57 protein-coding genes and 1 pseudogene (2 of these 58 cut by a window edge) are annotated in these 54,893 nt (G+C 68.8%); 40 read left to right on the top strand and 18 right to left on the bottom strand.

The features are described 5' to 3' along the window. On the bottom strand, window positions 1-315 hold the beginning of the coding sequence (locus RSP45_RS06010; protein ID WP_415393613.1) for a purine-cytosine permease family protein. It extends 1,053 nt beyond the left edge of the window; only the first 315 of its 1,368 coding nucleotides appear in the window; its start codon is at window positions 313-315; its stop codon lies off the left edge, out of view. A gap of 396 nt (window positions 316-711) precedes the next feature. Continuing rightward, the gene (locus RSP45_RS06005) at window positions 712-1,668 is read right to left on the bottom strand and encodes a helix-turn-helix domain-containing protein (protein ID WP_415393612.1); all 957 of its coding nucleotides are present in this window, start codon (window positions 1,666-1,668) and stop codon (window positions 712-714) included. Window positions 1,669-1,973: 305 nt separating this feature from the next. On the opposite strand from RSP45_RS06005, the gene RSP45_RS06000 reads away from it, so the two are divergent. Further along, complete coding sequence (locus RSP45_RS06000) at window positions 1,974-3,725, top strand: hydantoinase B/oxoprolinase family protein (RefSeq protein ID WP_415393611.1); 1,752 nt, start codon at window positions 1,974-1,976, stop codon at window positions 3,723-3,725. A gap of 137 nt (window positions 3,726-3,862) precedes the next feature. Continuing rightward, window positions 3,863-5,986 (top strand): hydantoinase/oxoprolinase family protein, encoded by a 2,124-nt coding sequence (locus RSP45_RS05995; RefSeq protein WP_415393610.1) that lies wholly within the window; start codon window positions 3,863-3,865, stop codon window positions 5,984-5,986. A 137-nt stretch (window positions 5,987-6,123) separates the two neighbouring features. Here RSP45_RS05995 and mdh read toward each other — a convergent pair whose 3' ends face one another. Continuing rightward, complete coding sequence (gene mdh, locus RSP45_RS05990; RefSeq protein WP_415393609.1) at window positions 6,124-7,086, bottom strand: malate dehydrogenase; 963 nt, start codon at window positions 7,084-7,086, stop codon at window positions 6,124-6,126. A gap of 140 nt (window positions 7,087-7,226) precedes the next feature. Between mdh and RSP45_RS05985 the strand changes: the two genes are divergently transcribed. From RSP45_RS05985 to RSP45_RS05920, 14 genes are all read left to right on the top strand, one after another. Then, window positions 7,227-7,973 (top strand): sulfite exporter TauE/SafE family protein, encoded by a 747-nt coding sequence (locus tag RSP45_RS05985; protein WP_415393608.1) that lies wholly within the window; start codon window positions 7,227-7,229, stop codon window positions 7,971-7,973. A 106-nt stretch (window positions 7,974-8,079) separates the two neighbouring features. Then, window positions 8,080-8,928: an HpcH/HpaI aldolase/citrate lyase family protein gene (locus tag RSP45_RS05980; RefSeq protein ID WP_415393607.1), complete on the top strand. Its 849-nt coding sequence runs from the start codon at window positions 8,080-8,082 to the stop codon at window positions 8,926-8,928. Window positions 8,929-8,964: 36 nt separating this feature from the next. Next, on the top strand, window positions 8,965-9,516 hold the full coding sequence (locus RSP45_RS05975) for an NnrU family protein (RefSeq protein ID WP_415393606.1): 552 nt from the start codon (window positions 8,965-8,967) through the stop codon (window positions 9,514-9,516). Window positions 9,517-9,530: 14 nt separating this feature from the next. Continuing rightward, window positions 9,531-9,737 (top strand): DUF1737 domain-containing protein, encoded by a 207-nt coding sequence (locus tag RSP45_RS05970; protein ID WP_415393605.1) that lies wholly within the window; start codon window positions 9,531-9,533, stop codon window positions 9,735-9,737. Continuing rightward, window positions 9,734-10,768 (top strand): MaoC family dehydratase, encoded by a 1,035-nt coding sequence (locus RSP45_RS05965; protein WP_415393604.1) that lies wholly within the window; start codon window positions 9,734-9,736, stop codon window positions 10,766-10,768. Before RSP45_RS05970 ends, RSP45_RS05965 begins: the two co-directional genes overlap by 4 nt. Before the next feature lie 4 nt (window positions 10,769-10,772). Further along, complete coding sequence (locus RSP45_RS05960) at window positions 10,773-11,708, top strand: glycosyltransferase family 2 protein (RefSeq protein WP_415393603.1); 936 nt, start codon at window positions 10,773-10,775, stop codon at window positions 11,706-11,708. A 157-nt stretch (window positions 11,709-11,865) separates the two neighbouring features. Beyond that, window positions 11,866-12,255, top strand: coding sequence for a succinate dehydrogenase, cytochrome b556 subunit (gene sdhC / locus RSP45_RS05955; protein WP_415393602.1), 390 nt, complete (start codon window positions 11,866-11,868; stop codon window positions 12,253-12,255). A 13-nt stretch (window positions 12,256-12,268) separates the two neighbouring features. Beyond that, window positions 12,269-12,673 carry a succinate dehydrogenase, hydrophobic membrane anchor protein gene (locus RSP45_RS05950; protein WP_303728937.1) on the top strand — a complete coding sequence of 135 codons (405 nt, stop codon included), beginning with the start codon at window positions 12,269-12,271 and terminating at the stop codon, window positions 12,671-12,673. A gap of 7 nt (window positions 12,674-12,680) precedes the next feature. Continuing rightward, window positions 12,681-14,483, top strand: coding sequence for a succinate dehydrogenase flavoprotein subunit (gene sdhA, locus RSP45_RS05945; protein WP_073060217.1), 1,803 nt, complete (start codon window positions 12,681-12,683; stop codon window positions 14,481-14,483). Continuing rightward, complete coding sequence (locus RSP45_RS05940) at window positions 14,483-14,830, top strand: hypothetical protein (RefSeq protein ID WP_415393601.1); 348 nt, start codon at window positions 14,483-14,485, stop codon at window positions 14,828-14,830. Before sdhA ends, RSP45_RS05940 begins: the two co-directional genes overlap by 1 nt. Continuing rightward, window positions 14,830-15,162 (top strand): hypothetical protein, encoded by a 333-nt coding sequence (locus RSP45_RS05935; RefSeq protein WP_415393600.1) that lies wholly within the window; start codon window positions 14,830-14,832, stop codon window positions 15,160-15,162. Before RSP45_RS05940 ends, RSP45_RS05935 begins: the two co-directional genes overlap by 1 nt. A 50-nt stretch (window positions 15,163-15,212) precedes the next feature. Continuing rightward, complete coding sequence (locus tag RSP45_RS05930; RefSeq protein WP_415393599.1) at window positions 15,213-15,896, top strand: hypothetical protein; 684 nt, start codon at window positions 15,213-15,215, stop codon at window positions 15,894-15,896. Between the two features lie 43 nt (window positions 15,897-15,939). Continuing rightward, window positions 15,940-16,719 (top strand): succinate dehydrogenase iron-sulfur subunit, encoded by a 780-nt coding sequence (locus tag RSP45_RS05925; RefSeq protein WP_073060211.1) that lies wholly within the window; start codon window positions 15,940-15,942, stop codon window positions 16,717-16,719. Between the two features lie 191 nt (window positions 16,720-16,910). After that, the gene (locus tag RSP45_RS05920; RefSeq protein ID WP_073060207.1) at window positions 16,911-17,099 is read left to right on the top strand and encodes a hypothetical protein; all 189 of its coding nucleotides are present in this window, start codon (window positions 16,911-16,913) and stop codon (window positions 17,097-17,099) included. 73 nt (window positions 17,100-17,172) lie between these two features. Here RSP45_RS05920 and RSP45_RS05915 read toward each other — a convergent pair whose 3' ends face one another. Beyond that, entirely contained in the window at window positions 17,173-17,538 is a 366-nt protein-coding gene (locus RSP45_RS05915) for an ArsR/SmtB family transcription factor (RefSeq protein WP_415393598.1), read from the bottom strand. A 231-nt stretch (window positions 17,539-17,769) separates the two neighbouring features. Between RSP45_RS05915 and RSP45_RS05910 the strand changes: the two genes are divergently transcribed. The 5 genes from RSP45_RS05910 (at window position 17,770) to RSP45_RS05890 (ending at window position 20,460) form a co-directional block, all read left to right on the top strand. Continuing rightward, window positions 17,770-18,135: an AtpZ/AtpI family protein gene (locus RSP45_RS05910; protein ID WP_073060201.1), complete on the top strand. Its 366-nt coding sequence runs from the start codon at window positions 17,770-17,772 to the stop codon at window positions 18,133-18,135. Window positions 18,136-18,176: 41 nt separating this feature from the next. Continuing rightward, window positions 18,177-18,884: a F0F1 ATP synthase subunit A gene (locus tag RSP45_RS05905; protein ID WP_415394007.1), complete on the top strand. Its 708-nt coding sequence runs from the start codon at window positions 18,177-18,179 to the stop codon at window positions 18,882-18,884. Window positions 18,885-18,935: 51 nt separating this feature from the next. Further along, complete coding sequence (locus RSP45_RS05900) at window positions 18,936-19,178, top strand: F0F1 ATP synthase subunit C (protein WP_073060195.1); 243 nt, start codon at window positions 18,936-18,938, stop codon at window positions 19,176-19,178. 233 nt (window positions 19,179-19,411) lie between these two features. After that, window positions 19,412-19,903 (top strand): F0F1 ATP synthase subunit B', encoded by a 492-nt coding sequence (locus tag RSP45_RS05895; protein ID WP_234951961.1) that lies wholly within the window; start codon window positions 19,412-19,414, stop codon window positions 19,901-19,903. Then, window positions 19,900-20,460 carry a F0F1 ATP synthase subunit B gene (locus RSP45_RS05890; RefSeq protein ID WP_415393597.1) on the top strand — a complete coding sequence of 187 codons (561 nt, stop codon included), beginning with the start codon at window positions 19,900-19,902 and terminating at the stop codon, window positions 20,458-20,460. Before RSP45_RS05895 ends, RSP45_RS05890 begins: the two co-directional genes overlap by 4 nt. A 79-nt stretch (window positions 20,461-20,539) precedes the next feature. Here RSP45_RS05890 and RSP45_RS05885 read toward each other — a convergent pair whose 3' ends face one another. Then, complete coding sequence (locus RSP45_RS05885) at window positions 20,540-21,202, bottom strand: OmpA family protein (RefSeq protein WP_324327486.1); 663 nt, start codon at window positions 21,200-21,202, stop codon at window positions 20,540-20,542. 260 nt (window positions 21,203-21,462) lie between these two features. On the opposite strand from RSP45_RS05885, the gene nth reads away from it, so the two are divergent. Then, a complete protein-coding gene (nth, locus tag RSP45_RS05880; RefSeq protein ID WP_415394006.1) occupies window positions 21,463-22,116 on the top strand; it encodes an endonuclease III in 654 nt (217 codons plus the stop codon). A gap of 67 nt (window positions 22,117-22,183) precedes the next feature. Then, window positions 22,184-23,170, top strand: a complete 987-nt coding sequence (locus RSP45_RS05875) for an adenosine kinase (protein WP_415393596.1) — start codon at window positions 22,184-22,186, stop codon at window positions 23,168-23,170. A gap of 245 nt (window positions 23,171-23,415) precedes the next feature. On the opposite strand, the gene RSP45_RS05870 is transcribed toward RSP45_RS05875, so the two are convergent. The 4 genes from RSP45_RS05870 to RSP45_RS05855 form a co-directional block, all read right to left on the bottom strand. After that, window positions 23,416-25,599: a 3-hydroxyacyl-CoA dehydrogenase NAD-binding domain-containing protein gene (locus tag RSP45_RS05870; RefSeq protein ID WP_415393595.1), complete on the bottom strand. Its 2,184-nt coding sequence runs from the start codon at window positions 25,597-25,599 to the stop codon at window positions 23,416-23,418. A 3-nt stretch (window positions 25,600-25,602) separates the two neighbouring features. Beyond that, window positions 25,603-26,814: an acetyl-CoA C-acetyltransferase gene (locus RSP45_RS05865; RefSeq protein WP_415393594.1), complete on the bottom strand. Its 1,212-nt coding sequence runs from the start codon at window positions 26,812-26,814 to the stop codon at window positions 25,603-25,605. 304 nt (window positions 26,815-27,118) lie between these two features. Next, complete coding sequence (locus RSP45_RS05860) at window positions 27,119-28,894, bottom strand: acyl-CoA dehydrogenase C-terminal domain-containing protein (protein ID WP_415393593.1); 1,776 nt, start codon at window positions 28,892-28,894, stop codon at window positions 27,119-27,121. Between the two features lie 240 nt (window positions 28,895-29,134). Further along, window positions 29,135-29,584 carry a MerR family transcriptional regulator gene (locus RSP45_RS05855; protein WP_084731883.1) on the bottom strand — a complete coding sequence of 150 codons (450 nt, stop codon included), beginning with the start codon at window positions 29,582-29,584 and terminating at the stop codon, window positions 29,135-29,137. Between the two features lie 147 nt (window positions 29,585-29,731). Here RSP45_RS05855 and RSP45_RS05850 point away from each other — a divergent pair, with 147 nt between their 5' ends. From RSP45_RS05850 to RSP45_RS05840, 3 genes are read left to right on the top strand one after another with little or no spacing between them, the layout of a single operon-like run. Then, window positions 29,732-30,169, top strand: coding sequence for a PaaI family thioesterase (locus RSP45_RS05850; RefSeq protein WP_084731882.1), 438 nt, complete (start codon window positions 29,732-29,734; stop codon window positions 30,167-30,169). A 1-nt stretch (window position 30,170) separates the two neighbouring features. Next, window positions 30,171-30,674, top strand: coding sequence for a PaaI family thioesterase (locus RSP45_RS05845; protein WP_415393592.1), 504 nt, complete (start codon window positions 30,171-30,173; stop codon window positions 30,672-30,674). Between the two features lie 13 nt (window positions 30,675-30,687). Continuing rightward, window positions 30,688-32,022: an MATE family efflux transporter gene (locus RSP45_RS05840; protein WP_415393591.1), complete on the top strand. Its 1,335-nt coding sequence runs from the start codon at window positions 30,688-30,690 to the stop codon at window positions 32,020-32,022. A gap of 81 nt (window positions 32,023-32,103) precedes the next feature. On the opposite strand, the gene RSP45_RS05835 is transcribed toward RSP45_RS05840, so the two are convergent. Continuing rightward, window positions 32,104-32,418 carry a DUF1476 domain-containing protein gene (locus tag RSP45_RS05835; protein ID WP_415393590.1) on the bottom strand — a complete coding sequence of 105 codons (315 nt, stop codon included), beginning with the start codon at window positions 32,416-32,418 and terminating at the stop codon, window positions 32,104-32,106. 210 nt (window positions 32,419-32,628) lie between these two features. Between RSP45_RS05835 and purC the strand changes: the two genes are divergently transcribed. The 8 genes from purC (at window position 32,629) to RSP45_RS05795 (ending at window position 40,863) form a co-directional block, all read left to right on the top strand. Then, the gene (gene purC, locus RSP45_RS05830; protein WP_073060149.1) at window positions 32,629-33,387 is read left to right on the top strand and encodes a phosphoribosylaminoimidazolesuccinocarboxamide synthase; all 759 of its coding nucleotides are present in this window, start codon (window positions 32,629-32,631) and stop codon (window positions 33,385-33,387) included. Window positions 33,388-33,410: 23 nt separating this feature from the next. Continuing rightward, window positions 33,411-33,650, top strand: a complete 240-nt coding sequence (purS, locus tag RSP45_RS05825; protein WP_073060146.1) for a phosphoribosylformylglycinamidine synthase subunit PurS — start codon at window positions 33,411-33,413, stop codon at window positions 33,648-33,650. Between the two features lie 107 nt (window positions 33,651-33,757). Next, entirely contained in the window at window positions 33,758-34,624 is an 867-nt protein-coding gene (locus RSP45_RS05820; RefSeq protein WP_415393589.1) for a LysR family transcriptional regulator, read from the top strand. Between the two features lie 103 nt (window positions 34,625-34,727). Next, on the top strand, window positions 34,728-35,243 hold the full coding sequence (locus RSP45_RS05815; protein WP_415393588.1) for a formate dehydrogenase subunit gamma: 516 nt from the start codon (window positions 34,728-34,730) through the stop codon (window positions 35,241-35,243). Continuing rightward, window positions 35,243-36,757, top strand: a complete 1,515-nt coding sequence (locus RSP45_RS05810; protein WP_415393587.1) for an NADH-ubiquinone oxidoreductase-F iron-sulfur binding region domain-containing protein — start codon at window positions 35,243-35,245, stop codon at window positions 36,755-36,757. The genes RSP45_RS05815 and RSP45_RS05810 overlap by 1 nt, the downstream gene beginning before the upstream one ends. Further along, entirely contained in the window at window positions 36,754-39,633 is a 2,880-nt protein-coding gene (gene fdhF / locus RSP45_RS05805) for a formate dehydrogenase subunit alpha (protein ID WP_415393586.1), read from the top strand. The genes RSP45_RS05810 and fdhF overlap by 4 nt, the downstream gene beginning before the upstream one ends. A 182-nt stretch (window positions 39,634-39,815) precedes the next feature. After that, on the top strand, window positions 39,816-40,643 hold the full coding sequence (gene fdhD, locus RSP45_RS05800; protein WP_415393585.1) for a formate dehydrogenase accessory sulfurtransferase FdhD: 828 nt from the start codon (window positions 39,816-39,818) through the stop codon (window positions 40,641-40,643). A 1-nt stretch (window position 40,644) separates the two neighbouring features. Then, on the top strand, window positions 40,645-40,863 hold the full coding sequence (locus RSP45_RS05795) for a formate dehydrogenase subunit delta (protein WP_073060133.1): 219 nt from the start codon (window positions 40,645-40,647) through the stop codon (window positions 40,861-40,863). A gap of 3 nt (window positions 40,864-40,866) precedes the next feature. On the opposite strand, the gene RSP45_RS05790 is transcribed toward RSP45_RS05795, so the two are convergent. Then, the gene (locus RSP45_RS05790) at window positions 40,867-41,664 is read right to left on the bottom strand and encodes a phosphodiesterase (protein WP_415393584.1); all 798 of its coding nucleotides are present in this window, start codon (window positions 41,662-41,664) and stop codon (window positions 40,867-40,869) included. 62 nt (window positions 41,665-41,726) lie between these two features. Beyond that, complete coding sequence (locus tag RSP45_RS05785; RefSeq protein WP_073060126.1) at window positions 41,727-42,662, bottom strand: LysR family transcriptional regulator; 936 nt, start codon at window positions 42,660-42,662, stop codon at window positions 41,727-41,729. 145 nt (window positions 42,663-42,807) lie between these two features. Here RSP45_RS05785 and RSP45_RS05780 point away from each other — a divergent pair, with 145 nt between their 5' ends. From RSP45_RS05780 to RSP45_RS05770, 3 genes are all read left to right on the top strand, one after another. Next, window positions 42,808-44,184 (top strand): aspartate aminotransferase family protein, encoded by a 1,377-nt coding sequence (locus tag RSP45_RS05780; protein ID WP_415393583.1) that lies wholly within the window; start codon window positions 42,808-42,810, stop codon window positions 44,182-44,184. A 214-nt stretch (window positions 44,185-44,398) separates the two neighbouring features. Continuing rightward, entirely contained in the window at window positions 44,399-44,566 is a 168-nt protein-coding gene (locus tag RSP45_RS05775; protein WP_159435536.1) for a hypothetical protein, read from the top strand. 33 nt (window positions 44,567-44,599) lie between these two features. Further along, the gene (locus RSP45_RS05770; RefSeq protein ID WP_415393582.1) at window positions 44,600-45,604 is read left to right on the top strand and encodes a glycosyltransferase family 2 protein; all 1,005 of its coding nucleotides are present in this window, start codon (window positions 44,600-44,602) and stop codon (window positions 45,602-45,604) included. 101 nt (window positions 45,605-45,705) lie between these two features. On the opposite strand, the pseudogene purF reads toward RSP45_RS05770, so the two are convergent. The 3 genes and pseudogenes from purF to radA all read right to left on the bottom strand — a co-directional run. Beyond that, window positions 45,706-47,154 (bottom strand): annotated as a pseudogene (gene purF / locus RSP45_RS05765) (amidophosphoribosyltransferase); the annotation flags it as partial. Between the two features lie 131 nt (window positions 47,155-47,285). Further along, window positions 47,286-47,918 carry a CvpA family protein gene (locus tag RSP45_RS05760; RefSeq protein ID WP_415393581.1) on the bottom strand — a complete coding sequence of 211 codons (633 nt, stop codon included), beginning with the start codon at window positions 47,916-47,918 and terminating at the stop codon, window positions 47,286-47,288. Window positions 47,919-47,990: 72 nt separating this feature from the next. After that, window positions 47,991-49,355, bottom strand: a complete 1,365-nt coding sequence (radA, locus tag RSP45_RS05755; protein ID WP_415393580.1) for a DNA repair protein RadA — start codon at window positions 49,353-49,355, stop codon at window positions 47,991-47,993. A 243-nt stretch (window positions 49,356-49,598) separates the two neighbouring features. On the opposite strand from radA, the gene RSP45_RS05750 reads away from it, so the two are divergent. The 3 genes from RSP45_RS05750 to RSP45_RS05740 all read left to right on the top strand — a co-directional run bounded on the left by RSP45_RS05750 (window position 49,599) and on the right by RSP45_RS05740 (window position 52,001). Next, window positions 49,599-50,861, top strand: coding sequence for an ABC transporter permease (locus RSP45_RS05750; protein ID WP_415394005.1), 1,263 nt, complete (start codon window positions 49,599-49,601; stop codon window positions 50,859-50,861). Further along, entirely contained in the window at window positions 50,854-51,513 is a 660-nt protein-coding gene (locus RSP45_RS05745) for an ABC transporter ATP-binding protein (protein ID WP_073060110.1), read from the top strand. The genes RSP45_RS05750 and RSP45_RS05745 overlap by 8 nt, the downstream gene beginning before the upstream one ends. Before the next feature lie 83 nt (window positions 51,514-51,596). Continuing rightward, window positions 51,597-52,001, top strand: a complete 405-nt coding sequence (locus RSP45_RS05740; RefSeq protein ID WP_415393579.1) for a c-type cytochrome — start codon at window positions 51,597-51,599, stop codon at window positions 51,999-52,001. Between the two features lie 4 nt (window positions 52,002-52,005). On the opposite strand, the gene RSP45_RS05735 is transcribed toward RSP45_RS05740, so the two are convergent. The 3 genes in view from RSP45_RS05735 to parE are tightly spaced (each overlapping or abutting the next) and all read right to left on the bottom strand, a layout consistent with a single transcriptional unit that may run on beyond the window. Then, window positions 52,006-52,707: a gamma-glutamylcyclotransferase gene (locus tag RSP45_RS05735; RefSeq protein WP_415393578.1), complete on the bottom strand. Its 702-nt coding sequence runs from the start codon at window positions 52,705-52,707 to the stop codon at window positions 52,006-52,008. Continuing rightward, window positions 52,700-53,503 carry a hypothetical protein gene (locus RSP45_RS05730; protein ID WP_415393577.1) on the bottom strand — a complete coding sequence of 268 codons (804 nt, stop codon included), beginning with the start codon at window positions 53,501-53,503 and terminating at the stop codon, window positions 52,700-52,702. The genes RSP45_RS05735 and RSP45_RS05730 overlap by 8 nt, the downstream gene beginning before the upstream one ends. Beyond that, window positions 53,496-54,893: the 3' portion of a DNA topoisomerase IV subunit B gene (gene parE, locus RSP45_RS05725; RefSeq protein ID WP_415393576.1), read on the bottom strand. The gene runs 567 nt beyond the window's last position; only the last 1,398 of its 1,965 coding nucleotides appear in the window; its start codon lies off the right edge, out of view; its stop codon occupies window positions 53,496-53,498. The genes RSP45_RS05730 and parE overlap by 8 nt, the downstream gene beginning before the upstream one ends.

Below are 54,893 nucleotides of genomic sequence, written 5' to 3'. Positions count from 1 at the left end.
GGCCGCGCCGGTGCGCCCCAGCAGGATGCGCGAGAACAGCGACACCGACAGCCCGGTGCGGATCGCGTGGCGCACCAGCACCGCGTTGACCGCGGCATAGGCCGCGACCGACAGCACGAGCCCGATGATCGCATTGACCGAGCCATAGGCCAGCGCCAGCGTCGCCGAGACCACCAGATAGAACATCGCCGAACAGACCGACCACCAGGCCATGGTCAGCGGCATCCGCCTCATGCGCTGGTCTGGCGGCACGGGGCGGTCGGAAAACTCAAGCTCGAGCGCCTCGTCGGGGGCGGTATCGGCGGGTGTGGACATTGTGGTTTCCTCCCTGAAAACAGTCACATGCCGGGACAGCGCGGCCGGACCGCACGGCCGGGCGCAGCACCCGGATCACGGGCGCGCCGGCAGCACGCAGGCCGCTGTGGTTCGATCTGTCGGTGATGCGCCCGCGATCTCCTCTTCGCGGCCGCCGTTCTCTCCCGGCTTCGGTGACGGGCATGGTGGGCAGGCGGGGCGGGGTCCGTCTTGCGCCTGCGCGTGCGATTTCTTGTCGCTGGGCGAAAGCGTGGGGAATGCGGGGCCGGTCCGGGCGGCGCGGCCGGACGGGGGTTTCACACCCCCGTTCCCCCGCGGGATATTTCTACAAGGAAGAATGGGCAGGGGAACGCGGCGCCACGAGGCGATCGGGCGGAAAGGCCGCGTGCTGCGGGCTCAGCCCGCGCTGCGGGCGCGGCGGCGCCAGTCGGATGGCGTCATCCCGAACTGCGCCTTGAACAGCCGCGAGAACTGCGCCTGGTCGGAAAACCCGTAGCGATAGGCGATCTCGGCCAGCGCCAGCCCCTGCGAGGCCGCGATCTCGTTGCGGGCCACGATCAGCCGCTCTTCGCGGATGAACTGCGCCACGGTCTTGTCGGTGTCGCCGAACAGCTCGTGCAGGTAGCGTTTCGAAATCCCGCATTGCCCGGCCACGAACTCGGGCGACAGCGCCGGGTTGGACAGGTTCTGGCGGATCACCCGCTCGGCCCGGCGCAGGTGGCCGGCGCGCACCGCCGACATCGCGCCCGCATCCTCGGGGCCGGAACGCTCGTCCAGCGCCAGCGCCAGCACCTCGACGATCTGGCGGCCCAGCACATTGGCGGCGTGGGATTCGGCCGCCGACAGCGCCTGCAGATGGCCCATCATGCTGACCAGCAGCGCCGACAGCCCGCTGCGCGCGTCGATCGCCTGCGCGCAGAACCGGTCCGGGTCGCGCAGCCGTTCCAGCAGCATCGGCCGCGAGACCTTGAGCACGCAGAGCTCGTTGGGCTGGGTGTAGGAAAACCGGTAGGGTTCGTCGCCACGCTCGAGAATCAGCCCGCCGGGGGCGCAGCGCACCTCGCGCCCCATCTGCGAGAAATCCACCGGCCCGCGCCGCGGCACGGTGACCAGATATTCCTCGGGGTTGTTGTGGGCGATGTCGCGGGCGTGGCGCTCGTATTGCATCGGCGCGGTGGCCAGCCGCGACAGCGAGACCTGGCCCATCTGCCGCCGTTCCAGCTCGCCTGAGAAACTGCCCGGGTCGCGGTAGGTCAGCTGCAGGGGAAAATAGGTGTCCGCGATCACGCGGCTCCATTCCGCGGCGCGCTGCGCCGCCGCGGTCGACGCGGTGCTGTAGACGGCAATCTCCATGCGCCTTCCTCCTCGAAGCGCGTGACCGGCGTCGCGGCCTCCTCCTGACCGCACTGTGCCGGGCAGTCTAGCGCCGCGGGGGCCTGCGGTGCAACAAATCCCGGCGGCGACTGCACGCAGCGGCAAATCCTGATGCGCCCTGCGACAAGTCCCGCGGCGGCAGTTCCCGGATCGGCAAGAAAACACTCGCTGCGCTGCAAGAAACCGGGGTTTTTCCCGGTCAGTCTGGGCCGATGCCGGGCGGCTGCCCGCGGGGGCGCAAGCCCCGCCGCGCCGCCCACCCATCGGGGGAGGAGCCCAAGGACATGACAGGACGCAATGTTGACCCGATCACGCTTTCCGTGGTCCGCGGAGTGCTGGAGACCACCCAGCGCGAGATGACGCTGACGCTGGAACAGACCGCGCGCAGCTCGGTCTTCAACCTGGCGCACGACTATTCGACGGCGCTGTTCAACCACACGCCGGAAATGATCCTGCAGGGGCAGGACATCCCGATCCACCTCGGCTCGCTGATCCCGGCGATGAAGTCGGTGGCCGGGTTCTTCGAGGGCGACATCCACGAAGGCGACCTGATCCTGCACAACGACCCCGCCTATGGCGGCAGCCACATCATCGACACCTGCATGTACATGCCGGTGTTCTACGAAGGCGAGCTGGTGTTCTGGACGGTCTGCAAGGGCCATCTGACCGACATCGGCGGCCCGGTGCCCGCGGGCTACAACCCCAACGCCACCGAGATCTTTGCCGAGGGGCTGCGGATTCCCCCGGTCAAGATCTGGGACAAGGGCCGCCCGCGCCACGACGTGATGAACCTGCTGCTGACCAATATGCGGGCGCGGCGCGACCAGGAGGGCGACTTCAACGCCCTGATCGGCGCCTGCCAGGTCGGCGCCCGGGCGCTGATCCGCATGATGGACAAATACGGCAAGCAGGTGGTGCAGGACTGCATCGCGGAACTGCTGGACATGGCCGAGGCGCATATGCGCAAGCTGATCGCCGAGGTCCCCGACGGCACCTATTCCGGCACCGCCATCCTCGAGGATGCCGGCCACGGCTTCGGCGATTTCGAGATCACCGCCACGGTGACCATCACCGGCGACAACTGCCACATCGCGGTGAACTCGCCGCCGCAGGTGCCGTATTTCATCAACAGCTACGAAGGCAACAGCCACTCGGGCGTCTATCTGGGGCTGATGATGTTCGCGCAGCTGCCGCCCCCTTATAACGAGGGGCTCTATCGCTGCGTCAGCACCGACATGGGCCCCAAGGGCACGCTGTGCAACGCGAAATCCCCCGCGCCGCACATGAACTGCACCACCACGCCGATGGAGACGCTGACCGACGCGGTGCGGCTGGCGTTCGAGCAGGCGGCGCCCGCCAAGGTCTCGGCCAGCTGGGGCCATGCCAACGGCTGCAACATCGCCGGCTGGGACAAGCGCCACGACGAGGAATACGTCACCATGGTGCTGGCCTCGATCATCTCGGGGGCGGGGGCCACGGCCTCTGGCGACGGCTGGCACGCCTGCGGGCCGGAATGCTGCTTCGGCGCGCTGACCTCGGGCGATATCGAGATGCTGGAACACTCCTACCCGATCATCATCCACCGCTATTCGCTGATGGAGGATTCGGGCGGCGCCGGGCGCAACCGCGGCGGCTCCGGCACCTGCTGGGAGGTCGAGCCGATGGACGGCCCGATGACGCTGATCACCTTCGGCGAGGGGCGGCGGATCCCGGCGATGGGCGCGGCGGGCGCGAAGTCCACCATGGTCGCGACCAAGGTCGGCCGGCTCGAGGTGACCCGCGGCGGCGAGACGAAAGTCATCACCGAAAACGTGATCGAGACCATCCACCCCGGTGAACGCGCCGCCAACAAGAACCCCGGCGGCGGCGGCTACGGCAACCCGTTCGAGCGCGAGATCGCCCGCGTGGTCGAGGACGTGCGCAACGGGCTGGTCAGCCTGGAAGGCGCGCGGCTGGATTACGGCGTGGTGATCGCCGACCGCGACACGCTGGCGGTCGACGAGGCCGCGACCGCAAGGCTGCGCGCCGCCGCCTGATCTTCGTCTTCTGTCCCGAAATATCCTCGGGGGGAGGCCGCAGGCCGTGGGGGGCGGAAAGCCCCCCGCCGACCGCGCCGCACGCGATGCCGGCCCAAGCCTGCCCGGCACCCCCGGACACCCATAAGGATCGACCCATGCAGAACCAGTATCGTCTCGGCATCGACGCCGGCGGCACCTTCACCGACTTCATCCTGGCCGACCGCAAGGGGGGCGTGCGCATCTTCAAGGCGCTGTCCACCCCCGGCAACCCGACCGAGGCCATCCGCAACGGCCTGGCCACCATCCAGGAGGAAACCGGGCTGGCCCCGGAAACCATCGTCTCGAACGCCGATCTGTGCATCAACGGCACCACCGTCGGGCTGAACGCGCTGATCACCCACACCGGCGCCAAGACCGGGCTGATCGCCACGCTGGGCCACGAGGACAGCATCGAGATCCGTCTTGGCCACAAAGAGGACGGCTATCGCTACGACCCGGACTATCCCCCGGCCACCATGCTGGTGCCGCGCTACCTGCGCCGCGGCATCGCCGGGCGGGTGCTGTCGGACGGCAGCGTCCACACCCAGCTGGACGAGGAAGCGGTGCGCGACGCCTGCCGGCATTTCCTGCGCGAAGGCGTCGAATCGGTGGCGATCTCGTTCGTCTGGTCGGTGCTGCATCCCGAACATGAACGCCGCGCGGCCGAGATCGTGCGCGAGATGATGCCCGCCGTGCATCTGACCGTGGGCAGCGATCTTTATCCGCAGGTGCGCGAATACACCCGCACCTCGACCGCGATCGTCAACGCCTATCTGGCCCCGATCCTGCAACGTTATGTCCGGGCGGTGGACGGGTATTTCCAATCGCTGGGCGCGCGGCACCCGGTGCGCTATTTCCAGTCGAACGGCGGGCTGGCCTTGGGCCGCACCGTCAGCGAACAGTCGGTCTATGCGATCAACTCGGGCCCCGCCTCGGCCCCGCAGGCGGCGCTGTGGCTGGGCGAGCCCTGGGGGATGCGCGACATCATCACCGTGGACATGGGCGGCACCAGCTTCGACATCACCCTGACCCGCGACGGCCGCGCCAACGTCTCCAAGAACATCGACTTCCTGCGCTATCGCATCGGCATCCCGATGATCCAGGTGGAGACACTGGGCGCGGGCGGCGGCTCGATCGGCTGGATCGATTCGATGGGGCTGATGCAGATGGGGCCGCAGTCGGCGGGCTCGGAACCCGGCCCGGCCTGCTACGGCAAGGGCGGCACCATGCCGACCACCACCGACGCCAACCTGGTGCTGGGCTATCTGAACCCGCAGGGGCTGGTCGGCGGGCGGCTGCCGCTGGACGTGGAAAAGGCGCGCGAGGCGATCCGCCTCCATCTGGCCGAGCCGCTGGGGATCAGCGTCGAAAAGGCTGCCTACGGCATGTTCACCATCGTCAACAACAACATGGTGAACGGGATCCGGCGCGTCTCGGTCGAGCGCGGCTATGACCCGCGCGACTTCGTGCTGAACTGCGCGGGCGGCGCCACCGGCGCCCATATCACCGCGCTGGCGCGCGAGATGGGCATCCGCAAGGTACTGGTGTCCAAGCTCGCCTCGGGGTTGTGCGCCTTTGGGCAGATCATCTCGGACGTGAAATACAACTACATGGCGCCGGCCCCGATCCGGCTGGAAGGGGCCGAGGCGGCGGCGCGGCTGGATGCGCTGTTCGCCGGGCTCGAGGCGCGCGGGCGCGAGGACCTGGCCGGCGACGGCTTTGCCGAGGACCGCGTCAGCATCGGGCGCAGCCTCGACATGCGCTATGTCGGGCAGGTCCATGAATGCACGGTGAACGTCGCGCCCTTCGAGATCACCGAGGCCTCGCTCGACCGGCTCAAGGCCGCCTTCCACGCCCGCCACGAAGAGCTGTACACCTATTCCGAACCGAACAGCGCCGTCGAGGTGGTCAACGTCGAAAGCGCGATCACCGGGGCGGTGGACAAGCCCGGCCGGATGGAACTGCCCGCCGGGCAGGGCGCGCGCGGGGCGCTGATCGGGACACGGGCGATGATCTTCGACGCCTCGGGGATCCCGCACGACACCCCGGTCTATGACGGCGACCTTCTGGGGGCGGGCGACCGCATTTCCGGCCCGGCGGTGATCCAGGAGGTAACCACCACCATCATCATCGAACCCGGCTGGAGCGGCGAGCTGGACGCCTCGGGCGTCTATGTCCTGACCATGGGCACCGCCACCGCCGCCACCACCGCCGCCGAACGCGAGGCCGAGATGGCCTGAACGGGGCATCGCCGGACCGGGGCTCTGCCCCGGACCCCGGGATATTTAGGTGATGAAGAAAAGCGGGCCGGTCGGACCAGTAGAAGCAAGAAGGGCCGCCCCAAGGGCGGCCCTTTCATGGTTCAGGTGCGGGGCGATCAGGCCAGCGAGTTGTCGATGCCCTTGCAGGCCTCGACCAGGCCCTTCACCGCGTCGATGGATTTCTGCATCATCGCCTGTTCGTCGGCGTTCAGCTCGATGTCGATGATCTTCTCGATGCCGCCGGCGCCGATCACGGTCGGCACGCCGACATACATCCCGTTCAGCCCATAGGCGCCGTCTACCCAGGCCGCGCAGGGCAGGACGCGCTTCTGGTCGCGCAGGTAAGCCTCGGCCATCTCGATGGCGCTGGTGGCGGGGGCGTAGAAGGCGCTGCCGGTCTTCAGCAGGCCGACGATCTCGGCGCCGCCGTCGCGGGTGCGCTGGACGATGGCGTCCAGTTTTTCCTGCGTGGTCCAGCCCATCTTGACCAGATCGGGCAGCGGGATGCCGGCGACGGTGGAATAGCGCGCCAGCGGCACCATGGTGTCACCATGCCCGCCCAGCACGAAGGCGGTGACGTCGCGCATCGACACGCCGAACTCGAGGCTCAGGAAATGCCGGAACCGCGCCGAATCGAGCACGCCCGCCATGCCGACCACCTTTTCATGCGGCAGGCCGGAAAACTCGCGCAGCGCCCAGACCATCGCGTCCAGCGGGTTGGTGATGCAGATGACGAAGGCGTTCGGCGCGTGCGCGGCAATGCCCTCGCCCACCGATTTCATCACCTTGAGGTTGATGCCCAGCAGGTCGTCGCGGCTCATCCCCGGCTTGCGCGGCACCCCGGCGGTCACGATGCACACATCGGCGCCCGCGATGTCGGCATAGTCGTTGGTGCCCTTGAAGCTGCCGTCGAACCCTTCGGACGGGCCCGATTCGGCGATGTCCAGCGCCTTGCCCTGCGGCGTGCCCTCGGAGATGTCGAACAGCACGACATCCCCCAGTTCCTTGATGGCGGCGAGATGCGCCAGCGTTCCACCGATCTGACCGGCGCCGATAAGGGCGATCTTGGGACGGGCCATGGAGTTCCTCCGTTTGGCTGATGGATTTCCCGCCCGACTAGACCCTTGCCCCCGACCGCGCAAGGCGTAGGACGGGCCGCCGGGGCGGTGTTTGCGCTAAATCCGCCCGGCGGGCGGCAACGGGCGAAAGGCAGGGCAAGGTGGAGCTGACGGGCGGGGCATGGGCGTTGCTGGCACTGGCATCGGCGCTGGTGGGGCTGTCCAAGGGCGGGCTGTCGATGGTGTCGATGCTGGCGGTGCCGATCCTGTCGCTGGTGATGTCGCCGGTGCAGGCGGCAGCGGTGCTGCTGCCGGTGTTCGTCGTATCCGACATGTTCGGGCTGATCGCCTATCGCCGCCACTGGGACCGCCGCGTCGTCGCCTGCCTGATGCCGGGCGCGGTGGCGGGCGTGGCGCTGGGCTGGGCCACCGCCAGCCTGGTGGACGAGCGCTGGGTCGGCGGCATCGTCGGCGTGATCGGGCTGAGCTTCGCGCTGGTGACGCTGCTGCGCCGGGCGCCGGTCGAGGGGCCGCGGGGTCGGGCCGAATGGGGCAGGGGCAGCCTGTGGGGGCTGGCGGCGGGCTATACCAGCTTTGTCAGCCATTCCGGCGCGCCGCCCTATCAGGTCTATGTGCAGCCGCTGCGGCTGGGCAAGGAAAGCTATGCCGGTACGGTGACGGTGTTCTTTGCGGTGGTGAACGCGGTCAAGCTGATTCCCTATGCGGCACTGGGGCAGCTGGGCAGCGCCAATCTGGGCAAGGCCGCGGTGATGGTGCCGGTCGCGGCCGCCAGCGTCGGGCTGGGGGTGTGGCTGGTGCGGGTGATCCCGCAGCGGGCCTTCTATCTGTTCATCACCTGGGCGCTGCTGGGGGTTTCGGTCATGCTGATCCGCGACGCGCTGGTCTGAGCAGGGTGTGGTCTGCTGCATTGCAGCATGTTGGGGCTTGCCGTTTCTGGCGGAAACGGGCAGGCAGACGAACGATTCTTGCGCGTTGAATGAAAGGTCCGGCCCCATGACCCGTCCCTATCGCTCGGTTCTCTATATTCCCGCCGCCAACCAGCGTGCCATGGACAAGGCGCGGACGCTGGCGGCCGACGCGATCATCTTTGACCTCGAGGATGCGGTGGCGCCCGCGGAAAAACCCGGCGCGCGCGAGCTGCTGCGCGCGGCGCTGGCGCAGGATTACGGCGGGCGGGCGCGGATCGTGCGCATCAACGGCTTCGATACCGAATGGGGGCGCGACGACGCCGCCTTTGCCGCCGGTCTGGGTGACTGCGCTGACGCGGTGCTGGTCCCCAAGGTCAGCCGCCCCGAGGATCTGGACGCGGTCGCCGCCATCACCGGCGACATCCCGCTGTGGGCGATGATGGAAACCGCGCTGGGGATGCTGAACGCCGCCGCCATTGCCGCGCATCCGCGGCTGCAGGGGATGGTGATGGGCACCAACGACCTGGCCAAGGAACTGGGCAGCCGCCACCGCCCCGACCGGCTGGGGATGCAGGCGGGGCTGGGGCTGTGCCTGCTGGCCGCGCGTGCCCATGGGCTGGTGATCGTTGACGGGGTGTTCAACGCCTTCAAGGACGAGGAGGGCTTGCGCGCCGAGTGCGAGCAGGGCCGCGACATGGGTTTCGACGGCAAGACCCTGATCCACCCCGCGCAGCTCGACATCGCCAACGCCGCATTCGCCCCGACCGGGGCCGAGATCGACCTGTCGCGCCGCCAGATCGAGGCCTATGAGGCCGCCATCGCCGAGGGCAAGGCCGTGGCCGTGGTGGATGGTCGCATCGTGGAAAACCTGCACGTCGAAACCGCCCGCAAGACCCTTGCGCGTGCGGATGCGATTGCCGCGCTGGCCGGGTGATGGCAGGCTGAGCGCAGCCAGATAAGGGAGCCGCCGATGTTTCTGCTGATCGTGGGGGTCGCGCTGTGGTGGGGTGCGCATCTGTTCAAGCGGCTGGCGCCCGGGACGCGCCGGGGCCTCGGCCAGTCCGGCAAGGGCATGGTCGCGGCGGCGCTGATCCTGTCGGTGGTGCTGATGGTGATCGGCTACCGCTCGGCCGATGTGACGATGTGGTGGGCGGCGGGGCCCGCGCTCAAGGGCATCAACAACCTGCTGGTGCTGGTGGCGTTCTTCCTGTTCGCCTCGTCGGGGATCAGGAACCGCATCGGCACCCAGATGCGCCATCCGCAGCTGGTGGGGTTCTCGCTCTGGGCCTTTGCGCATCTGCTGACCAACGGCGACCTGCCCTCGCTGGTGCTGTTCGGCGGGCTGCTGGCCTGGGCGCTGGTGGAAATCGCCGTCATCAACCGCAGCCAGCCCGGCTGGCGCCCGCCGCCGCATGAAACCTCGATCCGCAAGGAGGCCATCGCCGCCATCGCCGCGCTGGTGGTCTATGGTCTGGTCGCGGGCATCCATATCCTGCTGGGCGTCAACCCCTTCGGCGCCTGAGGAAAGGAACCGCCATGGCCACGATCTATCGCCTGCTGACCGAGGACGACACCTCGGCCTTCTGCCACAAGATCAGCCTGGCGCTGTCGAAAGGCTGGGTGCTGCACGGCGCGCCCAGCATCTCGTATGACGCCACGCGGGGCGTGATGCGCTGCGCGCAGGCGGTGACCAAGGAAATCGACGGGGAATATCACCCCGACATGAAGCTGGGTGAGCAATGAGCAAGACCAATCCGGGCCGTTTCTTCGAGGATTACCACGTCGGCGACGTGATCCGCCACGCCGTGCCCCGCACCGTAGCCGAGGGTGAGCGCGCGCTTTACCATGCGCTGTATCCGGCGCGGGGGGCGATCTATTCCTCGGATGATTTCGCGGCCAGCTGCGGGCTGGACGGTAGCCCGATGGACGACCTGATCGCCTTCCACACCGTCTTCGGCAAGACCGTGCCGGATGTGTCGCTGAATGCGGTGGCGAATCTTGGCTATGCCGAGGGGCGTTGGCTGAAGCCCGTCTGGCCCGGCGACACGCTGCGCGCGGAATCCGAGGTGATCGGGGTCAAGCAGAACTCGAACGGCAAGTCCGGCACCGTCTATGTCCGCACCCGCGGCCTGAATCAGCAGGACGAGGTGGTGCTGGAATATGTGCGCTGGGTGATGGTGCGCAAGCGCGACGCCGCCAGCCCCGCCCCCGAGCCGGTGGTGCCGAACCTTGCCCGCGTGGTCCCCGCCGCCGATCTGGTGGTCCCCGAGGGGCTGGATTTCAGCGACTACGACTTTGAACTGGCAGGCGAGCCGCACCGCTGGGGCGACTACGCGGTGGGCGAGATCATCGACCACGTGGACGCGGTGACCGTGGAAGAGGCCGAGCATATGCTCGCCACCCGGCTGTGGCAGAACACCGCCAAGGTGCATTTCGACGCCACCTTCCGCGAGGACGGGCGGCGGCTGATCTATGGCGGCCATGTCATCAGCCTGGCCCGCGCGCTGTCCTTCAACGGGCTGGCCAATGCGCAGATGATCGTGGCGCTGAACGGCGGCGCCCACGCGAACCCCTGTTTCGCCGGCGACACCGTGCGGGCGTGGTCCGAGGTGCTGGAACTGGCCGAGACCGACTCGCCCGGCATCGGCGCGATCCGGCTGCGGCTGGTCGCCCACAAGGGCGCGCCCGGCGACACCACCCTGCGGGCCGAGGACGGGAAATACGCGCCGCATGTGCTGCTCGACCTCGACTACTGGGCGCTGATCCCGCGGTGAGCCCGTGATCCTGCTGGCGATGGTGGTGCGGGACGAGGCTGATATCATCGGCCTGAACCTCGAACACCATCTCGCCGCCGGGGTGGACCGGGTGGTGGTGCTGGACAACGGCTCGACCGACGACACCGCCGATATCCTGGACCTCTATGTCCGCGCCGGGGTGGCCGAAGTGATCCGCGACGACCCTGCGGATTTCCAGCTGGCGGTGGCGCTGGACGCGCTGGTCCGCGATGCGGCCGCGCGGCTGCGGCCCGCTTGGATCGCCGCCCCCGATGCCGACGAGTTCCTGGTCGCGCCCGGCGGCGATCTGCGCGCGGCGCTGGCCGCGCATGGCGCGGACCGCGTGCTGCGCTGCGAACGCGACAACATGATCGGCAGTATCGAGGCGCTGGAGGAGGCGGGCTGGCAGCAGGCGCTGGTGCATCTGTGCACGCGGGCGCTGCTGCCGCCCGGCGGCCACGCCGATCCCGCGGTGCCGCTGGCGCTGCCGTGGTTCGCCTTTCGCCTGCCGCCCAAGGTGATCTTTCGCCCGCAGGGGCTGCGGGGGCTGGCCGCCGGCAGCCACGCGGTCGCGCTGGACCCCGCCGCCGAGCCGGTGCCGACCGCGATCAGGATGCGGCATTTCCCCATGCGCTCGGCGGCCGAGTTCCTGCGCTCGGTCCGTCGCTATGCCGCGATCCTGTCGCCGGACCTTCCGGGGCGGCCGCAGCCCTCGGGGAAATACCGGCGCTGGCGGGCGATGCTGGCGCAGGGCGCGCCCGAGTCGGCGGTGCTGGCCGAGGCGCTTCCCGATGCGGCCGCACTGGCCAAGGGCTTGGCAGATGGCGGTTATCTGGCCGCGGGGGCCGGAATCGACTGGCCGCGGCTGGCGGCATCTGCTGCATCGCGGCACGGCAGCCCGCTGCTGCGCAGCACGAAACCGCAGGTTTGTGATCACTGAGACCGGGCTTGTGATCACGAATTGCGCTAACATGGAGCAAAGCGTCGCCGGGGTTGATCTGGACCGTGACAGCGCTCAAAGGATGGCTAGACAGACTTACGAACTCAAGCCAGCCCGCGCGCCAGCTTGGCCCGCGCTTTTTCGGACAGGAGCGCCCATGGGAGACATCCCTCGCGGAAACCGCCCGCTTTCGCCGCATCTCAGCGTCTACAGGCTGCCGATCGCTGCGGTCACATCCATCATGACCCGGATCACCGGGCAGGCGCTGGTCGCCGGGCTGCTGCTGGTGGTCTGGTGGCTGGTCGCCGCCGCGACCGGGCCGCGCGCCTTTGCCACCGCCGACTGGGTGCTGCGCAGCTGGATCGGCTATCTGGTGCTGCTCGGCTCGGTCTGGGCGCTGTGGTACCACTTCCTCGCCGGGATCCGGCATTTCTTCTATGACGCGCGGCTGCTGATGACCAAGCCCGAGGCGCGGCAGGCCAGCTGGGTGCTGATCTGGGGCTCGGTCGGGCTGACGCTTCTGACCCTGCTGCTGTTCGTGATCTGAGAGGGGAAGACACATGCGCTACATCACCCCCCGCAAGGCCGCCAAGGGACTGGGCGCCGCCGGTCCGGGCGCCTCGACCGCCCATCACTGGGGCATGACCGTCAGCTCGGCCGCGCTGCTGATCCTGACCCCGGCCTTCATCCTTGTGGTCGCCTCGGCCATCGGCCTGCCGCATGAGGCGGTGGTGGCCTATTTCAGCCGCCCCTATCCGGCGATCGTCACCGCGCTGTTCCTGGTGGTGGGGATGCACCACTATATCAACGGCACCCGCATCATGATCGACGACTATCTCGATCATGCCGAGCGCAAGGTCGCCATCATCCTGTCGCATCTGTTCGGCTGGGCCGTCATCGCCGCGGTCGTCTATGCGCTGGCGCGCATGATGCTGTCGCCGGCCGCCGTCGTCGTCGTTTCCTGAGGGTCCCATGTCCGCATACGAATACCAGACGCATGATTACGACGTGGTGGTTGTCGGCGCCGGCGGCGCGGGCCTGCGCGCGACGCTGGGCATGGCCGAGCAGGGGTTCAAGACCGCCTGCGTGACCAAGGTCTTTCCGACCCGCAGCCACACCGTCGCGGCACAGGGCGGCATCGCCGCCAGCCTGTCCAACATGGGCCCCGACAACTGGCAGTGGCACATGTACGACACCGTCAAGGGCTCGGACTGGCTGGGCGACACCGACGCCATGGAATACCTGGCGCGCGAGGCCCCCAAGGCCGTCTATGAGCTGGAACACTACGGCGTGCCGTTTTCGCGCACCGAAGAGGGCAAGATCTACCAGCGCCCCTTCGGCGGCCACACCACCGAGTTCGGCGAGGGCCCGCCCGTGCAGCGCACCTGCGCCGCCGCCGACCGCACCGGCCACGCCATCCTGCACACGCTCTACGGCCAGAGCCTCAAGGAAAAGGCCGAGTTCTTCATCGAATATTTCGCCATCGACCTGGTGATCACCGACGGCGCCTGCACCGGCGTGGTCTGCTGGAAGCTGGACGACGGCACCATCCACGTCTTCAACGCGAAAATGGTGGTGCTCGCGACCGGCGGCTACGGCCGCGCCTATTTCAGCGCGACCAGCGCCCATACCTGCACCGGCGACGGCGGCGGCATGGTGGCGCGTGCGGGCCTGCCCCTGCAGGACATGGAGTTCGTGCAGTTCCACCCGACCGGCATCTACGGCTCGGGCTGCCTGATCACCGAGGGCGCGCGCGGCGAGGGCGGCTACCTGACCAACTCGGAAGGCGAGCGGTTCATGGAACGCTATGCCCCGACCTACAAGGACCTGGCGTCCCGCGACGTGGTTTCCCGCTGCATCACCATCGAGATCCGCGAGGGCCGCGGGGTGGGCGAGCACAAGGACCACATGTTCCTGAACCTGCAGCACCTGCCGCCCGAGGCGCTGGCGGAACGGCTGCCGGGGATCTCGGAATCGGCCAAGATCTTTGCCGGGGTGGATGTCACCAAGGAACCGATCCCGATCCTGCCGACCGTCCACTACAACATGGGCGGGGTGCCGACGAACTACTGGGGCGAGGTTCTGAACCCGACGCAGGGCGAACCCGACCGGGTGTTCCCGGGGCTGATGGCGGTGGGCGAGGCCGGCTGCGCATCCGTCCACGGGGCGAACCGGCTGGGCTCGAACAGCCTGATCGACCTGGTGGTGTTCGGCCGCGCCGCGGCGATCCGCGCGGGCCAGGTGATCGACCGCAAGGCGGCGATCCCCGCGACCAACAAGGCCGAGGTCGACCGCGCGCTGGACCGCTTCGACGCGCTGCGCCACGCCAACGGCGGCACGCCGACGGCCGAGCTGCGCAACCAGATGCAGCGCACCATGCAGGCCGACGCGGCGGTGTTCCGCACCGACAGGACCCTGGCCGAGGGCGTCGAGAAGATGACCGAGATCGCCGCCAAGCTGGACGATCTGCACGTCACCGACCGCAGCCTGATCTGGAACAGCGACCTGATGGAAACGCTGGAGCTGACCAACCTGATGCCCAACGCCCTGGCCACCATCGTCGCCGCCGAGGCGCGCAAGGAAAGCCGCGGCGCCCACGCGCATGAGGACTACCCTGAGCGGGATGACGCCAACTGGCGCAAGCACTCGCTTGCATGGGTGGATGGAAATGACGTCAAACTGGCCTATCGGCCCGTCCACCTCGATCCGCTGACCGCGCCGGGGGAAGGGGGGATCGATCCTGCAAAGATCGCACCGAAAGCGAGGGTCTATTGATGCGCATTTCCATTCTTCCCGCCCTGGCCGCGGCCGCCGTTCTGGCCGGCTGCGTGGCGGTTCCGCCGACCGGGCCGATCGTGACCACGCCGACGGCGCCGGTCGTGACGGCCCCGGCCCAGCCCAGCAACGCGGTGGCGCGGCAGGTGGTCAGCTCTGAAATGGCGCGCCGGCTGCCCGGCCGCAACGTCGCGCCGCTGACCGACTGCGTGATGCAGAACGCCACCATGGCCGAGCTGGCCGACATCGCGTCGCTGCAGGGCCAGTCGGGTGCCGCCGGTGCGGTGGCCGCGATCGTGTCGCGGCCCGCGACCGCGCAATGCATCCAGCGCGCGGCCGTCGCCTGATGAGCGCGCGCGCGCATCCCCTGGCGGCGCTGGCGCTGCTGGGCGCGGCGGCGGTGGCGGGCTGCGCGCAGCAGCCCGTTTCCGTCGAGCAGGCGGAAAGGATCTGCCTTGCGGCTGCGTATGATGCCATTTCAGGCCCCCGCGGCAATGTCGCGGTGGGCGTGGGCGGCGGCAGGCACTGGAGCCATTCGGGCGTCGGTGTCAGCGTCTCGATGCCGATGGATCAGCTGATGCGTCGCGACCCCGCCGATGCCTTCGCCCAGTGCGTGCAGCAACGCTCGGGCCAGATGCCGACCCGCCCGCTGTACGAGCAGCCGGGCTGGAGGGGCTGAGATGGTGCGCCGGTTCTCGGGTCCCCAGGTTCGGGGGAGGGCGTAGGTCCATGCAGGGGCTTGTGCTTGCGGCGGCCGGGCATGGCAGGGATCATGGCGGGCCGGTGACTGCCGATGCGCCGGGCGCTGTGCCCGCTGCGGCTGGGGCTGCGGCGCGGGTGTTCCCCCTGACCCTGCCCGAAGACGCCGCCGCAGCCCTGCGCGACGCCTGCGCGGGCGCTCGGGTGGTGCTGGAATACGGCAGCGGCGGCTCGACCTTTCTGGCGCTGGAGGCGGGCGGGGGGTTCGTGGCCAGCGTGGAAAGCGATGCGCAATGGGCCGCCGATATCGATGCGGCGCTGTCGGCGCGGTTTGCGGACGATCGCTTCTTGGTCCACCACGCCGACATCGGCCCGACGAAAGCCTGGGGCCATCCCGCCGACCGCAGCGGGTTCCGGCGCTATCCGCTGTACGCCACCGAGATCTGGGACCACCCGCGCTTCCGCCACCCCGATGTGGTGCTGATCGACGGGCGCTTCCGTGTCGCCTGTTTCCTGACCACCATGATCCGCTGCACCCGGCCGGTGACGGTGCTGTTCGACGATTACATCGACCGCGAGTCGTATCACTGGATCGAGGAGTTGGTGCCGGTCGACTCCATGGCCGGGCGGATGGCGCGGTTCACCGTGACCCCGCGCGCGCTGCCCCCCGAATACCTGACGCGGTTCGCCGCCGCATTCACCGATCCGCGTTGAGATCCAGCCAAGTTGAGGGCTGACGCCCCGAAAGGATAGCCAGATGGTCCAGCTTACCCTTCCTCAGAACAGCCGTATCCGGGTCGGCAAGACCTGGCCGAAGCCGCAGGGCGCCACCAAGCTGCGCCGGTTCAACATCTATCGCTGGGACCCCGACACCGGCGAGAACCCGCGGCTGGACACCTATTGGATCGACGAGGCCAAATGCGGCCCGATGGTCCTGGACGCGCTGATCAAGATCAAGACCGAGATCGACCCGACCCTGACCTTCCGCCGCTCGTGCCGCGAGGGGATCTGCGGGTCCTGCGCGATGAACATCGACGGCGGCAACCACCTGGCCTGCATCTACGGCATGGACGAGGTGTCGGGCGACGTGAACATCTATCCGCTGCCGCATATGCCGGTGGTCAAGGACCTGATCCCCGACCTGACGCATTTCTACGCCCAGCACGCCGCCGTGCACCCCTATCTGATCACCGAGACGCCGACCCCGAACGAGGAATGGCGCCAGTCGATCGAGGACCGCAAGAAGCTGGACGGGCTCTATGAGTGCATCCTCTGCGCCTGCTGCTCGACCGCCTGCCCGTCCTACTGGTGGAACGCCGACCGCTACATGGGGCCGGCGGCCCTGCTGCACGCCTATCGCTGGATCGTCGATTCGCGCGACGAGGCCACCGGCGAGCGGCTGGACGAGCTCGAGGACCCGTTCAAGGTCTATCGCTGCCACGCGATCATGAACTGCACCAACACCTGCCCCAAGGGGCTGAACCCGGCCAAGGCCATCGCCGAGATCAAGCATCTGATGGTCGACCGGATGGTGTGATCGCAATTTGTGATCACGACTGTGCCACAGTGACGCAGGCCGCCCCCACGGGCGGCCTGTTTCGTCGGCAAACAAGGGCATTTTACGCGAATTTGACCGCAGTGACCCGGCGTCACCCCCATGGCGAATGCTGCGCTGCGGCATTAGATATCGGGTCGGGAGGACACTCATCCTTCTCAAGGTGATGGAAAATGACTCGCAAAGAACTGTCGCAGGCCGAACGTCCCCAAGGGCTGATGGCGGACCTGGATTTCGTGACCCGCCCGGTGCAGCGGCTGCCGAACCGGCGCGCGCTGGCGGTGCTGGACCAGATGTACGCCTATCACGATGTCGAACAGCCGGTGGGCGCGGCCGAAACCGCCTATGACGCGGCTGCCTGAGGCTGCAGCCGACATGATCCGGGCCTGAGCCCGGACGAACGGATGAAACCGGGGCCGGGAGACCGGCCCTTTTTCATTCCGGGGTCTCGGCCACCCCCTCGGCCTCCGCGGCCAGCCTCAGCTCGGCGGCCAGGAACCGCTCGAAATCGTCCAGATCCAGAGGGTCGACCTGCCCGAAGCTGCGCATCCACACGGCGGCGGCGCGCATCCCCTCGGGGTCGAGCTTGCACCAGATGATCCGCCCGCGGCGTTCCTGCCGGATCAGCCCCGCCCCCGCCAGCGTCGCCAGATGCTTCGAGATCGCCGCCAGGCTGATCCCGAAGGGCGCGGCCACGTCGGTCACCGCCATGTCGTCTTCCAGCAGCATCGACAGGATCGCCCGCCGCGTCGGATCGGCAAGCGCGGCGAAGATCAGGTCGAGATCGCGGTCGGCGGGCATGGGACCTTGGAGCAAGAGGGCAGGGGACATGGCCCTGAATCGCAGGCCTCAGGGCAATGTTCAACCGGCAGGTTGAATGAGCCTGCAGCCCCGTGCGCCCCGGAATCCGACCCCGGCGACGGGCGCGGTTAGCGGTAAACCCAGAATTATCAAGGCGCTGTCCGCCGGCTTGCCACGGTTGACTCAGCCGCGGCCAGTGCCTATCAGCACCGCAACGCATGAGGGCGGAACATGCAGCAGGACGGCGACGACAGCGGCCAGCAGGCCCGTGACGCCGAAAGGCTGCGGGCGCTGGAGGAACGCCTGGCCAAGGCCGGGCGCGATGACAGGCTGGCTCCGCCCGGCATGGACAAATTCGCCCACGCCAACCAGGCGTGGAGGATGGTGATCGAGCTGGTGGCGGGGCTGGGCGTCGGATTCGGCATCGGCTACGGGCTGGACCTCGCCCTGGGCACCACCCCGGTGCTGATGGTGCTGTTCATCTTCCTCGGCTTTGCGGCCGGCATAAAGACGATGTTGCGGACAGCCGCCGAGATGGGCGGCCCGCCGGTGCAGGCCAAACCGGGCGACGATCCGGCAAAGGACGAGAGGGACTGATCGTGGCGACAGAAGACAGCACGGGCCTGGTGTTCCACCCGATGGACCAGTTCATCGTCCGTCCGCTTTTCGGCGACGGCGCGGTCCACTGGTACACCCCCACCAACGTCACGCTGTGGCTGGCGCTGGCGGTGCTGGCGGTGTGGCTGCTGTTCGTGGTGGGCACCTCGGGACGGGCGCTGATCCCGTCGCGCATCCAGTCGATGGCGGAACTGACCTACGGCATGGTCCACAAGATGATCGAGGACGTGTCGGGGAAAGAGGGGCTGCGCTATTTCCCCTATGTCTTCACGCTGTTCTGCTTCATCCTGTTCGCGAACATGCTGGGGCTGCTGCCCAAATCCTTTACCACCACCTCGCATATCGCCGTGACCGGCGTGCTGGCGCTGCTGGTGTTTCTTGGCGTGACCATCCTGGGGTTTGTCCGCAACGGCGCGCATTTCCTGGGGCTGTTCTGGGTGTCCTCGGCGCCGCTGGCGCTGCGCCCGGTGCTGGCCGTGATCGAGGTGATTTCCTACTTTGTCCGCCCGGTCAGCCACTCCATTCGTCTTGCCGGCAACCTGCTGGCGGGCCACGCGGTCATCAAGGTCTTTGCGGCCTTTGCCGCCATCGCTGTGATCGCGCCGGTCTCGATCCTGGCCATCATCGGCATGTTCGCGTTCGAGATCATGGTCGCCGTGATCCAGGCCTATGTGTTCACCATCCTGACCTGCGTGTATCTGAAAGACGCGCTGCACCCGGCCCACTGACGCCGGCAGGACCAATCTTTCCACCGTTTCCAAAGCCTCAAGGAGCATATCATGGAAAACGTCGCGACCTACGCCGAGCTGGGCAAGTATCTGGGTGCCGGTCTGGCCTGCATCGGCATGGCGGGCGCCGCCATGGGGGTGGGCAACGTCGCCGGCAACTACCTGTCGGGCGCGCTGCGCAACCCCTCGGCCGCCGCGTCGCAGACCGCGATGCTGTTCATCGGCATGGCCTTTGCCGAAGCTCTGGGCATCTTCTCGTTCCTCGTCGCGCTGCTGCTGCTGTTCGCGGCCTGATCCCGACGCCACTCCTTGCTTTTGGGTGGGGCCCTTCGCGCCCCGCCCGATTGCCAACCGCAGGCCAGGGATAGGATATGTTCAGCCTTTTGCAGCAGACCGCCCCAGCCGCGGTCGATCAGACCATCATCGTGGTACCCGCCGACCCGGCCGCTGGCGTGGTCGTGGCGGAAACCGAAACGGTCGTTGCCGCCGGCCATGCCGCCGCGGATGCGGCCGGCTCTGCGGTGGGAATGCCGCAGCTCGATTTCTCGACCTTCGGCAACCAGATCTTCTGGCTGGTGGTGGCGCTGGCCGCCATCTACCTGATCCTGTCGCGGGTCGCACTGCCCCGGATCGGCCGCATTCTGGGCGACCGGCAGGGGCTGATGACCGCCGACCTGGCCGCGGCCGAGGATTTCAAGCGCAAGGCCCGCGAGGCCGAGGCCGCCTATGACCGCGCCCTGGCTGAAGCCCGGGCCGAGGCCGGCAAGATCGTCGCCGCCAACAAGGCCGAGATCGACGCCGAGCTAAAGGTCGCCATCGCCAAGGCCGACGCCGAGATCGCCGCCCGCGCCGCCGAATCGGAACGCCGCATCGCCGAGATCCGGGAATCCGCCGCCACCGACGCCCGCAACGTCGCCCGCGAGGTCGCGGCCGAGCTGGTCTCGACCTTCGGCGGCCGGCCGGACACCGCGGCCGTCGACGCCGCCGTGGACAGCCGCATCAAGGGAGCCGTGCAATGATCGCCCGTCTGATCGCCGTCGCCGCCGCGCTGGCCGCATCGCCGGCGCTGGCCGCCTCGGGTCCGTTCTTCTCGCTGCGCAACACCGACTTCATCGTCACCCTGGCCTTCCTGGGGTTCATCGGCATCCTGCTGTATTTCCGCATCCCCGCGGCGATCGGCAAGCTGCTGGACAAGCGCGCCGAGGCGATCAAGGCCGATATCGCCGAGGCCCGTCGCCTGCGCGACGAGGCCCAGGACATCTATGCCAGCTATGAGCGCCGGCAGCGCGAGGTCCGCAGCCAGGCCGACGAGATCGTTGCCAACGCAAGGCGCGAGGCCATGGCCCAGGCGGAAAAGGCCAAGCTCGACCTGCAGAAGTCGATCGAGCGCCGGCTGGCCGCCGCGCAGGACCAGATCGCCGCGGCCGAGGGCGATGCCGTCCGCGCCGTCCGCGACCGCGCCGTGCAAGTGGCCATGTCCGCCGCGACCGAGCTGCTGGGTGCCCAGATGGATGCAGGCGCGCGCAGCGCCGGGATCGACCGCGCCATCGACGACGTGGCCCGGCATCTGAACTGAGCCCGCTGGCCGGACATCCGACAGCCGAATGAAAAATCCCCGGTGGCGACACCGGGGATTTTCTTTATATGCTCTGCTGTCAGCGGGTGGGGCGGATGATGATCTCGACCCGGCGGTTCTGCGCCCGCCCCGCGGCGGTGTCGTTCGAGGCGATGGGCTGGCTCATCCCCATACCGGCGATGGCGATGCGGTTGGACGAGACCCCGCCCGCGGTCAGCACATTGGCCACCGAACGGGCACGGCGCTGCGACAGATCGACGTTATAGGCGGCAGTGCCGGTCGAATCGGTGTGGCCGATCACCTGGATGGTCGAGTTCGGATATTGCTGCAGGTTGCGCGCGACCGCATAGAGGTCGTTCTGCGCCGGGCCCGAAATCGCGGCGCTGTCGAAGCCGAACAGCACGCTTTCCGGCAGGGTCACGTTCACCGTCTGCCCGGTGTTGGTCACCCGCACGCCGGGCGTGGTCATCTGGCTTTGCAGCGACCGCGCCTGCGCGTCCAGGACCGCGCCCACGCCCGCGCCGGCAAGCCCGCCCAGGATCGCGCCCCGCGCGATGTCGCGGCCGCGGTCGTTGCCGTCCTTGTCGCGCACCGCGCCATAGATCGCACCGGCGGCCGCGCCGGTCAGCGCGCCGGTCTGGGTTCGGCTGGCCGGCTGGCCGTAGCCATAGGGGTCGGTGGCGCAGGCGCTCAGCGCGGTCGCCCCCAGCACGGCGACGATAAGGGAAACTCGGCGGTTCATCTGTTCTGTCCTTTCACAAGCCAACCGGCGGCAGGGTGTCCCATACCTCCTGATCCATCCGGTGCCGAACGGCGCAAGCCTTGCAGAAGTTCCGGGCCATCGCCATGGGAACTCACTGAAACCCTGTCACAAATCCTCGATTGCGCCGTGGGCTTGCGCCCCGGCGCCGGCGCGGGCATCACCGGGGCATGGCCAGAGAAGCTTCGCCCAAGGCGCCCGCCCGCAAGCCCCGCCCCGCTGCCGCGACGCCGCCGGCGCGGGTGGGGCCGCCGCTCGACTATGGGCAGCAGCTGGCGATCTTCTCGATCCTGGCGGCGGCGAACCCCCGGCCCACGACCGAGCTGCAGTATCGCGACGCCTTCACCCTGCTGGTGGCGGTGGCGCTGTCGGCGCAGGCGACCGACGTGGGCGTGAACAAGGCCACGCCCGCGCTGTTCGACGCCGCCCCCACCCCGCAGGCGATGCTGGCGCTGGGGGTCGAGGGCGTGACCGAGCATATCAAGACCATCGGCCTGTTCCGGCAAAAGGCCCGCAACCTGATCGCGATGTCGCAGCGGCTGGTCGAGGTCTATGACGGCAAGGTGCCCTCGTCCCGCGTGGCGCTGATGACCCTGCCGGGGGTGGGGCGCAAGACCGCCAACGTGGTGCTGAACACGATCTGGCGGGTGCCGGCGCAGGCGGTGGACACCCATATCTTCCGCGTCGGCAACCGCACCCGCATCGCCCCCGGCCGGTCTGAGGCCGAGGTCGAGCGCGCGATCGAGGACAACGTGCCCGCCGAGTTCCAGCAGGACGCCCATCACTGGCTGATCCTGCACGGCCGCTATATCTGCCAGGCCCGCCGCCCGCGCTGCCCGATCTGCCCGATCCGCGAGCTCTGCCCCTACGAGCCCAAGACCACCGATCCCGCCTGATTTCCGCGGCTTGCCCTTGGCCTCCGCAGCGGGTTTAAGCGCGCGGACAGTGATCTGAGGGGCAGCCATGGCATATCGGGTGATCGGCATCGGCAATGCGGTGATGGACGTGATCGCGCCGATCACCGACGCGCAGCTGGAGCAACTGGGCATCGCCCGCGGGGTGATGGCGCTGGTCGAGCGTGACCGCTCGGACCAGCTGACCGCAGCGGCCTCGGGGGCGCGGCTGGTGCCGGGCGGCTCGGTCGCCAACACCATGGCCGGGCTGGGGCGGCTGGGGCTGTCCACCGCCTGCATCGGCCGTGTCGCCGACGACGATCTGGGTCGCGCCTATGTCCGGCAGACGGTGGCCGAAGGCAGCGATTTCGTGAACCCGCCGGTGGCGGGGGCGGGGCTGCCGACCTCTCGCTCGGTGATCTTCGTGACCCCGGATGGCGAGCGTTCGATGAACACCTGGCTGGGGATCTCGGCGGAGCTCGACGAAAGCGACGTGGACGAGGCGCTGTTCAGCGACGGCTGCTGGCTGTTTCTGGAAGGCTATCTGTTCGACAAGGACAAGGGGAAGGCGGCGTTCCACAAGGCGGCGCTTGCGGCACGGGCGGCCGGCGGACAGGCCGGCATCGCGCTGAGCGACCCGTTCTGCGTCGACCGCCACCGCGAGGATTTCCGCCGGCTGGTCGCCGGGCCGATGGATTACGTGATCGGCAACGTCCATGAATGGCTTGCGCTTTATCAGGTGGCGGATCTGGACGAGGCGCTGCGGCTGGCCGCCGCCGATTGCGGCACGGTGATCTGCACCCGCTCGGGCGAGGACGCGATCCTGATCCGCGGGGATGAGCGGGTGACCGCGCCGGTCCATGCGGTCACCCCGGTCGATGCCACCGGCGCCGGCGACCAGTTCGCCGCCGGGCTGATCTACGGGCTGGCCACCGGCCGCCCGCTCGCGGTCGCCGGCCGCATGGGCTGCATCGCTGCGGCTGAGGTGATTTCCCACGTCGGCGCCCGCCCCGAGGCGGATGTGCTGGCGCTGTTCCGGGCCGAGGGGCTGGTCTGACAACTGCCCGCTGAAAATCGGGGGGCAGGCCTGACCGCTCTGCCGGAGCCTCCGGCGGGGATATTTGCGTGATGAAGATGGACAGGGTCGCACTCTTCCGGAATCGAACGGAAATCCGTCGCCCGCTCCTTCTTCATCATGCAAATATCCCGGGGGTGCGGGGGCTGGCCCCCGCTCCGGCGGTGCCGGACAAGACCGGGGTATGATGATAGGAGCCGGGCCATGACGACCCGGCCCCCCTATCGTTACGCAGCCGCCGCCTGCGCCCCGAAGCGGCCGTAGAAGCTGTCGCCCTTGGCAGCCATGTCGCGCAGCAGCGCGGGCGGAGCGAAGCGGTCGCCGTGGCTTGCGGCCAGCGCTTCCGCGATCTCGACCGCGCGTTCGGCGCCCAGCATGTCCAGCCAGCCGAACGGCCCCCCGGTCCAGGGCGCGAAGCCCCAACCGAGGATGGCGCCGACGTCGCCTTCGCGGATGTCGGTCAGCACGCCCTGTTCCAGCGCCCGCACGGCCTCCAGCGCTTGGGCGAACATCAGCCGGTGCTGCACCTCGGTCAGTTCCGGCTGGTCCTCGGCGCGGGGATAGTCGGAGGCAAGCCCCTCCCACAGCCCCTGCCGCTTGCCGGCGTCGTCATAGGCATAGAAGCCCGCCTTGGCCTTGCGCCCCAGCCGGCCGGCCTTTTCCATCGCAAAGATCACCGCGTCCACCGCCTCGTCCGGATAGGCCTCGCCCATCGCGGCGCGGGTGGCGCGGGCGATGCGGGCGCCCAGCTCGATCGAGGTCTCATCGACCAGCTGCAGCGGCCCCAGCGGCATCCCCATCAGCCGCGCGGCATTCTCGATCAGCACCGGGTTCACCCCTTCGCCGACCATGCGGATGCCTTCGTTGATATAGGGGATGATGCAGCGGTTGGCGTAGAAGAACCGCGCGTCGTTCACCACGATCGGGGTCTTGCGGATCTGGCGCACGAAATCCAGCGCCTTGGCCACTGCGCGCTCGCCGGTCTCGCGCCCGCGGATGATTTCCACCAGCGCCATCTTGTCCACCGGGCTGAAGAAATGGATGCCGATGAACTGATCCGGCCGGCTTGAGGCTTTCGCCAGATCGCTGATCGGCAGGGTCGAGGTGTTGGTGGCGAAGATCGCATCCGTGGGGATCACCGCCTCGGCTTTCGCGGTGACCTCGGCTTTGACCTTCGGGTCCTCGAACACCGCCTCGACGATCAGGTCGCAGCCGTTCAGCGCGGCGTAATCGGTGGTGGCGGTGATGCGCGACAGCACCTGGGCCTTTTTCTCCTCGGTCAGCTTCTTGCGGCTGATGCCCTTGTCGAGGATGCCGGCGGAATGGGCCTTGCCGCGATCCGCGGCCTCTTGCGTGGAATCGATCAGCACCACCTCGATCCCGGCATTGGCTGCGACATGGGCGATGCCCGCGCCCATCATGCCGGCGCCCAGCACGCCCAGCTTGCGCACCCGCTGGTCGGGGACGTCGGGGCGGTTGGCGCCTTTTTCCAGCGCCTCCTTGCTGATGAACAGGCTGCGGATCATGTTCCCGGCCGAGGGGTTCATCAGCACCTGGGTGAACCAGCGCGCCTCGATGCGCAGGGCGGTGTCGAAATCGACCTGCGCGCCCTCGTACACCGCCGACAGCAGCGCGCGGGCGGCGGGATAGACCCCCATGGTCTTGCCCATCACCATGGCGTTGGCGCCGAGAAAGGTCATGAAGCCGGCCGGGTGCCACGGATCGCCGCCGGGCATCTTGTAGCCCTTGGCGTCCCACGGCTTGACCAGATCGGCCTCTGATGCCGACAGCACCCAGTCCCGCGCCGCCGCCACCGGGTCGGCCACCACCTCGTCGATGGCACCCGCCGCCTTGGCCTTGGCGGGGGCGTTCAGCTTGCCTTCCAGCAGCAGGGGCGCCGCCGCCATCGCGCCCAGCTTGCGCGACAGCCGGGTGGTGCCGCCGGCGCCGGGGAAAATGCCGACCATGATCTCGGGCAGGCCGATCTTTGCCTTGGGATTGTCGGCGGCAAAGATGCGGTGGCAGGCCAGCGGCAGCTCCAGCCCGATCCCCAGCGCGGTGCCGGGCAGGGCGGCGGCGATGGGCTTGGCCCCCTTCAGGGTCTTGGGGTCCATGCCCGCGCGCTCGATCTTGCGCAGCAGGTGATGCAGGCTCATCACCCCGTCGAACACCGCCTGCGCGCCGCCCTGTTTCATGCCGGCCAGCACGTTGAGGTCCATCCCGGCGGCGAAATCCGGCTTGCCCGAGGTGATGACGATGCCCTTGACCGCATCATCGGCCAGCGCATCGTCGATCAACGCGTCAAGCTCGGCGGCGCCGTCCATCGACAGCACGTTCATCGACTTGCCCGGGACGTCCCAGGTGATGGTCGCGACGCCCTCTGCGTCCTTCTGCATGGTGAAGTCGGTCATCTCTTACACCCTTTCGATGATCGTGGCCGCGCCCATGCCCGAGGCGACGCACAGTGTCGCCAGCCCGGTGCTCAGGTCGCGCCGTTCCAGTTCGTCCAGCAGCATGCCGATGATCATGGCGCCGGTGGCGCCCAGCGGGTGGCCCATGGCGATGGCGCCGCCGTTGACGTTGACGCGCTCGGGCGAGACGTCGAACGCCTGCATGAAGCGCAGCACGACCGAGGCAAAGGCCTCGTTCACCTCGAACAGGTCGATGTCGCCGATGGCCATGCCGGCGTCGCGCAGCACCTTTTCGGTCACCGGCACCGGGCCGGTCAGCATGATGGTCGGGTCGGTGCCGATCTTGGCGGTGGCGCGGATGCGGGCGCGGGGCTTCAGGCCCATCGCCTCGCCCCATTCGCGCGAACCCAGCAGCACTGCTGCCGCCCCATCCACGATCCCGGACGAGTTGCCGGCGTGGTGGATGTGCTCGATCCGGTCGAGATGCGGGTATTTCAGCATCGCCACCTTGTCGAAGCCGGGCATCACCTCGCCCATGTCCTTGAAGGCGGGCTTGAGCTTGGCCAGGTCGTCGACCGTGGTGCCGGGGCGCATGTGCTCGTCGCGGTCGAGGATCACCAGCCCGTTCTGGTCCAGCACCGGCACGATGGATTTCGCGAAACGCCCCTCGTCCCAGGCCTGCGCCGCACGGCGCTGGGATTCGACGGCCAGCGCGTCGGCCTGTTCGCGGGTAAAGCCGTATTCGGTGGCGATGATGTCGGCCGAGATCCCCTGCGGGACGAAATAGGTCTTCATCGCCAAGGCCGGGTCGACGGCGATGGCGGCGCCGTCCGAGCCCATGGCGACGCGGCTCATCATCTCGACCCCGCCGGCCAGATAGGCGCCGCCGGCGCCGGCCTTGACCTGGTTGGCGGCCAGGTTCACCGCCTCCATCCCGCTGGCGCAGAAGCGGTTGATCGACAGGCCCGGGATGCGCTCGTCCAGATCCGACATCAGCACGGCCGAGCGGGCGAGGCAGCCGCCCTGTTCCTTGACCTGGGTGACGTTGCCCCAGATCACGTCCTCGACCGCGTGGCCATCGAGCCCGTTGCGCTGCTTCATCGCGTTGAGCAGCCGCGCCGACAGCGCCAGCGAGGTGACTTCGTGCAGGCTGCCGTCGCGGCGGCCGCGGCCGCGCGGGGTGCGGGCGGCATCAAAGATATAGGCGTCGGTCATGGGTCCTCCGATGCGGTAACAATGCGGGGCATGGTGCAGGTGAACCGGGGGCTTCGCGCCCCCGGACCCCCGCGGGATATTTTCATGATGAAGAGGGGGCGGGTTAACCGATTTTCAACCATTCTGCGCCACTCTGGCCGGGCGGTACAGGCGGGGACGCCGATGACCGCTGATGGAGAAGGAAGCCCCGGCCCGCGCCATTGATGCCGATGGCCCGGCACGGGTCGGGGCCGCGTCCATCTTCATCATCCAAATATCCCCGCCGGAGGCTCCGGCGGTGCCGCCGGCGGGAAGGGTACTCATCTCAGAACTGCTCGGCCGACAGCGCCATCACCGGCGCCGCGCCCGAGCGGATGCGGGCAAGATGCGTCGCGGTGATCGGCAGCTGCCGCGCCATGTAATAGCGCCCGGTCGCCAGCTTGGTTTCGTAGAAGCCGCGATCCTCGGCGCCTGCGTCCAGCGCCGCCTGGGCGGCCGCCGCCATGCGGCCCCACATCAGCCCAAGCGCCACATGGCCGAACAGATGCATGAAGTCGTAGGATCCGGCGAGCGCGTCGTTGGGATTCTTCATCCCCCGTTCCATGAAGAACATCGCCGCCGCCTGCAGGTCCTTGGACGCCGCCTTGAGCGGCTCGAGGAAGTCGGCCTTCAGCGCCTCGTTGCCTTCGTTGTCGCGGATGAAGCCCTTGACCATCTCGAAAAACGCCATGACGTGCTTGCCGCCGTCCTGCGCCAGCTTGCGGCCCACCAGGTCCAGCGCCTGGATGCCGTTCGCGCCTTCGTAGATCATCGGGATGCGGGCGTCGCGGACGAACTGCGACATGCCGGTTTCCTCGATATAGCCGTGGCCGCCGAACACCTGCTGCGCCTGCACCGCGGATTCGAAGCCCTTGTCGGTCAGGAAGCCCTTGATGACCGGAGTCAGCAGCGACACCAGCCCCTCGGCCGCCGCGTCGCCCTGATGGCCGCGGTCGATCAGGTCGGCGCCCCAGAAGGTCAGCGCCCGCGCCCCTTCCAGGAAGGATTTCTGGTCCATCAGCGCCCGACGGATGTCGGGGTGGACGATGATCGGGTCAGCCGGACCAGCGGGGTTTTCCGCCCCGGTCACCGCGCGGCCCTGCAGCCGTTCGCGGGCATAGGCGACGGCGTTCTGATAGGCGCCCTCGGCCACGGCATAGCCTTGCAGCCCGACGCCCAGCCGCGCCTCGTTCATCATGGTGAACATGGCGCGCATGCCTTTGTGCAGGTCGCCCAGCAGCCAGCCGCGCGCCCCGTCGTAATCCATCACGCAGGTGGCGTTGCCGTGGATGCCCATCTTTTCTTCCAGCTTGCCGACGCTGACCGCGTTGCGCGCGCCGAGGCTGCCGTCCTCGTTCACCAGGAATTTGGGCACGATGAACAGGCTGATGCCTTTGGTGCCCTCGCCGCCGCCGGGGGCCTTGGCCAGCACCAGATGGATGACGTTGTCCGCCAGATCGTGGTCGCCGGCCGAGATGAAGATCTTCTGCCCGGTGATCAGATAGCTGCCGTCGTCCTGCGGCTCGGCCTTGGTGCGCAGCAGGCCCAGGTCGGTGCCGCAATGCGGCTCGGTCAGGTTCATGGTGCCGGTCCATTCGCAGCTGACCAGCTTCGGCAGATACATCGCCTTTTGCGCGTCGGTGCCATGGGCGTGGATCGCCGAATAGGCGCCGTGGGTCAGGCCCTGATACATGTTGAAGGCCATGTTGGCGCTGACGAACATCTCGCCCGCCGCCACGTTCAGCACATAGGGCATTCCCTGGCCGCCATAGTCCGGGTCGCAGTCGAGCCCGGTCCAGCCGCCCTCGCGCATGGCGTCAAAGGCGCGGTCGAAGCCGGCGGGGGTGCGGACGGTGCCGTTTTCCAGCACGCAGCCTTCGCGGTCGCCGGTGGCGTTCAGCGGTTCCAGCACTTCCGAGGCGAGCTGGCCGGCGGCGTCCAGCACCGCCTGGGTGAAGGATGCGTCCAGTTCCTCGCGGCCGGGCAGGCCGGAGTCGGAAATCCGCAGCAGGTCGTGCAGCAGGAACTGCATGTCGCGGATCGGGGCGGTATAGGCGGTCATGGATCCTCCTCGGCATTCGTCGGTGGCTGGCCGGGCGCGCCGGACCCAGCGGGTCGTCGCGGCGCCGTGCCCCCCGCGGCCGCCCTGCCGGTGCCGGGCCCGCCGCGGCGGGCGGTCGGGGCCAAGTCCTTGTCCGGCCTGGCGGCGCAGGTGGTTTCCGGCCGCTGTCCACCAATGGATACAGCCCCGCCGGCGTTCCGCCAGCAGGGACGCTGCGTCATCGCCGGGGATGCCGCTGGGTCAGTTCCCCGTGCCGTCCCGGCCGTCGCCGGGGGCGCTGTCGGGGGCGGGGTCCGCGCCGTTGCTGCCGGGCGGCAGCTTGGCCACCAGCGCCACGGTTTCGTCGCGCAGCTTGCGCAGGTCGGCGATGGCGGCGTCGATGTCGTCGCGCTGGGCGGCCAGCACGTCCAGCTGCTTGGTCGCGAACTCGATCCAGACCTCGTATTGGGCGCGGGTGCCGTTCTGCTGGTACATCAGCAGCCACTGGCGGATTTCCTCGAGGCTGAAGCCGAAGCGGCGGCCGCGCATGATCAGCTTCATCCGCGCGACCTCGCGCGGGCTGTACCAGCGGGCGCGGCCCTCGCGCAGGGGGCTCAGCAGCTCGATGTATTCGTAATAGCGCAAGGTCCGGGGGGTGACCCCGAATTGCTCGCACATCTGTTTGAAACTGATGTAGCTTTCGTCTCGCATCCTGCCTGTCCCGGCCACTTGGGAAACCCTAGCGCAGCCCCGCCGCGATCTCAACCGGGGCGCGTGCCGCGAGGGCAGGGTTGCGATGCGCGCCGGGCCGGGGCACTCACGGGGCAGGAAGGCGAAGGATCAGGGACAGGAACCGCGATGGAAATGCAGTCCGGCACCGATGCGCAAGACGCGGAAACGATCGTCCGCCGCTTCATGGAGGTGGTGCCCCATGCCGAAGCGCTGGGGATGGAGGTGGTCGAGGCCACCCCCGGCTGCGTCGAGGTGGCGATGCCCTGGGCGCCCGAGTTCGTCGGCGATCCGCGCACCGGGGTGCTGCATGGCGGCGTGATCTCGGCGCTGATGGACATGAGTTGCGGGCTGTCGGTGCTGTGCCACCCCTCGCGCCCGCCGGTGACCGCCACCATCGACCTGCGGATCGACTATCTGCGCTCGGCCGCGCCGGGGCAGCGGGTGCGGGCGCGGGCGGAATGTTTCCACGTCACCCGCTCGGTCGCCTTCGTGCGGGCGGTGGCGCGCGACGACGGCGACACGCCGGTCGCCACGGCGACGGGCACGTTCACGGTGGGGGTGTGACATGGGGCTGACGCGCGAATCGGTGATCGACGGGCTGCTGGCCAAGGTGCCGTATTTTGGCTGGCTGCGGGTGCAGGTGGACCGCCGCGGCGACGAGCTGACCACCGTGCTGCCCTTTGCCGGCCGGCTGATCGGCAACCCGGCGCTGCCGGCGCTGCACGGCGGCGTCACCGCGGCATTCCTCGAGACCGCGGCGGTGATGGAGCTGGTCTGGACCGCCATGGGCGACGAGGGCGGCGGCGTGCTGCCCGCCGACGGCCCCGAGATCGAGCTGGGCGAGGGTGAGGCCAGGGCCGCCGGGCCGATGCCGCGGCTGCCCAAGACCATCGATTTCACCATCGACTATCTGCGCTCGGGGCTGGCGCGGGACGCCTATGCCCGCGGCCGGGTGGTGCGGCTGGGGCGGCGCTATGCCAGCGTGCAGGTCGAGGCGTGGCAGGAAAACCGCTCGCGCCTGTTTGCGCAGGCGACGGGGCATTTCCTGATGCCGCAGCCCCGCGGCTAGCCGGGCTGCGGGCGTGACCACCCCCGATGCGCTGACCCATCGCCGGGTGCTGGCGATCGCGCTGCCGATCGTGCTGGCCAATGCCACCGTGCCGATCCTGGGCGCGGTGGATACCGGGGTGGTCGGGCGCCTGGGGCAGGCGGCACCCATCGGCGCGGTGGGGCTGGGGGCGGTGATCCTGACCTCGGTCTACTGGATCTTCGGGTTCCTGCGCATGGGCACCTCGGGGATGGTGGCGCAAAGCCACGGCGCCGGGGATGGCGCGGAAAGCGGCGCGCATCTGATCCGGGCGCTGGCGGTTGCGGGTGCGGCCGGGGCGGCGCTGATCGTGCTGCAATGGCCGCTGATGGCGCTGGCCTTCCGGCTGGCCCCGGCCTCGGCCGAGGTCGAAGCGCTGGCCCGCGCCTATGTCGCGATCCGCATCTGGGGGGCGCCGGCCACCATCGCCATGTATGCGCTGACCGGTTGGATGATCGCCACCGAAAGCACCCGCGCGGTGCTGGCGGTGCAGATGCTGGTCAATCTGGTCAATATCGGGCTGGACCTGCTGTTCGTGCTGGGCTTCGGCTGGGGCGTGCGCGGCGTCGCCGCCGCCACGCTGGCGGCCGAGCTGTCGGGGCTGGCGCTGGCGCTGTATCTGGCGGCCCCGGCACTGCGTGAGGGCGCGTGTGCCGTCGGGATCTGGGCGCGGGCGCAGCTGGGGCGGATGCTGCGGGTCAACAGCGACATCATGCTGCGCTCGGTGCTGCTGCAGGGGGCGATGACGGCATTCGTGTTCGTCGGCGCGGGCATGGGCGACGTGGCGCTGGCGGCCAATCAGGTGCTGCTGCAGTTCCTGGCGATCACCGCATTCGGCCTGGACGGGCTGGCCTTCGCCGCGGAATCGCTGGTCGGGCAGGCGGTGGGCGCGCGCCGCCCCGAACGGGTGCGCCGCGCCGCGGTGCTGACCTCGGGCTGGGGGCTGGCCGGGGCGCTCGCGCTGAGCCTCGTCTTTGCGCTGGCGGGCGGGCAGCTGGTGTCGTGGCTGACGACCTCGGCCGAGGTGCGGGCGGCGGCGGCGGTCTATCTGCCGTGGCTGGTGCTGGCGCCGCTGCTGGGCGTGGCCAGCTGGATGCTGGACGGCATCTTCATCGGCGCCACGCTGACGCGCGAAATGCGCCGCGCCATGCTGCCGGCGGTGGCGGCCTACGGGCTGGCGGTGCTGCTGCTGGTGCCGCGCTTCGGCAACCACGGGCTGTGGGCGGCGCTGATGGTGCTGTATCTCGGGCGGGCGCTGGCGATGGGCGCGTATTATCCCCGGGTCGAGCAGGCGGCCGCCCCCTCTGCCGCCGCTGTGGCGCCCGGCTGAACCTTCGGCCGCGACACGAAAAAAGCCCCCGGGAGCGGGGGCTTTCGTAACGATCCGGGACGGCCCCGGGCTCGGGTGGGCTCAGATTTCCTCGAGGATCTGGCGGCGGGCCTCGGCGCGGAACTCGGCCATCCGGGCGCGGATCGTGGCCTCGTCGGCCTTGCCGGCCAGATCGGCGCTGATCTTGCGGAACACGTCCTCTTCGCCGGGCTCGTCGAAATCGGACGAAACCACGGTCAGCGCATAGGTCCGCGCCTCGTCCCCGGTCTTGCCCAGCAGCCCGGCCGCCCATTCGCCCAGCAAGCGGTTGCGCCTGGCCTCGGCCTTGAACCGCAGCTCGGCGTCAAGGGCGAACTTGGATTCATGGGCGCGCTCGCGGTCGTCGAAAGTGCTCATCAAAGCCTCCGATTGATGTCGTTTTCGATATTGCAGTCCGGGGACACCCCCCGCAAGCCCCGTTTCCCGCCCGGCGGTTCTGCCGCAGGGGGCGGCCCGCAGCCGCCCGCACATCTTCGCGCAGGCCGCCGGCCCGTATTGCCCCTGAGCCCCGAACGGGGCTATGGGTGCGGGGACAATCCGAACCCGCCCAAGGAAAGGCGCGCGATCATGGCCCCCAGACGCAAGAAGATCTACGAAGGCAAGGCCAAGATCCTTTACGAAGGCACCGAGCCGGGCACCCTGATCCAGTATTTCAAGGACGACGCGACCGCGTTCAACGCCCAGAAAAAGGCGGTGATCGAGGGCAAGGGGGTGCTGAACAACCGCCTGTCGGAATATTTCATGCAGGGTTTGGGCAATATCGGCGTGCCCACCCATTTCATCCGCCGCATCAACATGCGCGAGCAGCTGATCCGCCAGGTCGAGATCATCCCGCTGGAAGTGATCGTGCGCAACTTTGCCGCGGGCAGCATCGCCAAGCGGCTGGGCATGGAAGAGGGCACCCAGCTGCCCCGGCCGATCGTCGAATACAGCTTCAAGAACGACGAGCTCGGCGATCCGATGGTGTCCGAGGAATATGTGATCGCCTTTGGCTGGGCCAGCCAGCAGGATCTGGACGACATCGTGTCGCTCGCGCTGCGGGTGAACGACTTCCTGTCGGGGGTGTTCTACGGCGTCGGCATCAAGCTGATCGACTTCAAGATCGAGATCGGCCGGATCTGGGACGGCGAGTTCATGCGGCTGGTCGTCGCCGATGAAATCAGCCCCGACAGCTGCCGGCTGTGGGACATCAAGACCGGGCAGAAGCTGGACAAGGACGTGTTCCGCCGCGACCTGGGCAATCTGACCGACGCCTATTCCGAGGTCGCGCGCCGTCTGGGCGTGCTGCCCGCCGCCGTGCCCGTGAAACCCACGCTCATCAACTGAACCACCAGAAGGACGCGCCCCGAATGAAAGCCCGCGTGACGATCATGCTGAAGAACGGCGTCCTGGACCCGCAGGGCGAGGCGATCCGCCATGCGCTGGGCACGCTGGGGTTCCAGGGTGTCGAGGGCGTGCGCCAGGGCAAGGTGATCGAGCTGGACCTGGCCGCCACCGACGCGGCAGCGGCCGAGGCCGAGGTCGGGCGCATGTGCGAGCAGCTGCTGGCCAACACCGTCATCGAAAGCTGGCGCGTCGAGATTCTGTGAGCGCGCGCTAGCGGCGGTCCCGCCGGCGCCGCCGCACCGGGGGTTTCATACCCCCGGACCCCCGTGGGATATTTGGGACCGCCCGAAACTGCGCAAGGTGCCCCACGATGATCGAGCGGCTGCAGATGTTCATGGTGCTGGCGCGCGAACAGCATTTCGGCCGCGCGGCCGAGGCGCTGGGGATCACCCAGCCCTCGCTGTCCTCGGCGCTGCGCACGCTTGAGGAGCATCTGGGCGTGCAGCTGGTGCGGCGGGGGTCACGGTTTCACGGGCTGACGCCCGAGGGCGAGCGGGTGCTGGAATGGGCGCGGCGCATCGTCGGCGACGTGCGCACCATGCAGGCCGAGCTGCGCGCTACCCGCAGCGGGGTGTCGGGGCGGCTGCGGCTGGGGGTGATCCCGACCGCGATGCCCCGCATCGCCGAGCTGACGGCGCCGTTCCTGGCCCGCCACCCGGCGGCCGAGATCACCATCCTGTCGCGCTCGTCCGACGAGATCCGCGACCAGATCGCCGCGTTGGAGCTGGACGCCGGCGTCACCTATCTGGACGGCGAATCGCTGGGGCGGCTGCGCACGGTGCCGCTGTTCGTGGAAACCCTGTGCCTGGTCGACCGCAGTTCGCAATCCGGGCCGGTGTCCTGGGCCGAGGCGGCGACGCGGCCCCTGTGCCTGCTGACCCCGGACATGCAGAACCGCCGCATCGTCTCGGCCCGGCTGGCGCAGGCGGATGCGCTGGTCACGCCCAAGGTGGAATCCAATTCCATGCTGGCGATCCTGTCCCATGTCGCCACCGGCGGCTGGGCGGCGATCCTGCCGCAGGCGCTGGCCGACGGGCTGCCGCTGCCCTCGGGCGTCAGGGCGCGGCCGCTGACCGGGGGCGAACACATGGTCGGGCTGGCGCTGGCCAGCCGCGAGCCGTTGCCGCCGGTGCTGGAAGCGCTGGTCCAGATCGCCGAGCAGCTGCGGGCGCGATAGGCGCTGCCTATCGCAACACGGGTCTTCAAGATTGATCTGCCTATCACGGCGGGCGTAACCTTGCGGTCGCCCGCCGTCCGAGCCAGCCGACTTGAGGAGCCTTATGCAGCCGACCTCCAACATCAACCGCCCGCCGAACACGCCGCCGATTGCCGCGCTGACAGGCGAGCCCCTCGAACGGTTGCAGGCGATCATCACCCGCCATCTGGGCGACGAAGGCCCGCTGCTGCCGATCCTGCATGACGTGCAGGCCGAATGGGGCATGATCCCCGAGGCCGCGCAGCCGGTGATCGCCGAGGCGCTGGGGATGAGCCGGGCCGAGATCCACGGCGTGGTCAGCTTTTACCACGATTTCCGGCAGAAGCCCGCCGGCCGCCATGTGCTGCGGCTGTGCCGGGCCGAGGCCTGCCAGTCGGTCGGTGCCGATGCGCTGGCGGAACAGGTCCGGGCCGCGCTGGGGCTCGACTGGCACGAGACAACCCCGGACGGGCGGCTGACGCTGGAGCCGGTGTTCTGCCTTGGCCTTTGCGCCTGTGGCCCCTCGGCGCAGCTGGATGACCGGCTGGTCGGACGCGCCACCACCGACAAGCTGGTGGCGCTGGCCGGGGGGGTGCGCTGATGCGGATCTGGGTTCCCGTTGATGCCGCCGCCCGCGCGCTGGGCGCGGACGAGGTGGCGGCCGCCGTGCGCGCCTGCGGCCAGCAGCCGATCCGCAACGGCTCGCGCGGCATGGTCTGGCTTGAGCCGCTGCTGGAAATCGAGATCGACGGCATCCGCCACGGCTTCGGCCCTGTCGAACCCGACGAGGTGGCGGCGATCCTGGCCGACCCGCAGGGCCACGCCAAGGCGCTGGGGCCGGTCGAGGAACTGCCGTGGATGCGCGCGCAGACCCGGCTGACCTTCGCCCGCGTCGGCGTGACCGACCCGCTGTCGCTGGAAGATTACAAGGCGCATGGCGGGCTCGAGGGGCTGAAAGCCGCCATTGCCGCCCCCGCGCGCATCATCCCCGAGGTCACCGATTCCGGCCTGCGCGGCCGCGGCGGCGCCGGGTTCCCCACCGGGATCAAATGGGCCACCGTCGCCAAGGCGGAGGCCGCGCAGAAATACATCGTCTGCAACGCCGACGAGGGCGACAGCGGCACCTTCGCCGACCGGATGCTGATGGAGGGCGACCCCTTCACCCTGATCGAGGGCATGGCGATTTCCGGCATCGCCGTCGGGGCCACCCGCGGCTATGTCTATATCCGCAGCGAATACCCCGACGCGATCCGCGCCATGCGCGCCGCCATCGACATCGCCCGCGTCGCCGGGGTGCTGGGCGCATCCGTGCTGGGCTCGGACCACCGCTTCGACATGGAGGTCCGCGTCGGCGCCGGCGCCTATGTCTGCGGCGAGGAAACCAGCCTGCTCAACAGCCTCGAGGGCAAGCGCGGCGTGGTCCGCGCCAAGCCGCCGATCCCGGCGCTGCAGGGGCTGTTCGGCCAGCCGACGGTGGTGAACAACGTGATCTCGCTGGCCACGGTGCCGTGGATCATGGCCAACGGCGGGGCGGCCTATGCGGCGCATGGCATCGGGCGCTCGCGCGGGACCATGCCGCTGCAGATTGCGGGCAACGTGAAATACGGCGGGCTGTGCGAGATCGCATTCGGCCGCTCGCTGGGCGAGATTGTCGAGCAGATCGGCGGCGGCACCGCCAGCGGCCGACCCGTCAAGGCGGTGCAGGTCGGCGGCCCGCTGGGCGCCTATTTCCCGCCGGCGCTGTTCGACACCCCCTTCGGCTACGAAGAGTTCGCCGGCAAGGACGGGCTGGTCGGCCATGCCGGTATCGTGGTCTTTGACGACACCGCCGACATGATGGCGCTGGCCCGCTTCGCGATGGAGTTCTGCGCCGTCGAATCCTGCGGCAAATGCACGCCCTGTCGCGTGGGTTCGGTCCGGGGCGTCGAGACCATCGACCGCATCGCCGCGGGCGACCCGGCGGCGATGCCGCTGCTGGCCGATCTGTGCAACACCATGAAATGGGGCAGCCTGTGCGCGCTGGGGGGCTTCGTGCCCTATCCGGTGATGTCGGCGCTGACGCATTTCCCTGACGATTTCACCGGCCGCGCGCGTCGGGTGGAGGCTGCGGAATGAAGGATTTCATCATCCCCGACCTGCGGGACCTGGGCACCCCTGCGGTGCGTTCGGATGTGACGGTCACGCTGAGCGTGGACGGCATCCCGGTCAGCGTGCCTGCGGGCACCAGCGTGATGCGGGCGGCGGCGCTGGCCGGCGTCACCGTGCCCAAGCTTTGCGCCACCGACAGCCTTGAGGCCTTCGGGTCGTGCCGGCTGTGCGTCGTCGCCATCGAGGGGATGCGCGGCACGCCCGCATCCTGCACCACCCCGGTGGCCGAGGGCATGGTCGTCCACACCCAGACCGACGAGATCGCCCGCATCCGCCGCGGGGTGATGGAGCTTTACCTGAGCGACCACCCGCAGGACCTGCTGGGCAGCCCGATCACCGGCAACTCGGAAATGCAGGACATGATCGGGGCGGTGGGCCTGCGCGAAATGCGCTATGCCCCCGGCAAGAACCACGTGCAGCCGTGGAATGACGGCACACCGAACCCGGAATACCGGGCGCCGGACGACTCGAACCCCTATTTCACCTTCGATCCCTCGCTGTGCATCGTCTGTTCGCGCTGCGTGCGCGCCTGCGAAGAGGTGCAGGGCACCTTCGCCCTGACCATCGAGGGCCGCGGCTTCGACAGCCGGGTCAGCGCCGGGATGGCGTCGGACGATTTCCTGTCGTCGGATTGCGTCAGCTGCGGCGCCTGCGTGCAGGTCTGCCCGACCGGATCGCTGGTCGAAAACTCGGTGATCCAGATCGGCACCCCCGACCGCATCGTGAAAACCACCTGCGCCTATTGCGGGGTGGGGTGCAGTTTCGACGCGCATATGCGCGGGGAAACCGTGGTCAAGATGGTGCCCAGCAAGGACGGCAAGGCCAACCACGGCCACAGCTGCGTCAAGGGCCGCTTTGCCTGGGGCTATGCCACCCATGCCGAACGCATCCTGCACCCGATGGTACGCGAGCATCATACCGACCCCTGGCGCGAGGTGTCCTGGGACGAGGCGCTGGATTTCGCCGCCGAGCGGCTGCGGCGCGCGCAGGCTGAACATGGGCGCGATTCGATCGGGGTCATCACCTCGTCGCGCTGCACCAACGAGGAAACCTATCTGGTCCAGAAGCTGGCCCGGGCGGTGTTTGGCAACAACAACACCGACACCTGCGCCCGGGTCTGCCACTCGCCCACCGGCTATGGGCTGAAGACCACCTTCGGCACCTCGGCCGGCACCCACGACTTCGATTCGGTCGAGGATACCGACCTGGCGCTGGTGATCGGGGCGAACCCGACCGACGCGCATCCGGTGTTCGGCTCGCGGCTGCGCAGGCGGCTGCGACAGGGGGCGGGGCTGATCGTGATCGACCCGCGCCGCATCGACCTGCTGGACACGGTGCATGGGGGCGAGGGGCTGCACCTGTCCCTGATGCCCGGCACCAACGTCGCGGTGCTGACCGCGATGGCGCATGTGATCGTGGCCGAGGGGTTGCAGGACGACGCCTTCATCCGCGAGCGCTGCGACTGGGACGAGTTCCTGGCCTATCGCGAGTTCCTGCTGGACCCCCGCCACGCGCCGGAATCGGTGCAGGCGCAAAGCCGCGTTCCCGCCGAGCTGATCCGGCAGGCGGCGCGCGCCTATGCGGCCGCCCCCCGCGCCAGCATCTATTACGGGCTGGGGGTGACCGAACATTCGCAGGGCTCGACCACGGTGATGGCGATTGCCAACCTGGCGATGCTGACCGGCAATATCGGCAAGCCCGGCACCGGGGTGAACCCGCTGCGCGGCCAGAACAACGTGCAGGGCTCGTGCGACATGGGCTCGTTCCCGCATGAATACCCCGGCTACCGCCATGTCTCGGACCCCGAGACAAGGGCGATCTACGAACGCGTCTGGGGGGTGGAGCTGTCCGAGGAACCGGGGCTGCGCATCAACAACATGTTCGACGAGGCGACCGCCGGCCGCTTCAAGGGCCTGTATTGCCAGGGCGAGGATGTGCTGCAATCCGACCCCAACACCAGCCATGTGCAGCAGGCGCTGGCCAGCCTCGACATCCTGATCGTTCACGACATCTTCCTGAACGAGACGGCGAATTATGCGCATGTGTTCCTGCCCGGTTCGACCTTCCTGGAAAAGAACGGCACCTTCACCAATGCCGAACGCCGCATCAACATGGTCCGCCGCGCCATGGCGCCGCGCAACGGCTATGAGGATTGGGAAATCACCCAGATGCTGGCCAACCGGCTGGGCGGCGGCTGGGATTATGCCCACCCCTCGGACATCATGGACGAGATCGCGCTGACCACCCCCAGCTTTGCCGGGGTCAGCTTCGACCTGCTGGACCGCGAAGGCTCGGTGCAGTGGCCCTGCAACGCGGCGGCGCCGCTGGGCACGCCGGTGATGCATATCGACGGCTTCGTGCGCGGTAAGGGCCGTTTCATCAACACCGAATATGTCGCGACCGATGAACGCAGCGGCCCGCGCTTTCCGCTGCTGCTGACCACCGGGCGCACGCTGACCCAGTACAACGTCGGTGCGCAGACGCGGCGGACCGACAACACCGTCTGGCACCCCGAGGATGTGCTCGAGATCCACCCCCACGACGCCGAGAACCGCGGCATCCGCCAGGGCGATCTGGTGCGGCTGGCCAGCCGTGCCGGGGAAACCACCCTTCGCGCCGAGGTGACGGAACGGGTGGCGCCGGGGGTGGTGTTCACCACCTTCCACCACCCCGGCACCCAGGCCAATGTGGTGACCACCGACAGTTCCGACTGGGCCACCAACTGCCCCGAGTTCAAGGTGACGGCGGTGCAGGTCAGCCCCTCGAACGGGCCGAGCGAGTGGCAGGAAAGCTATGCCCGCCACGCCGAGCTGTCGCGGCGCATCCTGCCGGCGGCGGAATGACCGGCGCAGGCGCAACCGCGCGCCGCGACGCCGTGAAAGACAACGATCCGTCCCCTTTCGGGGGCGGCAGGGCTTCGGATGCGTTCCCGCTGGGTGAGGCAACGCCGTCCCCGGACGGCAGGGCGGGTGCAACCGAAGGCGCAGGGCCAGGCGGGGTGGTTTCCCGCGCGGCCGGTCCGGCAGTGCCGGCCGGACCGGCCGCCTCTGCGTCCCCGCTGCGGCGCTGGTCGGGCGCGGGCTGGGACCTCTCCGACGCGCCCGCCCCGCCCGAGGAAGCTGCGGTCGCCATTGTCGTGGACGGCACCAGCCAGGCGGTGCTGATGGCGACGCCGCATGATCTGGACGACCTCGCGCTGGGGTTCGCGCTGACCGAGGGGCTGATTGCGGCCGTGGGCGACGTGACTGATGCGCAGGTGGCGGCGGTGGCGCCGCCCGCGGCGCTGCCCGGGTTGCCGGCGCTGGAAACCCGGCTGTGGCTGCGCCCGGGTCTTGCCGCCGGTCTGGCCGAACGCCGGCGCAGCATGGTCGGCCCAGTCGGCTGCGGGCTTTGCGGCGTCGACAGCATCGCCGCGGCGCTGCCGCCGGTGCTGCCGGTGGCCGCCGGTTATACCGCCACCCCCGGTGACATCGCCCTGGCCATGCAGGCGCTGGCCGAGGGGCAGCGCCGCTGGCGCGACACCCCCGCGATCCACGCCGCCGGTTTCTGGTCGCCCGAGGTTACGCTGGTGCGCGAGGATGTCGGCCGCCACAATGCGCTGGACAAGCTGGTGGGCGCGCTGGCGGCGCGCGGCATCGACCCCGGCGGCGGGATCATCACGATGACCTCGCGCCTGTCGGTCGATCTGGTGCAGAAGACCGCGCGTATTGGTGCGGGCCTGCTGGCCGGCGCCAGCACCCCTACGCGGCTGGCCATCGACTGGGCCGAGGCCGCCGGCCTGACCCTGATCGGGCGCGCCCGTGCGGGCAGCTTCGACCTTTACACCCACCCCCAGCGCATCAGGAGCGCGTGACATGCCCGACAAGCTGATCCGCATGGCGACCCAGATCGCCGATTTCTTCCGCAGCCAGCCCGGCCAGCCCGAGCTGGCGGTGGCTGGGCATATCAATGATTTCTGGACCTATCGGATGCGCGCGCAACTGATCGAGGCGCTGCGCGCCGGCGCCGCCGCCGACCCCATCGTGCAGGCGGCAGCGCCCCATATCCACATCCCGGCGGGGCAGGGCGGCTAGGCTTCAAGCCCCGGCCTCGATCGGGCCGGGGGCGGGGGCGGTCGGCACCAGATGCGAGCGGATCGCGCCCTCCTCGGCGCAATGCAGCATGATCGCGCCCGGTTCCAGCATCAGCGCCAGCGGCTGCTCGGGTTGCAGTCGCAGCGCCACCGCGTGCGACGGGCTGGGGCAGCTGAGGCACAGTACCCCCGCCGCCACCGTTGTCACCGCGCGGTGCAGATGCCCGCAGACCAGCTGCGCCCCGGCGCGATGCCCGGCCAGCAGCGGTTCCGGCGACAGCAGCGCCAGCGCGTCCATGGCCTTGATCCCGGAGCGGAACGGGTGGTGGTGGACCGCCACCAGCACCGGCCGCCGCCCGGCAGTGTCCAGCGCCCGGTCGAGGAACCCTAGCGTGCCGTTGCCCAGGATTCCGTGGCCCGCGCCGGGGACGTGGCTGTCCAGCGCCACCACGTCCAGCCGGTCGAATTGCAGATGCAGGTTGATCGCGCCGTGGTCGGGCATCCAGTGCAGATGGGAAAACGCCTCTCGCATCACCTCGCGGTTGTCGTGGTTGCCGGGGATGGCGAACCACGGCAGCGGCAGCGGCGCGATCAGCCGCAGGAAATGCGCGTATTCCTCGGGGCGGCCGGATTCGACCAGATCGCCGGTGACGATCACCGCGTCGACCGGGCCGATGGCGCGCAGGTTGCGGGCGATCCACTCCACCGTGCGGCTCAGCGCGGCGGCGGTGTCGATCATCCCGCCCAGCAGCCGGCCGGGCACGCCGATATGAGGGTCGGAAATCTGCAGGATGCGGGTCATGGGCGGCTCTCGCGGCGGGGTCTGGGGCAGCATACAGGCGGGACGGCGGGACAGAAGGGGGCTCAGCCCGCGGCTTCGCGCGCGAACTCGTCCAGGATCATGCTGCGCAAGATCGAGCCGCCCAGCCCCAGCGGCCGTGCGCGGCGGTGGATCAGATAGCAGGTGTTGGCGCCGCGGCTGCCGGGGACCGCGATCTCGCGCACCTCGCCGCGTTCCACCCAGGGCGCGGCAAAGGCCAGCGGCAGCGAGCCGAGATAGCGCGAGGACAGCACCAGCACCATCCGCGACAGGATGGTGGGGGCGGTGGCGGCGATGCGGAACCCGCCGAGGAAATCGGAAAACGCTGGCTCCTGCGCGACCTCGGCGGCGACGAAACCGTGGCGGCGCAGCTCGTCCATGGTTAGCGCCGCGTCGTCGCGGGCAAACAGCGGATGTTCGCGCCCGCAGAAGATGCCCATCCGCTCCTTGCAGACGGGGGTGGCGACCAGCGCCTTGTTGGGGGCGATCAGCGCGGTGAACCCCAGATCGGCCGACCCTTCCAGCACCGAGGCGAGGATCTGGTCAGGCGAGGTCATCCGCAGGTTCAGTTCCAGATTCGGGTAACGATCATGCATCCGGGCGATGGCGCGGGCCAGCGGCTCGCCGAACTCGAACAGGAAGCTGTCGTCGGCGAACATGGCGATCTCGTCCTCGAGCCGGCTGGCGGCGGCGCCGATGAAATCGCTGAACCGGGCGATCTCGGCCATCAGCTCGACGGCGGCGGAATGCACCATCTGCCCCTGTTCGGTCAGCCGGAACCCGGACCGGCCGCGTTCGCACAAGCGCATGGAAAGTCGCGATTCCAGCCGTGACAGCCCCAGGCTGATCGCGGATTTTCCCTTGCCCAGCCGGCCTTCGGCGGCGGTGATGCCGCCGGCCTCGACGATCTCGATGAACTCGCGCAGGCTGGCGATGTCGATGTCGGACAGCCTGCCGCGGAACATGCGCTGATGCGGCATGAGCCGTTCCCCCCGGTTTTGGGCCATGGTTTGCACCGGATCAAACCTTGGTCAAGCACTCGGGGCTCGACAGCGGCGCGCCCAGGGCGCATGGCTGCCGGTGGCACCGCCGCCCCAACTGCACCGCACGACAGGACCGCACGACATGGATGACCTGACCAATTTCGCCGACACCCCCGAGGCGAAGGACATCGCGCATCACTTCCACGCCTATACCAACGCCCGCCGCCACGCCGAGATCGGCCCGATGATCATCGAGGACGGCGAGGGCATCCATGTCCGCGACAACAACGGCAACCGCTATATCGAGGGCATGGCCGGGCTGTGGAGCGTGGGCGTCGGCTTCAAGGACCGCCGGCTGATCGACGCGGCCATGCGGCAGCTGGAGAAACTGCCCTTCTATCACAATTTCGGCCACAAGAGCCACGGCCCCGCCATCGAGCTGGCCGAAAAGCTGGTCGCCATCGCGCCGGTGCCGATGAGCAAGGTGTTCTACACCAACTCGGGGTCCGAGGCGAACGACACCGTGCTGAAGATGGTGTGGTACCGCTCGAACGCGCTGGGCAAGCCGGAAAAGAAAAAGGTCATCTCGCGCATCCGTGGCTATCACGGCGTCACCATCGCCGCGGCCAGCCTGACCGGGCTGCCCTACAACCACCGCTCTTTCGACCTGCCGATCGAGCGGGTGCTGCACACCACCTGCCCGCATTACTGGAAAGAGGGCCGCGAGGGCGAAAGCGAGGAGCAGTTCGCCACCCGCTGCGCCGAGGAACTCGAGGCGCTGATCCTGCGCGAGGGACCCGATACCGTCGCCGCCTTCTGGGCCGAGCCGGTGATGGGCGCGGGGGGCGTGGTGGTGCCGCCGCGCGGTTATTTCGACAAGATCCAGGCGGTGCTGGCGAAATACGACATCCTGTTCGTCGCTGACGAGGTGATCTGCGGCTTTGGCCGCACCGGCGAGATGTTCGGCTCGACCCTCTACGGGATCCGGCCCGATGTGATGGTGCTGTCCAAGCAGATCACCTCGAGCTATGTGCCGTTCTCCGCCATCGTGATGAACGAGCGCTTCTATGACCCGATCGCGGATGAAAGCGACCGGATCAGCACCTTTGGCCACGGCTTTACCGGCGGCGGCCACCCGCTGGGGGCGGCGGTGGCGCTGGAAAACCTGGCGATCATCCAGGACAACGATCTGGTGGCGAACGCGCGCGAGGTGGGTGCGCATTTCCGCGCCCGGCTGGCGACGTTGGCCGACCGCCCGCTGGTGGGCGAGGTGCGCGGCGTCGGGCTGATCGCGGCAGTCGAGCTGGTCGAGGACAAGGCGGCGAAATCCGTCACCACCGTCGGCCGGCTGGGCGCGATGATGAACGCGGCGATGCAGCGCAACGGGCTGATCTCGCGCAACATGGGCGACAGCGTCGGGTTCTGCCCGCCGCTGATCATCACCCGCGTCCAGGCCGACGAGATGTTCGAGATCGTCGAGAAATCGCTGGGCGAGGTCGAGGCTGAACTGGGGCTTTGACCCCGCCAGCCGCGGGCGGGGGAATCCCCGTCCGCAGGCCGGTAACGCAGCGTCAGGCCGGCGGGTTCCCGCCGGCCACGGTTTTGTGATGGTTCCCGGCCGGGGTGCCGCCTTGGGTCGCCGCGGGTGCTTGGATAAGATTTCGAATGTCGGGCGGCCAATCCGGCGCGCGGGTCCAGCCCGCGCAGCATTCCAAGTCATTCGAGCGCAGAACATGCATCACCCTACCCGCAACGCCGTGGAAGCCCTGTTGCCGCCCGGAACCACCGTGGACGACCTGTCCGACAGCGAGGTTCAGGACCTGTTCAACTCGATCGTCCGGCAGGCCAAGGCCGAATCCGAACGCAGCGCCGACCCGGACGGGACCGCGCCGCCGGGCTGACGCCTGCGCGCCATCCGCAGCAGCAGGGCAGCCATGCAGGACCAAGCCACGCCCCCGGACGATCCATCCGCGCCCGGAGGAGCCGCCAGCGGCGCGCGCGGCCATGTGCTGATGTGCTCGATGCGCGACGAGGGGCCGTTCGTGCTGGAGTTCGTGGCCCATCACCGCGCCATCGGCTTCGACCGCATCTTCATCGCCTCGAACGACTGCCGCGACGGCACCGACCTGCTGCTGGACGCGCTGGACCGGGCGGGCGCGATCACCCATTACCGCAACCGGGTCAAGCCGGGCGAGCTGCCGCAGCATTCCGCCTATGCCGGAATCCGCCGCCGCCACGGGCTGGATGCGGCTGACTGGCTGATGGTGCTGGATGCGGACGAGTTCCTGGACGTGACCACCGGCGGCGGGCGTGTGCAGGATCTGACCGCGCAGGCCGATGCGGGCGACGACATCATCATGCTGAACCCGCTGACCTTCGGCACCAGCCGCGACCCGCGCTGGCAGCCGGGGCTGGTGACGGAACAGTTCCCCCTGCGCCTGCCCGCGCGCCATGGCGCCAACCGCCCGGTCAAGACCCTGGCGCGCGGAGTGGGGCGGTTCCGGCAGATCCACAACCACTCGGTGGTCGGCTACCGCGGCGAGGATGCGCTGACCGTGCTGCGCGCCGACGGTTCGCGCTTTGCGATCCCGCCGGGCGGCAAGCTGTGGGAGGTGCTGCGCAACGTGCCGGTCGAGGACATCCGCCACGGGCTGGCCCATTACAACCATTACGCGGTCAAGTCGCTGGCCTCGTACCTGCTGCGCCATGACCGCGGCCGGGGGGCGGCGCCCATGGGCGAGGCGAACGCCCGCCACACCTCGGGTTATTTCGACCGCATCGCCGGGGCGCGGATCCGCGATACCGGCTTTTCCGACCGCCACGGCGAAGCCCTGCGCGCGGAATACGCGCGGCTGCTGGCGATCCCCGAAGTCGCCGCCGCGCAGGCCGAGACCGAGCGCCGCTATGGTGCCCTGATCGCGGCGATCATGGATTACTAGCTGGCGGCGCGGGTGGCGCTGTTGGGGGTCAACGTGTGGTCCACGGGCTCATACCCGGACTGGTCGGGCTGGGCCTCGGCATCGCCCGACAGCGGGTCGGGCTTCATGCGAAAGCCGCGCTGCAGCTGGTCGAAGGGCGCGACCGGGTAGTCGCCGGAAAAACAGGCGTCGCAATATTGCGGGCAGCGGTCGTTGCGACCGCCAGCCTCGCCCACCGCGCGGTAAAGCCCGTCCAGCGAGACAAAGGCGAGGCTGTCCACCCCCATCCAGTCGCGCATCTCCTCGGGCGACATGCGCGCGGCCAGCAGCTTGTCGCGGTCCGGCGTGTCGACGCCGTAGAAACACGGCCAAGCGGTGGGGGGCGAGGCGATGCGGAAATGCACCTCGGCCGCGCCCGCGTCCAGGATCATGTCCTTCATCTTGCGCGAGGTGGTGCCGCGCACCACCGAATCGTCCACCAGCACCACCCGCTTGCCCGCGACCAGCGCCCGGTTCACGTTCAGCTTCAGCCGCACGCCCATGTTGCGGATCTGGTCGGTCGGCTCGATGAAGGTGCGGCCGACATACTGGTTGCGGATGATCCCCATCCCATAGGGGATCCCGCTTTCATGGGCAAAGCCGATGGCCGCCGGGGTGCCGCTGTCGGGGACCGGGCAGACCAGATCGGCGTCGACCGGGGCCTCGCGCGCCAGTTCCACGCCGATCTGGCGGCGGGTCTCATAGACGGAACGGCCGCCGATGATCGAATCGGGGCGGCTGAAATACACGTGCTCGAAGATGCAGAACCGCGGCGCCGACAGCCCGAAGGGGCGCGAGCTTTCGATCAGCCCCTTGGAGATCACCACCATCTCGCCCGGCTCGATCTCGCGCACGAAATCGGCGCCGATGATGTCCAGCGCGCAGGTTTCCGAGGCCAGCGCGTAGGCGCCCCCCGCCAGCCGCCCCAGCACCAGCGGCCGCACGCCCAGCGGATCGCGCACCCCGATCAGCTTGGTGCGGGTCATGGCGATGACGGAAAACGCCCCCTCGACGCGGCGCAGCGCGTCCTTCATCCGCTCGGGGATCGAGCGCTGGATCGAGCGCGCCATCAGGTGGATGATGCATTCGCTGTCCGAGCCGGACTGGAAGATCGAGCCCCGCTCGATCAGCTCGCGGCGCAGGGCGACCGCATTGGTGATGTTGCCGTTATGGGCGATGGCGCAGCCCCCCATCGCGAACTCGCCGAAGAACGGCTGTATGTCGCGGATCGCGGGGCCCTTGGCGCCGGCGGTGGAATAGCGGACATGGCCGATGGCGATCTCGCCCGGCAGCGTCTCCATCAGCGACGCCTTGGTGAAATTGTCGCGCACATAGCCAAAGCGATGCGCGCTGCTGAAGCCCTTGTCGGGGTGATACGAGATGATGCCGCCGGCCTCTTGCCCGCGATGTTGCAGGGCGTGCAGCCCCAGCGCCACGAAATTGGCGGCCTCGGCCATGCCGATCACGCCGAAGACGCCGCATTCCTCGTGCAGGCGGTCACTGTCGAAGGGGTCCGCTAGAAAGGGCTGCATGGCTGGGCCTTGGCTTTCGGAAAACAGGGGCTGGCGGCGGGGCGCGCGCGGGCGCCCGGACCTTCGGTGCCGTATCTAATGCGCCGGCGCGCAAAAGTCACGCCCCGGCTGTGCGCCGGATTAACAAGGGATCAGTTCGCCGACGGTGCGGCGGGGGCGGCGGGCGCAGCAGGCGCGGGGGTGGCAGTCGCGGGCGTCACCGTGGTGCCGGTCGCATCGCAGTCGCGCACCAGCTGCTCGAACCGCGCGGCCAGCCAGCCCGGCGCATCCTGCGGGATCTGGTCGTTCAGCTGCCCGCTCATCTGCCGGAACACCTGCGCCGAGCGCGACTGGTCCACCATCTCGACCCGCTGGGTGGTCATCACCCGGTCATAGACGATGAAGGCGATGACCACGAGCAGCACCCCGCGCGCCACCCCGAACAGGAAGCCCATGCCCTGGTCGACGCCCCCCAGCGCCGAGCGCTGCACGACCGAGGAAAACAGCGGCGTCAGGATGGAAAACACCACCAGCGCCAGCGCGAACACCACCGCGAAACCGGCGATCATCCCCAGTTCGCAGTTGTCGGCGATGATCTTGTCGACATAGGGGATCTGCGCGATCAACGGCCGCATCGCCCCGGCAAAGACGAAGGCCAGCACCGCCGCCCCGATCCAGCCCAGAATGGCCAGCGATTCGCGCACGAAGCCGCGTGAATAGGCGAGGATCGCCGAAAGGATGATGACCGCCGCCACGATGCCGTCGATCAGGGTGAAACCGTCCATCTGTCAGCCCTTTTTGCCCGGTGCCGGCAGCACGCCGCGGCCCCGCCTAGCGAAAGCGGTCGCCCGGCCCGGTCATCCGGCGCCGAAGGTCTCGCCCGTGAAACTCGTCAGATCGGCGGTCCGGGACAGGTCCATTCCGCCGCCGCCCTCGACCTTCTGGACCTCGGGCAGGATCGCGCGTGAGAAACCAAGTTTCCGCGCCTCTTTCAACCTGTTTTCGGCCTGGCCCACCGGGCGCAGCGCGCCAGAGAGGCTGATCTCGCCGAAAAGCACGGTATCGGCGGGCAGGGCGTGATCCTCGCGCGCGCTCAGCAGCGCGGCGGCGATGGCGAGATCGGCGGCGGGTTCCGCGACCCGCATCCCCCCCGCCACGTTCAGGAACACGTCCAGCCCGGCAAAGGGGATGCCGCAGCGGGCCTCGAGCACCGCAAGAATGGTCGAGACGCGGCCGCTGTCCAGCCCGACCACCGTGCGCCGCGGTGCGGCCAGCGTCGAGGGCGCGACCAGCGCCTGGATTTCGGTCAGCACCGGGCGAGTGCCCTCGATTCCCGCGAAAACCGCGCTGCCGGCGACGGGCTCGCCGCGTTCGGACAGAAACAGCGCCGAGGGGTTGGCGACCTCGGAAAGCCCGCCGCCGGTCATCTCGAACACGCCGATCTCTCCCGAGGGGCCGAAGCGGTTCTTGACCGCGCGCAGGATGCGGAACTGGTGGCCGCGCTCGCCCTCGAAATAGAGCACCGTGTCCACCATGTGCTCGACCACGCGGGGGCCGGCGATCTGGCCGTCCTTGGTGACATGGCCGACGATGACGACCGCGACGCCGCTGCGCTTGGCGAAGGTCACAAGCTCGTGCGCGGCGGCGCGGACCTGGCCGACGCTGCCCGGCGCGGCCTCGACCGTGTCGGACCACAGGGTCTGGATCGAATCGATCACCGCCACGTCGGGGCGTTCGGCGTCGAGCGTGGTCAGGATGTCGCGCAGCGCGGTTTCGGTCCCCAGCCGCACCGGCGCATCCGCCAGCCCCAGCCGCTGCGCCCGCATCCGCAGCTGGGCGCCGGCCTCTTCGCCGCTGACATAGACGGTGTTGCTGCCGGCGCGGGCGAATGCGGCCGCGGCCTGCAGCATCAGCGTGGATTTGCCGATCCCCGGGTCGCCGCCGACCAGAATGGCGCTGCCCGGCACCAGCCCGCCCCCCAGCACCCGGTCGAGTTCCGCGATGCCCGAGGGCGTGCGCGGCGGCGGCGGCTCGGTCGAGGACAGGCCCGACAGCGGGATGGTGCGCCCGCGCTGCGCCCCCAGCCCGCGGCCGGGGCCTTGGCTCAGCGGCGCTTCCTCGACGATCGAGTTCCATTCGCCGCAGGCTTCACAACGCCCCGCCCATTTGCGGTGGCTGGCGCCGCAGGCGGTGCAGGTGAACGAGGTGACGGGCTTGGCCATGGCGCGGTTGTGGCAGCGTGGCGGGCGGGCTGCAAGCCGCGGGGTTCGTGCAGGCGAGCCGGGGGCTTCGCGCCCCCATCGTCGTATACGACGATCCCGCGGGATATTTTCATGATGAAGAAAGAGCGCGCGCACTCACGCGGTTGTCGGCTTGCATCGCGCCGCGGCGGCAGCCATTCCATGGCGAGATTTTGGAAAGGTCGGCCCTTGGCAAACCCGCGTCCGTTTTCGCGTTACGAGTTCATGATCGCCTGGCGCTATCTGCGCGCAAGGCGGGCCGAGGGCGGGGTCTCGGTGATGACCTGGATCAGCCTGATCGGCATCGCGCTGGGGGTGATGGCGCTGATCGCCACGCTCGCGGTCCGTTCCGGGTTCCGGGCCGAGTTCGTGGACACGATCCTGGGCGCCAACGCGCATTCGACGCTCTATCTGCCCCCCAGCCAGATCCGGAACGAGTTGACCGAAGAGGTCTATACCGTCGCCGGGGTGATCGAGGATTACGCCGAGGTGGCGGCAAGGGTCGCGGCGCTGCCGGGGGTGCTGCGCGCCGATCCGGTGGTGCGCGGGCAGGTGATGGCCAGCGCCGGCGACCGTTCCGGCGTGGCCGAGGTCTACGGGCTGTCCGCCGAGGATCTGGCCGCCATCCCCCGCGTGGCCGACCCCGCCACCGGCTATGGCGACATCACCGCCTTTGGCGAGGGCGTGGCCGTGGGCGCCGGCATGGCGCGCGAGCTGGGGCTGGGGGTCGGCGACATGGTGCAGCTGATTTCCCCGCAAGGCGCGCAGACGCCGTTCGGGGTGACGCCGCGGGTCGGCAGCTACAAGGTCGTCTATGTCTTTTCGGCCGGGCGCTACGACATCGACCGCACCCGCATCTACATGCCGCTGGAGGAGGCGCAGTCCTATTTCAACCGCGAGGGCGCAGTGGACGAGATCCAGGTCTTTGCCGCCGCCCCCGAGGCGATCGACGCGCTGACGCCCGCGCTGATCGAGGCGCTGCCGGGCAGCATGGTCTGGACCTGGCGCGATGCCTCGGGCGCGTTCCTGTCGGCGCTGGATATCGAGGATGACGTGATGTTCGTCATCCTGTCGGTGCTGGTGCTGATCGCGTCGATGAACATCACCTCGGGGCTGATCATGCTGGTCAAGAACAAGGGCCGCGACATCGGCATCCTGCGCACCATCGGCCTGACCGAGGGCGCGGTACTGCGGGTGTTCTTCCTGTGCGGCGCCTTTACCGGGGTGCTGGGCACGCTGGCCGGGGTGGTGCTGGGGGTGGCGCTGGCGCTGAACGTGGACAGCATCATGGCCGGGGTGAACTACCTGTCGGGCGGGGGCGCGTGGGACCCGTCCGTGCGCGGCATCTACCGCCTGCCGGCCGAGCTGCGCGGCATCGATATCGCCCGGGCGGTGGGGCTGTCGCTGACGCTCTCGTTCATCGTCACCATCTTTCCGGCCCGCCGCGCGGCACGGATGAACCCGGTCGAGGCGCTGCGCTATGAATGAGGTCCTGCGGCTGGAAGCGATCGCCAAGACCTACAACCCCGGCACCCCTGCCGCCGTCGAGGTGCTGCGCGGGCTGGACCTGTCGGTCGCCCGCGGCGAGGTGGTGGCGCTGGTCGCGCCCTCGGGCGCGGGGAAATCGACGCTGCTGCATATCGCCGGGCTGCTGGACACCCCCGACGCGGGGCGCGTGGTGCTGAACGGGCGCGACATGACCGGGCTGTCGGACCGCAGGCGCACCGAGGCGCGGCGGCGCGAGCTGGGCTTCGTCTATCAGTTCCACCACCTGCTGCCCGAGTTCACCGCGGTGGAAAACATCGTGCTGCCGCAGCTGGCCAACGGGGTGCCGGAACGGGCGGCGCGCGAGCGGGCGCGGGGGCTGCTCGACCGCGTGGGGCTGTCGGCGCGCGCGGGTCACCGCCCGGCGGCGCTGTCGGGGGGCGAACAGCAGCGGGTGGCGTTCTGCCGGGCGCTGGCCAACGCGCCCTCGCTGCTGCTGGCGGACGAGCCGACGGGGAACCTGGACCCCGGAACCTCGGATCTGGTGTTCGGGATGCTGATGGCGCTGGTGCGCGAAACCGGGCTGTCGGCGCTGATCGCCACCCACAACCTCGAGCTGGCTTCGCGCATGGACAGGGTATTCCGGCTGGGCTGACGCTTTTCCGCCCGCCGTGCGCCAAGCCCCTTGCCGTCGGCGGCGGGGCTTGCGACACTCGCGGTCAAAACGAGGGATCGCGGATGAAACTTCCCCTGACTTCGCTGGCCGTGCTGGGCGCCTGCGCGGCGCTGGCCGCCTGCACGCCCCCGGTGCCCGACACCGGCGCGGCGGATTACGCGCAGTTCTGCGCCTCGTGCCACGGGCCTGCGGGCAAGGGCGACGGGCCGGCGGCACGGGGGCTGCGCCCGCCGGCCACCGACCTGACGCTGCTGGCGCGGGACAACGGCGGCAGCTTCCCGCGGCTGCGGGTGATGAACCGCATCGACGGCTATACCATGGGGATGAGCGACAGCTCCATGCCCCAGTTCGGGCAGGAACTGCGCGAGGGGCCGACGGTGCTGTTCGACGCCGGCGACGGGGTGCCGACGCCGACGCCCGCGCGGCTGGTGGCGCTGACCAGGCATCTGGAGCGGATGCAGCAATAACCGTTTAGGCTTGTGGCCCGAGGGCGTCGATTTCCTCGGCCACCAGTTGTTGCAGTCGCCAGATATAGGGGTCGTGGATGCCGTGTTCGGCCAGCCCGTGCACGGTGCGCAGCAGATATTCGGCGCCCGTCCCGGCGGCCCCGGCGGCGCGTGCCAGCCTCCGGGCCTGTTCCTCGACCGACAGCATCGCAAGTTGCGTGCCGACCGGGCCTGCGTAAAAGGTCAGCGCCTGCCCGCGGCCGGCCTCGGTTTCCACGTCGATCCAGGCGGCGTTGGCGGCCAGCTCATGCGCCACCAGCTCGCGCCGCAGGATCGCGCGCAGGGATTGCTGCTCGGACCCTTCGGCGATGTCCAGCAGCACCCCTTCGCATTGCCCGCCCGAATCCAGCGCCAGCATCAGCCCCGGCCGGTCCGGCGAGCCGCGGAAATGATCGAGCGAGATCGAAAAGCTGCGATGCCACCCCAGCGCCGTCGCTCGCCGCCGCGCCTGCACGTCAAAGCCGGGGTTCCAGATCAGCGAGCCATAGGCAAACACCGGAATCGGCCGCGGCCGGTCGCGGGTCAGCCGGTCCGCTAGCAGATCAAGGTCGTGATCCTCAAGCATCCGCCAGCCCGGCGTATGCAACGGCCCATCCCCCGGCGCGACCCGGGCGACATGGGCGGCGGTCAGGGCGATCGAGGGCTTGCGGGGCGGGGCGTCATGCAAGGGTTTTTTCCAGGAAGTCGACGAAGCGGAACTTGCGGGCGATCTCGTGATCGAAGGCGTCGAACACCGCATCCAGCCGTGCCGCGTCGTAATCTTCGCCGAGCGGGATTGCGTGGCGTCCCATCTTGATGGGCTCGGCCAGAGCTTCGGAGACCACGGGCTTGCCGGCAAGATAGGCTTTCAGCAGCCGCGGCGCCTCGGTCACCACGCTGTCGATGTAATGGATGTTCAGAACCGCTTCCGAATCTTGGAGTATGCGATGCAGATCCATTCCCCAAGTGTTGGGGGCGATTATAGTGACGTCGTTTAGGGAGCTGAGTATTTGCTTCCGGCGCTCATTTATTGCGCCGATAAAAGCTACGCCGCTCCCTTGCTTTGATCGTCTCACGGGTGATGCAGGAAATATATAAGGACCAAAAAACAGCTTCTTATGTTTTCCTGGCCAGAAAAATTTATATGCACAAGGATTGTTGAGTGAGATATCCAATATGTAGTCGAAGCGCCACAGAAATTTTTTCTTCTTCCAGTCGCTCACAGTCAGGAACATTTCTTGCCCGTTGGCATCAAGGTAATGCTCTGTTTGAATTCCGATGAGAGGGCCTTTGATGCTCCTTGGGCGGAAGTTGTGTATTCCCACAGCCACCGTCCCGCGCAACGAGATGTCGGGTGGAAGCCCTCGAGCCAAGTCGCACGCAAGGTCGACAAGGAGCGGATGACGGGCCATAAATGTAATTCCACCCCGTTCAATGATGAAATAGTCATCAATTTGAACGGCAACTGGCTCATCGCTAAACATCCAGATCCTCGGCGAACTGGGCGTTTTCCTGGATGTACTGGAAGCGCAGCTCGGGTTTCTTGCCCATCAGCCGCTCGACCAGATCGGCGGTCTCGCCGCCCTCGTCGTCGTCGATGCTGACGCGGATCAGCTTGCGGCTGGCCGGGTTCATCGTGGTTTCCTTCAGGTCCTTGGCGTCCATCTCGCCCAGACCCTTGAAGCGCTGCACGTCGATCTTGCCCTTGCCGCCAAGGCCCTTGGCCAGCCACGCTTCTTTCTCGGCGTCGTCGGCGACATAGACCCGGCGCGCGCCTTGGGTCAGGCGGTAAAGCGGCGGACAGGCCAGATACAGGTGCCCCTTGTCGATCAGCGGCCGCATCTGGGTAAAGAAGAAGGTCATCAGCAGGCTGGCGATATGGGCGCCGTCGACGTCGGCGTCGGTCATGATGATGATCTTGTCATACCGCAGGTCATCGACGTTGAAGCGCGAGCCCATGCCCACCCCCAGCGCCTGACACAGATCGGCGATTTCCTGGTTCTGCCCCATCTTGGAGGACGAGGCGCCCAGCACGTTCAGGATCTTGCCGCGGATCGGCATGATCGCCTGGGTGGTGCGCTCACGCGCCGATTTGGCGGAACCGCCGGCGCTGTCGCCTTCGACGATGAACAGCTCGGTGCCCTTGCGGGTGTTGCCCGAACAATCCACCAGCTTGCCCGGCAGCCGCAGCTTGCGGGTGGCGGATTTGCGGGCGGTTTCCTTTTCCTGGCGGCGGCGCAGGCGTTCCTCGGCCCGTAGCACCAGGAAATCGAGGATCGCGCCCGCGGATTTGGTGTCGGCGGCCAGCCAGTTGTCGAAATGGTCGCGCACCGCGCCCTCGACCAGCCGCGCGGCCTCGGCGGTGGCCAGGCGGTCCTTGGTCTGGCCGACGAATTCGGGTTCCGAGATGAAGCACGACACCAGTGCGCAGCCGCCGGTCAGCAGGTCGTCGCGGGTGATGTTTTCGGCCTTGCGGTTCTTGGTCAGCTCGCCGTAAGCGCGGATGCCCTTGAGGATGGCGGTCCAGAACCCGGCCTCGTGGGTGCCGCCCTCGGGGGTGGGCACGGTGTTGCAATAGGACTGGATGAAGCCGTCGCGCGAGGGCGTCCAGTTGATCGCCCATTCGACCTTGCCGGGAACATTGAACCGCTCGCGGAACTCGACGGCGCCGGCAAAGGGGCGCTCGGCATAGGTGGTGGCGCTGCCCAGCTGTTCGGACAGGTAATCGGCCAGCCCGCCGGGGAAATGGAAAGTCGCTTCCAGCGGGGTCTCGCCGTCGTCGATCTCGGTCTTCCAGCGGATCTCGACGCCGGAATGCAGATAGGCCTTGGACTTGACCATCCGCATCATCCGCGCGGGCTTCAGCCGGTGGTG

The organism is Paracoccus sp. SJTW-4, from assembly GCF_047716885.1.
Lineage (GTDB): Bacteria > Pseudomonadota > Alphaproteobacteria > Rhodobacterales > Rhodobacteraceae > Paracoccus > Paracoccus solventivorans.
This window is presented reverse-complemented; position numbering and strand designations above follow the sequence as displayed.

Excerpts from the sequence above, each read along its gene's own strand:
- RSP45_RS05760 (WP_415393581.1), bottom strand. The coding sequence starts at position 47,918 with ATGGACGGTTTCACCCTGATCGACGGCATCGTGGCGGCGGTCATCATC.
- RSP45_RS05950 (WP_303728937.1), top strand. The coding sequence starts at position 12,269 with ATGCGCTACATCACCCCCCGCAAGGCCGCCAAGGGACTGGGCGCCGCC.
- RSP45_RS05780 (WP_415393583.1), top strand. The coding sequence starts at position 42,808 with ATGGATGACCTGACCAATTTCGCCGACACCCCCGAGGCGAAGGACATC.
- RSP45_RS05855 (WP_084731883.1), bottom strand. The coding sequence starts at position 29,584 with ATGCGAGACGAAAGCTACATCAGTTTCAAACAGATGTGCGAGCAATTC.
- RSP45_RS05845 (WP_415393592.1), top strand. The coding sequence starts at position 30,171 with ATGGGGCTGACGCGCGAATCGGTGATCGACGGGCTGCTGGCCAAGGTG.
- RSP45_RS05910 (WP_073060201.1), top strand. The coding sequence starts at position 17,770 with ATGCAGCAGGACGGCGACGACAGCGGCCAGCAGGCCCGTGACGCCGAA.
- RSP45_RS05815 (WP_415393588.1), top strand. The coding sequence starts at position 34,728 with ATGCAGCCGACCTCCAACATCAACCGCCCGCCGAACACGCCGCCGATT.
- RSP45_RS05820 (WP_415393589.1), top strand. The coding sequence starts at position 33,758 with ATGATCGAGCGGCTGCAGATGTTCATGGTGCTGGCGCGCGAACAGCAT.
- RSP45_RS05895 (WP_234951961.1), top strand. The coding sequence starts at position 19,412 with ATGCCGCAGCTCGATTTCTCGACCTTCGGCAACCAGATCTTCTGGCTG.
- RSP45_RS05775 (WP_159435536.1), top strand. The coding sequence starts at position 44,399 with ATGCATCACCCTACCCGCAACGCCGTGGAAGCCCTGTTGCCGCCCGGA.
- RSP45_RS05795 (WP_073060133.1), top strand. The coding sequence starts at position 40,645 with ATGCCCGACAAGCTGATCCGCATGGCGACCCAGATCGCCGATTTCTTC.
- RSP45_RS05905 (WP_415394007.1), top strand. The coding sequence starts at position 18,177 with ATGGACCAGTTCATCGTCCGTCCGCTTTTCGGCGACGGCGCGGTCCAC.
- RSP45_RS05850 (WP_084731882.1), top strand. The coding sequence starts at position 29,732 with ATGGAAATGCAGTCCGGCACCGATGCGCAAGACGCGGAAACGATCGTC.
- RSP45_RS05915 (WP_415393598.1), bottom strand. The coding sequence starts at position 17,538 with ATGCCCGCCGACCGCGATCTCGACCTGATCTTCGCCGCGCTTGCCGAT.
- RSP45_RS05740 (WP_415393579.1), top strand. The coding sequence starts at position 51,597 with ATGAAACTTCCCCTGACTTCGCTGGCCGTGCTGGGCGCCTGCGCGGCG.
- RSP45_RS05865 (WP_415393594.1), bottom strand. The coding sequence starts at position 26,814 with ATGACCGACGCCTATATCTTTGATGCCGCCCGCACCCCGCGCGGCCGC.
- RSP45_RS06000 (WP_415393611.1), top strand. The coding sequence starts at position 1,974 with ATGACAGGACGCAATGTTGACCCGATCACGCTTTCCGTGGTCCGCGGA.
- RSP45_RS05980 (WP_415393607.1), top strand. The coding sequence starts at position 8,080 with ATGACCCGTCCCTATCGCTCGGTTCTCTATATTCCCGCCGCCAACCAG.
- RSP45_RS05930 (WP_415393599.1), top strand. The coding sequence starts at position 15,213 with ATGCAGGGGCTTGTGCTTGCGGCGGCCGGGCATGGCAGGGATCATGGC.
- RSP45_RS05890 (WP_415393597.1), top strand. The coding sequence starts at position 19,900 with ATGATCGCCCGTCTGATCGCCGTCGCCGCCGCGCTGGCCGCATCGCCG.
- purS (WP_073060146.1), top strand. The coding sequence starts at position 33,411 with ATGAAAGCCCGCGTGACGATCATGCTGAAGAACGGCGTCCTGGACCCG.
- RSP45_RS05770 (WP_415393582.1), top strand. The coding sequence starts at position 44,600 with ATGCAGGACCAAGCCACGCCCCCGGACGATCCATCCGCGCCCGGAGGA.
- RSP45_RS05750 (WP_415394005.1), top strand. The coding sequence starts at position 49,599 with ATGATCGCCTGGCGCTATCTGCGCGCAAGGCGGGCCGAGGGCGGGGTC.
- RSP45_RS05995 (WP_415393610.1), top strand. The coding sequence starts at position 3,863 with ATGCAGAACCAGTATCGTCTCGGCATCGACGCCGGCGGCACCTTCACC.
- RSP45_RS05870 (WP_415393595.1), bottom strand. The coding sequence starts at position 25,599 with ATGACCGACTTCACCATGCAGAAGGACGCAGAGGGCGTCGCGACCATC.
- RSP45_RS05810 (WP_415393587.1), top strand. The coding sequence starts at position 35,243 with ATGCGGATCTGGGTTCCCGTTGATGCCGCCGCCCGCGCGCTGGGCGCG.
- mdh (WP_415393609.1), bottom strand. The coding sequence starts at position 7,086 with ATGGCCCGTCCCAAGATCGCCCTTATCGGCGCCGGTCAGATCGGTGGA.
- RSP45_RS05835 (WP_415393590.1), bottom strand. The coding sequence starts at position 32,418 with ATGAGCACTTTCGACGACCGCGAGCGCGCCCATGAATCCAAGTTCGCC.
- RSP45_RS05745 (WP_073060110.1), top strand. The coding sequence starts at position 50,854 with ATGAATGAGGTCCTGCGGCTGGAAGCGATCGCCAAGACCTACAACCCC.
- radA (WP_415393580.1), bottom strand. The coding sequence starts at position 49,355 with ATGGCCAAGCCCGTCACCTCGTTCACCTGCACCGCCTGCGGCGCCAGC.
- RSP45_RS05925 (WP_073060211.1), top strand. The coding sequence starts at position 15,940 with ATGGTCCAGCTTACCCTTCCTCAGAACAGCCGTATCCGGGTCGGCAAG.
- RSP45_RS05935 (WP_415393600.1), top strand. The coding sequence starts at position 14,830 with ATGAGCGCGCGCGCGCATCCCCTGGCGGCGCTGGCGCTGCTGGGCGCG.
- RSP45_RS05970 (WP_415393605.1), top strand. The coding sequence starts at position 9,531 with ATGGCCACGATCTATCGCCTGCTGACCGAGGACGACACCTCGGCCTTC.
- RSP45_RS05785 (WP_073060126.1), bottom strand. The coding sequence starts at position 42,662 with ATGCCGCATCAGCGCATGTTCCGCGGCAGGCTGTCCGACATCGACATC.
- RSP45_RS05940 (WP_415393601.1), top strand. The coding sequence starts at position 14,483 with ATGCGCATTTCCATTCTTCCCGCCCTGGCCGCGGCCGCCGTTCTGGCC.
- RSP45_RS05860 (WP_415393593.1), bottom strand. The coding sequence starts at position 28,894 with ATGACCGCCTATACCGCCCCGATCCGCGACATGCAGTTCCTGCTGCAC.
- sdhA (WP_073060217.1), top strand. The coding sequence starts at position 12,681 with ATGTCCGCATACGAATACCAGACGCATGATTACGACGTGGTGGTTGTC.
- RSP45_RS05900 (WP_073060195.1), top strand. The coding sequence starts at position 18,936 with ATGGAAAACGTCGCGACCTACGCCGAGCTGGGCAAGTATCTGGGTGCC.
- RSP45_RS05920 (WP_073060207.1), top strand. The coding sequence starts at position 16,911 with ATGACTCGCAAAGAACTGTCGCAGGCCGAACGTCCCCAAGGGCTGATG.
- RSP45_RS05730 (WP_415393577.1), bottom strand. The coding sequence starts at position 53,503 with ATGTTTAGCGATGAGCCAGTTGCCGTTCAAATTGATGACTATTTCATC.
- RSP45_RS05965 (WP_415393604.1), top strand. The coding sequence starts at position 9,734 with ATGAGCAAGACCAATCCGGGCCGTTTCTTCGAGGATTACCACGTCGGC.
- purC (WP_073060149.1), top strand. The coding sequence starts at position 32,629 with ATGGCCCCCAGACGCAAGAAGATCTACGAAGGCAAGGCCAAGATCCTT.
- RSP45_RS05875 (WP_415393596.1), top strand. The coding sequence starts at position 22,184 with ATGGCATATCGGGTGATCGGCATCGGCAATGCGGTGATGGACGTGATC.
- RSP45_RS05790 (WP_415393584.1), bottom strand. The coding sequence starts at position 41,664 with ATGACCCGCATCCTGCAGATTTCCGACCCTCATATCGGCGTGCCCGGC.
- RSP45_RS06005 (WP_415393612.1), bottom strand. The coding sequence starts at position 1,668 with ATGGAGATTGCCGTCTACAGCACCGCGTCGACCGCGGCGGCGCAGCGC.
- sdhC (WP_415393602.1), top strand. The coding sequence starts at position 11,866 with ATGGGAGACATCCCTCGCGGAAACCGCCCGCTTTCGCCGCATCTCAGC.
- fdhF (WP_415393586.1), top strand. The coding sequence starts at position 36,754 with ATGAAGGATTTCATCATCCCCGACCTGCGGGACCTGGGCACCCCTGCG.
- RSP45_RS05885 (WP_324327486.1), bottom strand. The coding sequence starts at position 21,202 with ATGAACCGCCGAGTTTCCCTTATCGTCGCCGTGCTGGGGGCGACCGCG.
- RSP45_RS05975 (WP_415393606.1), top strand. The coding sequence starts at position 8,965 with ATGTTTCTGCTGATCGTGGGGGTCGCGCTGTGGTGGGGTGCGCATCTG.